The sequence below is a fragment of the Streptomyces sp. NPDC050732 genome (assembly GCF_040654255.1).
Lineage (GTDB): Bacteria > Actinomycetota > Actinomycetes > Streptomycetales > Streptomycetaceae > Streptomyces.
Genome location: NZ_JBFAHP010000045.1, coordinates 1 through 57671, shown reverse-complemented (window position 1 = coordinate 57671; position 57671 = coordinate 1). Strand labels below are relative to the sequence as shown.

At 72.6% G+C, this 57671-nt stretch carries 40 protein-coding genes; 12 read left to right on the top strand and 28 right to left on the bottom strand.

Features of this window, described 5'->3' with window-relative positions:
• Nucleotides 1–919 precede the first annotated feature (919 nt).
• The 3 genes from AB0H82_RS32000 to AB0H82_RS31990 all read right to left on the bottom strand — a co-directional run bounded on the left by AB0H82_RS32000 (nt 920) and on the right by AB0H82_RS31990 (nt 4514).
• Nucleotides 920–1606, bottom strand: coding sequence for a transposase (locus AB0H82_RS32000; RefSeq protein ID WP_362998986.1), 687 nt, complete (start codon nt 1604–1606; stop codon nt 920–922).
• A 31-nt stretch (nt 1607–1637) separates the two neighbouring features.
• Nucleotides 1638–1931, bottom strand: a complete 294-nt coding sequence (locus tag AB0H82_RS31995) for a transposase (RefSeq protein WP_362999012.1) — start codon at nt 1929–1931, stop codon at nt 1638–1640.
• A 1617-nt stretch (nt 1932–3548) separates the two neighbouring features.
• Entirely contained in the window at nt 3549–4514 is a 966-nt protein-coding gene (locus AB0H82_RS31990; protein WP_362998984.1) for a pirin family protein, read from the bottom strand.
• Nucleotides 4515–4615: 101 nt separating this feature from the next.
• Between AB0H82_RS31990 and AB0H82_RS31985 the strand changes: the two genes are divergently transcribed.
• Nucleotides 4616–4963 (top strand): tetratricopeptide repeat protein, encoded by a 348-nt coding sequence (locus AB0H82_RS31985; RefSeq protein WP_362998982.1) that lies wholly within the window; start codon nt 4616–4618, stop codon nt 4961–4963.
• A gap of 121 nt (nt 4964–5084) precedes the next feature.
• Here the strand turns inward: AB0H82_RS31985 and crcB (AB0H82_RS31980) are convergent, their stop codons facing one another.
• The 4 genes from crcB (AB0H82_RS31980) to AB0H82_RS31965 all read right to left on the bottom strand — a co-directional run bounded on the left by crcB (AB0H82_RS31980) (nt 5085) and on the right by AB0H82_RS31965 (nt 7950).
• The gene (gene crcB / locus AB0H82_RS31980) at nt 5085–5459 is read right to left on the bottom strand and encodes a fluoride efflux transporter CrcB (RefSeq protein ID WP_362998980.1); all 375 of its coding nucleotides are present in this window, start codon (nt 5457–5459) and stop codon (nt 5085–5087) included.
• On the bottom strand, nt 5456–5875 hold the full coding sequence (gene crcB / locus AB0H82_RS31975; protein WP_362998978.1) for a fluoride efflux transporter CrcB: 420 nt from the start codon (nt 5873–5875) through the stop codon (nt 5456–5458). Before crcB (AB0H82_RS31975) ends, crcB (AB0H82_RS31980) begins: the two co-directional genes overlap by 4 nt.
• 181 nt (nt 5876–6056) lie before the next feature.
• Complete coding sequence (locus AB0H82_RS31970; RefSeq protein WP_362999010.1) at nt 6057–7157, bottom strand: M20/M25/M40 family metallo-hydrolase; 1101 nt, start codon at nt 7155–7157, stop codon at nt 6057–6059.
• 61 nt (nt 7158–7218) lie between these two features.
• Entirely contained in the window at nt 7219–7950 is a 732-nt protein-coding gene (locus tag AB0H82_RS31965) for a LuxR C-terminal-related transcriptional regulator (protein WP_362998976.1), read from the bottom strand.
• A 206-nt stretch (nt 7951–8156) separates the two neighbouring features.
• Here AB0H82_RS31965 and AB0H82_RS31960 point away from each other — a divergent pair, with 206 nt between their 5' ends.
• A complete protein-coding gene (locus tag AB0H82_RS31960) occupies nt 8157–11435 on the top strand; it encodes a cytochrome P450 (RefSeq protein WP_362998974.1) in 3279 nt (1092 codons plus the stop codon).
• Nucleotides 11436–11450: 15 nt separating this feature from the next.
• On the opposite strand, the gene AB0H82_RS31955 is transcribed toward AB0H82_RS31960, so the two are convergent.
• Complete coding sequence (locus tag AB0H82_RS31955; RefSeq protein ID WP_362998972.1) at nt 11451–12884, bottom strand: NAD(P)/FAD-dependent oxidoreductase; 1434 nt, start codon at nt 12882–12884, stop codon at nt 11451–11453.
• Nucleotides 12885–13048: 164 nt separating this feature from the next.
• On the opposite strand from AB0H82_RS31955, the gene trxA reads away from it, so the two are divergent.
• The gene (trxA, locus tag AB0H82_RS31950; RefSeq protein ID WP_362998970.1) at nt 13049–13432 is read left to right on the top strand and encodes a thioredoxin; all 384 of its coding nucleotides are present in this window, start codon (nt 13049–13051) and stop codon (nt 13430–13432) included.
• Between the two features lie 26 nt (nt 13433–13458).
• Here the strand turns inward: trxA and AB0H82_RS31945 are convergent, their stop codons facing one another.
• Complete coding sequence (locus AB0H82_RS31945) at nt 13459–14493, bottom strand: LacI family DNA-binding transcriptional regulator (protein ID WP_362998968.1); 1035 nt, start codon at nt 14491–14493, stop codon at nt 13459–13461.
• Nucleotides 14494–14663: 170 nt separating this feature from the next.
• Here AB0H82_RS31945 and AB0H82_RS31940 point away from each other — a divergent pair, with 170 nt between their 5' ends.
• The 5 genes from AB0H82_RS31940 (at nt 14664) to egtD (ending at nt 20627) form a co-directional block, all read left to right on the top strand.
• Entirely contained in the window at nt 14664–16109 is a 1446-nt protein-coding gene (locus AB0H82_RS31940) for an amidase (protein WP_362998966.1), read from the top strand.
• Between the two features lie 123 nt (nt 16110–16232).
• Entirely contained in the window at nt 16233–17573 is a 1341-nt protein-coding gene (gene egtA, locus AB0H82_RS31935; RefSeq protein WP_362998964.1) for an ergothioneine biosynthesis glutamate--cysteine ligase EgtA, read from the top strand.
• Entirely contained in the window at nt 17570–18913 is a 1344-nt protein-coding gene (gene egtB, locus AB0H82_RS31930) for an ergothioneine biosynthesis protein EgtB (protein WP_362998962.1), read from the top strand. The genes egtA and egtB overlap by 4 nt, the downstream gene beginning before the upstream one ends.
• Nucleotides 18913–19668, top strand: a complete 756-nt coding sequence (gene egtC, locus AB0H82_RS31925) for an ergothioneine biosynthesis protein EgtC (protein WP_362998960.1) — start codon at nt 18913–18915, stop codon at nt 19666–19668. The genes egtB and egtC overlap by 1 nt, the downstream gene beginning before the upstream one ends.
• Complete coding sequence (gene egtD, locus AB0H82_RS31920; protein WP_362998958.1) at nt 19665–20627, top strand: L-histidine N(alpha)-methyltransferase; 963 nt, start codon at nt 19665–19667, stop codon at nt 20625–20627. Before egtC ends, egtD begins: the two co-directional genes overlap by 4 nt.
• Before the next feature lie 54 nt (nt 20628–20681).
• On the opposite strand, the gene AB0H82_RS31915 is transcribed toward egtD, so the two are convergent.
• Nucleotides 20682–21887: an extracellular solute-binding protein gene (locus tag AB0H82_RS31915; RefSeq protein WP_362999008.1), complete on the bottom strand. Its 1206-nt coding sequence runs from the start codon at nt 21885–21887 to the stop codon at nt 20682–20684.
• A 370-nt stretch (nt 21888–22257) separates the two neighbouring features.
• On the opposite strand from AB0H82_RS31915, the gene AB0H82_RS31910 reads away from it, so the two are divergent.
• The gene (locus AB0H82_RS31910; RefSeq protein ID WP_362998956.1) at nt 22258–22479 is read left to right on the top strand and encodes a dodecin; all 222 of its coding nucleotides are present in this window, start codon (nt 22258–22260) and stop codon (nt 22477–22479) included.
• A 242-nt stretch (nt 22480–22721) separates the two neighbouring features.
• Here the strand turns inward: AB0H82_RS31910 and AB0H82_RS31905 are convergent, their stop codons facing one another.
• The gene (locus AB0H82_RS31905; protein ID WP_362998954.1) at nt 22722–23210 is read right to left on the bottom strand and encodes an HAD family acid phosphatase; all 489 of its coding nucleotides are present in this window, start codon (nt 23208–23210) and stop codon (nt 22722–22724) included.
• A 112-nt stretch (nt 23211–23322) separates the two neighbouring features.
• Here AB0H82_RS31905 and AB0H82_RS31900 point away from each other — a divergent pair, with 112 nt between their 5' ends.
• On the top strand, nt 23323–23910 hold the full coding sequence (locus AB0H82_RS31900) for a hypothetical protein (RefSeq protein WP_362998952.1): 588 nt from the start codon (nt 23323–23325) through the stop codon (nt 23908–23910).
• On the opposite strand, the gene AB0H82_RS31895 is transcribed toward AB0H82_RS31900, so the two are convergent.
• The 3 genes from AB0H82_RS31895 to AB0H82_RS31885 are packed head-to-tail and all read right to left on the bottom strand — an operon-like array spanning nt 23795 to nt 28532.
• Nucleotides 23795–25141 carry an MFS transporter gene (locus AB0H82_RS31895; protein ID WP_362998950.1) on the bottom strand — a complete coding sequence of 449 codons (1347 nt, stop codon included), beginning with the start codon at nt 25139–25141 and terminating at the stop codon, nt 23795–23797. The genes AB0H82_RS31900 and AB0H82_RS31895 overlap by 116 nt on opposite strands.
• Complete coding sequence (locus tag AB0H82_RS31890) at nt 25138–27147, bottom strand: PEP/pyruvate-binding domain-containing protein (protein WP_362998948.1); 2010 nt, start codon at nt 27145–27147, stop codon at nt 25138–25140. The genes AB0H82_RS31895 and AB0H82_RS31890 overlap by 4 nt, the downstream gene beginning before the upstream one ends.
• Nucleotides 27144–28532: an ATP-grasp domain-containing protein gene (locus AB0H82_RS31885; protein ID WP_362998946.1), complete on the bottom strand. Its 1389-nt coding sequence runs from the start codon at nt 28530–28532 to the stop codon at nt 27144–27146. Before AB0H82_RS31885 ends, AB0H82_RS31890 begins: the two co-directional genes overlap by 4 nt.
• A 223-nt stretch (nt 28533–28755) precedes the next feature.
• Here AB0H82_RS31885 and AB0H82_RS31880 point away from each other — a divergent pair, with 223 nt between their 5' ends.
• Entirely contained in the window at nt 28756–29787 is a 1032-nt protein-coding gene (locus AB0H82_RS31880; RefSeq protein ID WP_362998944.1) for a PAS domain S-box protein, read from the top strand.
• Between the two features lie 12 nt (nt 29788–29799).
• On the opposite strand, the gene AB0H82_RS31875 is transcribed toward AB0H82_RS31880, so the two are convergent.
• A complete protein-coding gene (locus AB0H82_RS31875) occupies nt 29800–30315 on the bottom strand; it encodes a lytic polysaccharide monooxygenase auxiliary activity family 9 protein (RefSeq protein WP_362998942.1) in 516 nt (171 codons plus the stop codon).
• A 214-nt stretch (nt 30316–30529) separates the two neighbouring features.
• Here AB0H82_RS31875 and AB0H82_RS31870 point away from each other — a divergent pair, with 214 nt between their 5' ends.
• Nucleotides 30530–31534, top strand: a complete 1005-nt coding sequence (locus AB0H82_RS31870) for an MsnO8 family LLM class oxidoreductase (protein ID WP_362998940.1) — start codon at nt 30530–30532, stop codon at nt 31532–31534.
• 188 nt (nt 31535–31722) lie between these two features.
• Here AB0H82_RS31870 and AB0H82_RS31865 read toward each other — a convergent pair whose 3' ends face one another.
• The 13 genes from AB0H82_RS31865 to AB0H82_RS31805 form a co-directional block, all read right to left on the bottom strand.
• Nucleotides 31723–32961, bottom strand: a complete 1239-nt coding sequence (locus AB0H82_RS31865) for an ABC transporter permease (protein ID WP_362998938.1) — start codon at nt 32959–32961, stop codon at nt 31723–31725.
• 19 nt (nt 32962–32980) lie between these two features.
• Nucleotides 32981–33742 (bottom strand): ABC transporter ATP-binding protein, encoded by a 762-nt coding sequence (locus AB0H82_RS31860; RefSeq protein ID WP_362998936.1) that lies wholly within the window; start codon nt 33740–33742, stop codon nt 32981–32983.
• Nucleotides 33739–35157, bottom strand: coding sequence for a peptidoglycan-binding domain-containing protein (locus AB0H82_RS31855; RefSeq protein ID WP_362998934.1), 1419 nt, complete (start codon nt 35155–35157; stop codon nt 33739–33741). The genes AB0H82_RS31860 and AB0H82_RS31855 overlap by 4 nt, the downstream gene beginning before the upstream one ends.
• Complete coding sequence (locus AB0H82_RS31850; RefSeq protein ID WP_362998932.1) at nt 35154–35747, bottom strand: hypothetical protein; 594 nt, start codon at nt 35745–35747, stop codon at nt 35154–35156. The genes AB0H82_RS31855 and AB0H82_RS31850 overlap by 4 nt, the downstream gene beginning before the upstream one ends.
• Nucleotides 35748–35924: 177 nt before the next feature.
• On the bottom strand, nt 35925–37292 hold the full coding sequence (locus AB0H82_RS31845) for a cation:proton antiporter (protein WP_362998930.1): 1368 nt from the start codon (nt 37290–37292) through the stop codon (nt 35925–35927).
• Between the two features lie 5 nt (nt 37293–37297).
• The gene (locus AB0H82_RS31840) at nt 37298–37825 is read right to left on the bottom strand and encodes a flavin reductase family protein (RefSeq protein ID WP_362998928.1); all 528 of its coding nucleotides are present in this window, start codon (nt 37823–37825) and stop codon (nt 37298–37300) included.
• Between the two features lie 9 nt (nt 37826–37834).
• Entirely contained in the window at nt 37835–39397 is a 1563-nt protein-coding gene (locus AB0H82_RS31835) for a tryptophan halogenase family protein (RefSeq protein WP_362998926.1), read from the bottom strand.
• Between the two features lie 90 nt (nt 39398–39487).
• Nucleotides 39488–39700 carry a ferredoxin gene (locus AB0H82_RS31830; RefSeq protein ID WP_362998924.1) on the bottom strand — a complete coding sequence of 71 codons (213 nt, stop codon included), beginning with the start codon at nt 39698–39700 and terminating at the stop codon, nt 39488–39490.
• Between the two features lie 32 nt (nt 39701–39732).
• Nucleotides 39733–40935, bottom strand: coding sequence for a cytochrome P450 (locus tag AB0H82_RS31825; protein ID WP_362998922.1), 1203 nt, complete (start codon nt 40933–40935; stop codon nt 39733–39735).
• 8 nt (nt 40936–40943) lie between these two features.
• On the bottom strand, nt 40944–42059 hold the full coding sequence (locus AB0H82_RS31820) for a cytochrome P450 (RefSeq protein ID WP_362998920.1): 1116 nt from the start codon (nt 42057–42059) through the stop codon (nt 40944–40946).
• A gap of 86 nt (nt 42060–42145) precedes the next feature.
• Entirely contained in the window at nt 42146–43351 is a 1206-nt protein-coding gene (locus AB0H82_RS31815) for a cytochrome P450 (protein WP_362998918.1), read from the bottom strand.
• 83 nt (nt 43352–43434) lie between these two features.
• On the bottom strand, nt 43435–54741 hold the full coding sequence (locus AB0H82_RS31810) for an amino acid adenylation domain-containing protein (RefSeq protein ID WP_362998916.1): 11307 nt from the start codon (nt 54739–54741) through the stop codon (nt 43435–43437).
• Nucleotides 54738–57671 (bottom strand): amino acid adenylation domain-containing protein (locus AB0H82_RS31805; RefSeq protein WP_362998914.1); only part of this gene is annotated, 2934 nt, incomplete at its 5' end. The genes AB0H82_RS31810 and AB0H82_RS31805, both read right to left, overlap by 4 nt.

Below are 57671 nucleotides of genomic sequence, written 5' to 3'. Positions count from 1 at the left end.
AGCAGACCAGCCTAGAACCGCACGCGGGAGAAGAGCTCGCAGTGGCGGCCCGGGGAGACCGGGAGACATTGACGGCTGCGCCCCGGACCGCTCCGTGCCCGCGGCCGGTTCACCTCCGCCCGCGCGGAGCACACCTCACCTACACCGGCATCACGCCGTCGCTCGGCGGTTCACCTCCGCCTGCGCGGAGCACACCTCGCCGTGGGCGTCCTGCAACGCGCCGTCGCCGGTTCACCTCCGCCTGCGCGGAGCACACGATTGCCTGCGCCGCCCCGCCGGCCCGTCGCCTGGTTCACCTCCGCCTGCGCGGAGCACACCGATCGTCACGACGGATCAGGCTCTGGCGCGGAGGTTCACCTCCGCCTGCGCGGAGCACACATGTCCTCGATCACGCCCAGGGTGTGATCTACCGGTTCACCTCCGCCTGCGCGGAGCACACGCCGCCGTCGAGCTCATCGGCGAGGACACCGGCGGTTCACCTCCGCCTGAGCGGAGGTGAACCGGGGTGTTGCGGACGTCGGAGTGGCCCTGAGTGGTCGGCTCCGCGCAAGCGGAGGTGAACCGGCCACCCCCAGGGCACAGGAGAGCATGGACAAGGGGCTCTGCGCGAGCGGGGGTGAACCGAGCGAGAGCCCGTGTCCAGAGTTCCGGCGCACGTCAGCTCCGGGCAGGTCAACTCAGCGCGAGCGCAGGCGAACCGACGGTCCTCGCGCAAGCAGGCGCTCTCTGCCGCGCGGGAGGCGGAGCGACGGTACGTGGGCATGGGCAGAGGGACGCCCCGGCCCCTGACAGGGCATTGCAGTGACGGTCAGGAATCGCACGCCATGATCGGGCTCCCTGCTGTAGGGGTGGTTGGTGCTGCGTTCGTGTCATACGAACACGGAAGAACGCCGCCGCAATCCTGACAGGGCACTCGGTACTACGCTTGGTCCTCGTCCGGAACCTCAGCCGGTGTGCGGCTCAGGCTTCGGCGGTCTTCCTGCACCAGCCGATAGGCCTCCCGGGCCACATAGCGCTTCAGGCAGCGGATAACCTCACGCCGTGTCTTGCCCTCCAATACGCGCCGCTCGTAATACGCCCGAGTCCGGGCATCCCAGCGCAGCCGGATCAACACGATGCGGTGCAGCGCAGCATTCGCCTGCCGATTTCCGCCTCGATTGAGCCGGCAATGCTGCTTGTTCCCAGAGGAGTACTCGACCGGGCTTGCCCCACACAACGCGGCAAACGACGCCTCACCACGCAGTCGGTCACCGTTGTCACCCATGACGGTCAGCAACACAGCAGCGCTGTGCGGGCCGATGCCCACAGCGTCGACAAGTCGGGGATGATGACACCGCATCAGGTCCGACAGTCGACGTTCCAGCACTTGGGCCTGCGCCCTCAGCTGCTCAATTCGCTCAGCCAGCATCCGTAACGGGAAGCGTGTCGCCCGCGCCACCGGATCCGTGTCGTCGTCGCCCTCACTCAGTTCCAGGCAGGCACGGACAAGCGCACGGCTGGGCAGCGTGGCCAATTTTTCACGCAAGGTTGGGTCGGCGGTGACCAATATTGCCCTGAGCTGGTTCGCTGCCTGTCGTTGCGCTTTCACTGCGGAATCTTTGGCCACGATGTAGATGCGCGCTATCTCGGCGGGACCGCTACCTGACTTCACTGGCGAGCGCGCGACCGCTGAGCACGGCACGCGCGGCGGCCTCCGCGTCAGCTCGATCCGACTTGCTCCGTCGGCGGCGGGCCGAGCGCCCAGGGCCCGGAGCCTCAAGGACCTCGATGCCCTGTGAGAGGAGGTAGCGCGACAGAGCAGCACCATAATTGCCAGACGATTCCACTCCGGCTCTCTTTATGCCGCCGAGCTTGCCTGCCCACGCGTTCAGTTGTCTATATCCGCTCGCTGTGGCGGGGAAACGGTCGATCCCCAGAGTTTTCCCGGTCATGGACAGCACAGCCGCAACGTGAAAGTCGCGATGCGTATCCACCCCGAGCACTACCTCCGTAGTACCCGTAGTACCCCGGTAAGGGCCCGAGCCAGCAGCTTCTGGTGAACTGATCTGCGATTCACCTCTGTCGGTGGTGTTCGCCGGATCGGCAGTGACGCTGGCTCGGGCGAGCGGTCATCAGTGAGACAGTGCACGTACGCCGCGCAAAACAGTGCTCTGGACACGCTTGCCCGAACCAGCGCCTGAGCGCACCACCCGACCCCGAGAACGACACAGGATGGTCAGGTCACTTCAGTCCGGAGATGTCAGGAGTCAGCCCCCGGAGCTACGGCGGTGTTAACCGTCATCCTTCCCCGGCCACCCGCTAGCAGTACCGAATCGCTCTCCCCCCGAGACAGCGGCATTGAAGCTGGGCAGCGCTCACGCTCCCCAGGATCACGCACCCGAATGAATCGCACGCCCGCGCAGCCGGACGCGCGGGCGGTCTGCCTTCCGCCACACGACAGAGAACCGCGGGGCTGAACCAACCACACCGCGATACCGGCGGCAGCGGACGAGATGTCCGTGCCGCCACAACCTGCGCCCCAGCACCGCGTGCTCCCCCCCACCAACAGGATGGGCGCCCTAGGCCGAACCGCGAGGCAGCGCGAGTACAGCCCCGCCCACATCCGCGCCACCTGGGTCGCCACCTGGAGCCTAGCGGGAGCAGCCGAGGCGGATCCTCACGGGCAAAGGGCTATGACCTGGCCCCTTGACCAGTCACATGAAGAGGCCCCACCGGACCACCGGCGGGGCCTCTTCGTGTCACCGAAAAGTCACCAACCCTCTGGACACCCTCCAACTCGACGGTCCAAAGCTGGGCATAGGCGTTCGCATTGGACTGGCTGGACGCTCCGAGACGGATTTGCCTACCTGTGCCATGTGGGACCGCGCGGCCCGCTCGCTGGCACCTCGGGCTTTCTCCAAGATCCGGACCAGGTGCGGACCAACACAGCCCCACACCAGCCGTTTTCACCCTCTGTCGCAGGTCAGGAGCAAGGCTAGGCGTGTACCACCAGCAGACGAAGAACCTGCTGGCACTCCGAACACGTGGATCGCCACACTGCTTGCCACGCGAATGGCATCAGCCGGTCAAATCAGCCATTCGTTTCGCGGCTCCGCCGCACTCTAAGAGGCGCACTGCGACCCCTCTGCGTGTGATCAGACGTGAGCCTTCTCGGGTAAGGCCGCAGACCATACGTCGTCGCGCGTAAATAGGACCAAGCTCGCGGCGCCGTCGTGGGTCAGGGGCCAGCGCCCTCGATTAGTCAGCATCAGACGGTCGGCATGCGAAACAAAGCCGCTACCGCCGCTCAAAACACGGGCCGTTCTGGGCCTCCCACCAGCACACGCGCCAGAGGGTAGCCAATCTGACTACTCGTCAGTAAGGTCAGCAAAGGGTCAGCAAGCGTCCGATTAGACCTGGTCAAAGGTGCCGACACATGCGAGCCGCAACCCGCCTCTGCGACCGTCCCCTCACAGCTCGACCGAGCACTTCCGGCACTCCCGCCGCGCGAGATCGACAACCTCCCCCTACACCTCGGCGACCATCAGCACCAGACACATAACCCCAGCTCAGCGCACCCGTCCCCGCGGCTTCAGCGCGACCGGCGGCAGTTCCGGGGCGGGCAGGGCGGGGCCGTCGTACCCCTTCACCTCGCCGAAGCGGGTGCCCGTCATCCAGTCACCCCGCGCCTGCTCGATCTCCTCATGGCTGCGGCCGATGAAGTTCCACCACATCACCAATTCCTCTTCGAACGGCTCGCCGCCCAGGAGCATCAGGGACGCGGTCGATTCCGCGCGCAGTGGGAGTTCTGTGCGGCCGCAGCCCAGGTAGAGCATCGAACCGGGGAGTACGGGCACGCCGTCGACGTGTGCCTCGCCGGACATGGAGAGGACGGCGTACTCGAAGTCCGGGTCCAGGGGGAGGCGTGCGTCCGTGCCGTCGGACAGGGTCAAGTCGGCGCCCACGATGGGGGTGTACGTCGTGCCGGGCGAGGACGCGCCGTCCAGTGTGCCCAGGATCAGTGTCGCGGTCAGACCCGGTGCCGTGATCTGCGGCAGCTCCGCGTGGTGCTCGAAGAGCGGGGCCGTGTGCCGGTCGCTGTCGGGCAGGGCCACCCACAGCTGCGCGCCGTGGAGGAAGCGGGCGTGAGGCCTGGGGCTCTCCTCGGAGTGGGAGATGGCCCGGCCCGAGGTCATGAGGCCCAGTTCGCGGGGGCGGATCGTCTGCAGGCTGCCGGTGGAGTCGCGATGCAGCACCTCCCCGTCGTGCAGCCAGCTGACGGTCTGCAGGCCCATGTGCGGGTGCGGCGGCACCTGCATGCCGGGTTCGTCGGCGATGTCGTCGGGGCCGTAGTGATCGACGAAGCACCAGGCTCCGACCATGCGGCGGCCCAGGTTCGGCAGCAGGCGACGGACCTCGGTGGACTCGCCGAGCTTGACCCGGCGGGGACTGAGGAGTTCCCGTACCGGTTCCGCGACGACGAACCCACGCCCGCCGCACAAGGAAGGAACCGCCTCGCGATCAAGATTGCTCATGTCGCACAACCTAGCCCCGTGGCGCCCCGGACGAGGAGACAGAGGGAGTGGTGGAATATTCAACTACACGGCGTCGTTGCAGCCCCCGAAGGAGGCAGACAGTGGACATGACCTATTACGACCACGGGACCGCGGCGGAGCGCTGGGAGCGCGCGCGGCAGTTCTTCGACGCCAAGGAGTACGTGACGGCGGCGCGCATCCTCGACGCCCTGGCCGACGAGGTGCCCGAGCAGGTCGCCCCGCGTCTGCTGCTCGCCCGCGCCTACTACCACTCGGCACAACTCCGGCGGGCCGAGGCCGAGTTGCGCAAGGTGCTCGACCTCGATCCGGTCGAGAGCTACGCCCGGCTCATGCTGGGCCGCACGCTGGAGCGGCAGAACCGTCCGGACGACGCGGCGCCCCATCTGCGCATGGCCGCCGCGCTGAACGGGGACTTCGCTCAGGCGTGAGCAGGTGTGAAGTGCTGGTGTGAAGTGCAGGTGTGAGGCTGTGGAGGGGCGCTCCATGCTCCCGTTAGGAGCGCCCCAGGGGGCGAGGTGCGCGCGGTCAAGGCGTGCCTGCGCCCGTGGCTCACTGCCACAGCGCCTCGGCTGCCGCCACGCCCGCGCAGGCCGCGCCGAGGCCCGCTGCGACGCTCACCAGCACGTTCGCCACCGCGTGGAGCCGCGCACCGCTCTCGGCGAGCCGCAGTGTCTCGTACGAGAAGGTCGAGTACGTCGTCAGCGCCCCGCACAGCCCCGTGCCGAGGAAGAGGTGGATGTGCGACGACGCGGCGCCCGCCGTGACCGCGCCGGTGAGCGCTCCGAGGATCAGGCAGCCCATGATGTTGACGGTGAGGGTGCCCCAGGGGAAGGCGGTGCCGTGCCGGGCCTGCACGGCGCGGTCGGTCAGGTACCGCAGCGGGGCGCCGATCATGCCGCCGGCGATGACGAGCAGCCAGGTCATGCCTGCCTCCCCGGCGCCGCGCGGCGCGCCACCGCACGGCGTGTCGCCCACGTCGCGCTCCAGACCGCCGCGAGCGCCACGAGTGGTGTCAGGGCCAGGTAGAGGAGGGCCGTGCGGACGTGGTCGGCGCTCAGGAGCCGCTCGATGTCCACCGCGTACGTCGAGAACGTGGTGAAGCCGCCGAGGATTCCCGTACCGAAGAAGGGCCGCACCAGGGGGTGGACGGGCCACGCCTGCGTGACCAGCACCATGAGGACGCCGATCGCCGCGCATCCCACGGCGTTCACCGCGAGCGTCGTCCAGGGAAATCCGCCGGGGGCCACCGGCCACCACAGCGACGCCGCATATCGGGCCACCGCGCCGATGCCGCCGCCGACGGCGACCGCCGCGACGACCTGCCACTCGTGCCGCGTCACCACTCCTCCTACTCGCCGTCGCCCGGCCGCGGGCGCACTCGTGCGCGAGCAGGGACCGTTGGCGGCATCCGTCGCCGCGGTTCGGGTAGCCCCGGAGAGACCCGTGGAGCCCCGGGAAAGATCACCGCTGACTTCACATTAACCGGCGTACCCGGGTTCCACCGGACGGGGCGGATCTCCGTCAAGCCCTGGCGTCGCGGATCGCGCGTACGAGACCGGTGACGAGCTGGGCCCGCTCGGCCATCGCGTCGACCAGCACGTACTCGTGGTCGGCGTGCGCGCCGCCCCCGACTGCGCCGAGGCCGTCGAGCGTCGGTACGCCGATCGCGGCCGTGAAGTTGCCGTCGCTGCCGCCGCCGACCGCCGCGCTCCCGACGCCGGGGAGCAGCCGCTCCGCCATCGCGAAGAGTTCGGCCGCCGCCGACTCGGGCATCGGGGGACGGCCGACGGAGCCGCGGACCGTGAGCTCCGCCCCCTCCAGATGCGGAGTCAGCGCCGCGAACGCGGTCTCGACGCGGTCCTTCTCCTCGGCCGACTCGACCCGGACGTCGACGACGACGGTCGCCGCCGCGGGAACCACGTTGTCCGAGGTGCCCGCGGACGCGACGGTCGGGGTGACGGTCGTGCCGATGTCGGGGCGGCCGAGCGCCGCGATGTCCAGGACCTGGTGTGCCGCTTCGACCAGGGCGTTGACGCCGGCTTCGGGTTCGAGGCCCGCGTGTGACGCGCGGCCCGCGACCACGACTTCGAACGTGCCGCAGCCCTTGCGGCCGGTCTTCAGCGCACCGCCTTCAGCTGCGCCCTCGAACACCAGGACGGCACCGCAGGCGCGGGCCCGTTCCTCGATGAGGGCGCGGGAGGAGCGGGAGCCGACCTCTTCGTCGGCGGTCACCAAGATCTCGACGCCCGACCTGTCGTCGAGTGCCGCCAGGCCGTGCACGGCCTGCACCAGTCCGCCCAGCATGTCGAAGACGCCGGGGCCGGTCGCGCGCCCGTCCTCGACCTTGAACGGGCGGCGTTCGAGGGTGCCGAGCGGGAACACCGTGTCGTGGTGGCCGAGGATCAGCACCCGGGGGTCGCCGCCGCCCGACCAGTGGACGTGCGGTCCTGCTTCGCTCGCGACGAGGGCGGCCCGCCCGCCGAGTCGCCTCTCGATCACTTCGGCGACGGTTCTCGCCGACTCCGTGAGGGCGTCGAGGTCGCGCGACGGCGACTCGACCTCGACGAGAGTCCTGAGGTCCTCGATCATCGCGTCGACACTCACGTCGGCCGCCTCGTGCATCGTCACGCCGCAAGGGTACTCGGGCCTGACAGGCTCCTGACGAGAGAGTCCGGGGGGGCGCTCAGGGCCCGCTACCTGCGGTGCCGCGGCGTCCGGCCGGGCCCGCCACCTGCGGCGGCCACGCCTCCGGATCCAGCAGCCCGAGTACGTACGCCCGCGCCACCAGCGCCGTCCGGTTCGGGACCCGCAGCCGGCGACAGAGTCGTGTCAGGTGGTAGTTGACGCCGTCGACGCCGATTCCCACCGCGCGCGCCACGACCGATGTCGTGGCACCGCCCGCGACCAGGCGCAGGATGCGGGCCTCCTGGGCGCTCAGGGCCGGGTGGGCGAGCTCCTCCGCCGCGCTCTCCGTGCGGGCCGCCGCGTCATTCCCCGGAGATTCCGTTCCCGCCGCTACGCGCAGCGTCACCAGCAGGGGCGGTGTGTCCGCCAGTGGGTCGGTGACGGGTTCGACGGTGACCTGCCCGTGACAGGCCGCTCCCCGTGCCGTCCAGCTCACTTCGACCGGGTAGCGGGACCTGCGGCCGGAGCGCATGGCCTCGTCGAGTTTGCGGAGCTGTTGTCTGTTGGTGGGGGTGAGCAGGTCGAGCAGGAGCTGGTTCGCCACCCGGCCCGGCTGGAGGCCCAGGGCCGACGCGAAGGCGGGGTTGGCGACGGAGACGAGTCCGCCCGTGCTGGCGATGGCGGTCGGTGCGGGGGAACGGTCGAGCAGGGTGAGGAAACGGCCGCGCCAGACCGCCGCGTCCGCCGCGTCCGCCTCCTGCGCCTCGTGTACCTCATGGGCCTCGTTCACACCCTTGGCCTCCTTCCCCTCACGCCTCGACATCTCGTCGCCCCGACACCTCATCGCCCGTCGCGCAACCGGTGACGCGCGAAAGACCCCTACAAGATTATGTAGTTCTCGCGCGGGGCCGCCGCCCCGGGGAGGCCACCGTGGATGCGGCGCCCCGCGTACCGGGCGCTCAACTCCCCCGCGTCCATGGGAAGAGGCACTGCCCGATGAGCGAAGAACACCCCGTCGAGGTCTGCGGTCTCCGGGACTACCCGGACCTCGTCCTGCCCACCGTCGATGTGACGGCGGCCGGGCCGACCAGCACGCCGGTCCAGCAGTCCGTGGAGCTCGCGCGGCGGCACGGCCCCCTCTACGTGCGCCGGTACCACGGTCGTGAGACCGTCTGGGTCAGCTCGCTGGAGCTGGTCGAGGAGCTGTCCGACGAGACACGGTTCTCCAAGGGTGTCGGTCCTGCCCTGCAGAACGTCCGCGGCATCGCCGGCGACGGCCTGTTCACGGCGTACGACGAGGAGCCCAACTGGGCGAAGGCGCACGACATCCTGCTCCCCGCGTTCGCCATGAACTCGATGCGGACGTACCACCCGCACATGCTGCGCGTGGCCCGGCGCCTCATCGCCTCCTGGGACGGCCGGTTCGCGCCGGGCGCGGACGAGTCCGCGCCGGTGGAGGTCTCGGAGGACATGACCAGGATGACGCTGGACACCATCGGCCTGTCCGGCTTCGGCTACGACTTCGAGTCGTTCGGCCGTACCGATCCGCACCCCTTCGTCCAGGCGCTCGTACGGGGTCTGGCGCACAGTCAGGCGAAGCTGGCGCGGGACCCCGTCGGTGACTACGCCGCCGACGACGCGGCGTTCGAGGCCGACGCCGCCTTCCTCGCCCGGGTGGTCGACGAGGTGATCGAGGCGCGCAAGGCGTCGGGGGACACCTCCGCCGACGACCTTCTCGGTCTGATGCTCAACTCTCCGCACCCGGACAGCGGGGAGACCCTGGACGAGGCGAACATCCGCAACCAGGTCATCACGTTCCTGATCGCCGGGCACGAGACGACCTCCGGCACCCTCTCCTTCGCCCTTCACTACCTCCTGAAGAACCCGGCGGTCCTGCACCTCGCGCAGGCCGAGGTGGACGCGCTGTGGGGCGACGAGCCCGACCCCGAGCCGACGTACGAGGACGTGGGCAAGTTGCGTTACGTGCGCCAGGTGCTCAACGAGGCGCTTCGGCTGTGGCCCACCGCCCCCGCGTTCCAGCGCCGGGCCCGCGTCGACACCGTCATCGGCGGGCGGCATCCGATCAAGGCGGGGCAGTACGTGGTGGTGCTCACGCCGATGCTGCACCGGGACCCGGTGTGGGGCGACAACGTCGAGGAGTTCGACCCCGAGCGTTTCGCCCCCGAGGTGGAGGCGGCCCGCTCCCCGCACGCGTACAAGCCGTTCGGAACGGGTGAACGCGCCTGCATCGGGCGGCAGTTCGCGCTGCACGAGGCGACCATGCTGCTCGGCATGCTGGTGCACCGCTACCGGTTCATCGACCACGCCGACTACCGCCTGAAGGTCAAGGAGACCCTGACCCTCAAGCCCGACGGCTTCACCATGACGCTGGCCGCGCGCACCCCCGCGGACCGCGAGCGCAGCCTGTCCGCCCTTGCCGGGCCGGCCACGCTCGGCGGCGCGTCGGGGGCCGGTTCCGCGGGCGTGCGGGGCGGGGCCGACCGGCCGGAGAGCGACCTGCCCACCCGGGCCGTGCCGGGCACCGCGCTGACGCTGCTGCACGGCTCCAACTTCGGCACCTGCCGCGGATACGCCGAGCAACTTGGGGAGATCGGAGCCTACTTGGGCTTCGACGTGCGCGTCGCCCCGCTCGACGAAGCCGCCGGCACGCTGCCCGCCGACTCCCCCGTGGTGATCGTCGCCGCCTCCTACAACGGCAGGCCCACCGACGACGCGGGCGCGTTCGTGTCCTGGCTGTCCCAGGCCGGACCGGACGCCGCCGACGGTGTGCGGTACGCGGTCCTCGGTGTCGGCGACCGCAACTGGGCGGCGACCTACCAGCAGGTGCCGACCCTCATCGACGACGGTCTCGCCGCGTCGGGCGCGACCCGCCTCCTGGAGCGTGCCGAGGCCGATGCCTCCGGGGACCTCGCCGGGTCGGTACAACGCTTCACCGTGGCGCTGCGCCACGCCCTGCTGCGGCAGTACGGGGACCCGGAGAGTGCGGGAGCCGCCGTCGAGACCGCGCCGCCCGGCAGGGTCTACGACGTCGTGGAGGTCTCCGGTGGACCGCTGGACGCGCTGGACGCCCGGCACGGCACGGTACCGATGACCGTGACGGAGGCCGCCGACCTCGCCGACCTCACGCATCCGCTCGCCCGTCCGAAGCGGTTCCTGCGGGTGGCGCTTCCCGACGGGGTGACCTACCGCACCGCCGACCACCTGTCCGTGCTGCCGGTCAACGACCCGGGCCTGGTGGAGCGCGCGGCGGCGCTGTTCGGCGTCGACCCGGACGCGGTCCTCAACATCCGTGCGCACCGGCCGGGGCGGTCCACCCTGCCGCTCGACCGGCCCGTCACCGTACGCGAACTCCTAGGCCGGTACGTGGAGTTGCGGGACGCCCCGACCGCCGCCCAGGTCGCCCTGCTCGCCGAGCACAACCCGTGCCCGCCCGAGCGGGCCGCCCTGGAGCAACTGGCCGCCGACGGGGAGGCGTTGGCGGCACGGCAGGGCGGCGTCCTCGATCTGTTCGAGGGCCATCCGGCACTGCGCGGTCACGTCCCTTGGCCCGTGCTGCTCGAACTGCTGCCGGCGGTGCGCCCCCGCCACTACTCGATCTCGTCCTCGCCCGCCGCCTCGCCGGGCCACGCCGATCTCATGGTCTCGCTCCTGGCGGCGCCGGACCGCTCCGGGCGCGGGACGTTCCGCGGCACCGGTTCGTCGTACCTCCACGGCCTGCGGCCCGGCGACACGCTCCACGCGCGCGTGCAGCCGTGCCGCGACGTCTTCCGGATCGCCACCGACGCGACGACGCCCGTCATCATGATCGGCGCGGGCACGGGGCTCGCCCCGTTCCGGGGAGCAATCGCCGACCGCCTGGAACTGCTGCGGAGCGGCGCCCGGCTCGCTCCCGGCCTCTGCTACTTCGGCTGCGACCACCCCGACGTCGACTACCTCCACCGCGCGGAGCTCGAAGCCGCGGAGCACGCGGGAGCGGTCTCCATGCGCCCGACATTCTCCGGCGCTCCAGAGGGCGACCTCCGCTTCGTGCAGCACCGCATCGAGGCCGAGGCCGACGAGGTCTGGCGCCTCATGGAGGCCGGGGCCCGGGTCTACGTCTGCGGCGACGGCGCCCGCATGGCACCCGGCGTCCGCGAGGCATTCCAACACCTTCGCACGAAGCACGCGGGCGGCGACGCCCCGGAGGCGGAGGCGTGGTGGCGGGAGCTGGTCGCCGAGGGCCGGTATGTGGAGGACGTCTATGTGAGCGCCTGAGAGGCGATGGGGGCCTCAGCCCCGGTACGTCTCAAGCAGGCGCAGCCACACCTCGCTGATCGTGGGGTACGCGGGGACCGCGTGCCACAGGCGGTCCAGGGGGATCTCGCCCGCGACCGCCATCGTCGCCGAGTGGATGAGTTCGCCGACTCCGGGGCCGACGAACGTGACCCCGAGGAGGACCTCGCGGTCCAGGTCGACGACCATGCGGGCGCGGCCGCGGTAGCCGTCGGCGTAGAGGCCGGCGCCCGCGACGCCGGACATGTCGTAGTCGACGGCGCGCACGCGGTGGCCGGCGGCTTCGGCCTCCGCGAGGGTGAGGCCCGCGGAGGCCGCCTCGGGATCGGTGAAGACGACCTGCGGGACGGCGGCGTGGTCGGCGGTGGCGGAGTGGGCGCCCCAGCGGTCGGTTTCCAGGAGCGGGACTCCCTGGGCGCGGGCAGCGATGGCGGCGCCCGCGATGCGCGCCTGGTACTTGCCCTGGTGGGTGAGGAGCGCGCGGTGGTTCGCGTCGCCGACCGCGTACAGCCAGTCGCTGCCCTCCACCCGCAGGCTCTCGTCGACCGGCAGCCAGGAGCCGGGCTCCAGGCCGACGGTCTCCAGGCCGATGTCGTCCGTGCGCGGGGCGCGGCCGGTGGCGAAGAGGATCTCGTCGGCCTGGAGCGTGGAGCCGTCGTCCAGAGTCGCCGTCACGGTGCCGTTCTCGCGTTCGACGGCGGTGACCGAGACGCCGCAGCGGACCTCGGCGCCCGCCTCCGTGAGGGCCTCCTGCACGAGCTCGCCCGCGAACGGCTCCATCCGGGGCAGCAGACCGCCGCCCCGCACCAGGACCGTCACCTGCGAGCCGAGCGCCTGCCAGGCGGTGGCCATCTCGACGGCGACGACGCCGCCGCCGACCACCAGGAGACGGCCGGGCACGTGGTCGGCCGCGGTGGCCTCGCGGCTCGTCCAGGGTCTGACCTGCTCACCCTCGGCGAGGCCCGGCAGATCGGGCAGGGCCGCACGGGTGCCGGTGCAGACGGCCACGGCATGGCGGGCCTGGAGGGTGTGCTCCGTGCCGTCCGTGCCGGTGACCGTGACCTTGCGGGGGCCGGCGAGGCGGCCGTGGCCGCGGTAGAGGTCGACGCCGATGCCGTCCAGCCAGCCGACCTGGCCGTCGTCCTTCCAGTGCGAGGTGTAGTCGTCGCGGTGGGCGAGCACGGCCGGGGCGTCGAGGGGGCCCTGCACGGACTGGCGCAGGCCGGGGACGCGGCGGGCGTCGGCGCGGGCGATCACGGGGCGCAGCAGGGCCTTGCTGGGCATGCACGCCCAGTAGGAGCATTCGCCCCCGACCAGTTCGCTCTCCACGATCGCGGCGCTGAGCCCCGCGGCGCGGGCCCGGTCCGCCACGTTCTCCCCCACGGGACCTGCTCCGATGACTACTACGTCGTACGTGATGGCATCCGTCATGAGGACAGTCTGTCGGCAGGTGTGCGCCGTGGCCACACGGGTACGCGCGCCGGACACGCCCCTGCGCGCACGGCGCCGTCCGCGCGTGCGGCGGGCGGAATACGTTCGCACCATCGGCCGTTGTGCACAGCGGCTACGCCCGACAGCAGGAAGTAGGGAACACCATGAGCAGCGCGACAGTGGAGCTCACCAAGGAGAACTTCGACCAGACGGTCACGGACAACGGTTTCGTTCTGATCGATTTCTGGGCCGACTGGTGCGGGCCGTGCAAGCAGTTCGCTCCCGTCTACGAGCGGGCCGCCGAGGCCAATCCCGACCTGGTCTTCGCCAAGGTCGACACGGAGGCCCAGCCCGAGCTGGCCCAGGCCTTCGACATCCAGTCCATCCCGACGCTGATGATCGTCCGCGACCAGGTGGCGGTGTTCGCCCAGCCGGGCGCGCTGCCCGAGGCCGCCCTGACGGACGTCATCGGCCAGGCGAGGAACCTGGACATGGACGACGTGCGCCGGCAGGTCGCCGAGGAGCAGGCCAAGCAGCAGGGGCAGTGAGCGCGGAGCAGGACGGGTCGTAGCCGTCAGCTGGACTCGCGGTGCACGACGTCGGCCCCGAGCACGTCGTGCACCTCGGGTTCGGCGCCGGGGTCGCGCACCACGCGGTCGACGAGTTCGGCGAGGCCGCGGCCCGACGGCAGCTCGATGCGGACGGTGCTGAGCCGGGGCCTCAGGAGTCTGCCGAGCATCAGGTCGTCCGAGCCGAGCACGGCGGTCTCGTCGGGTACGGCGATGCCCTCGTCCTGCAGCGCGCGCATCACGAGCATGGCGTATTCGTCGTTGTAGGCGAAGACGGCGTCGATCCCCAGGGTGCGGCAGCGCGCCGCGAGCCGGGTGGCGGACTCCTCGTCGTACGCGAGGGGCAGCTCGGTGACGGAGGCGCCGGTGGTCCGCGCGCTCTCCACGGCCTGGCGGACCCCTTCGAGGCGGGGCCGCGAGAAGTGTTCCAGGCCGCCTTCCGCGGGGACGACCACGCCGATGCTGCGGCGTCCCCGGGCGAGGAGGTGCAGGGCAGCGGCCTCGCCGACCCTGCGGCCGTCCATGAGCAGGGCGTGCGCGCCCTCGACGCGGTGGGGTCCGAGCGTGAAGACGGCCTTGGCGCCCGACCGCTTGAGGACCGCGACACCGCGCGGGTTGAGCGCGGAGGCGTCGGGCGCGAGGACCGCCACGGGGCGCAGCTCGGCCCAGGCGCGGGCGGCGTCCTCACCGGTCAGACCGAGGCTGGCGTACTGCACGACGGTGTAGTCGAACCGGCTGAGCGCCCACTGCAGCTCGTTGAAGAACCGGCCGAAGAGCGGGCCCATCGGGATCTCCGAGGTGGGCATGAGGACCATGCGGCTGTGTCCGGCCCGGAGGCTGCGGGCGGCCGCGTGCGGGACGTAGCCGAGCTCCCTGGCGGCCGCGTGGACGCGGCGCCGGGTCGGCTCGCTTATGCGGACGGCGCTGGTGTTGTTGAGGACGTACGAGACGGTCGCGCGGGAGACCCCCGCCAGGCGGGCGACGTCGGCGCTCGTCGGCACGGAGCGCTGCGTGGGCTGCTGCTTCGGTATCTGCACCATGACACGGGCATCCTCGCAGACGTGTGCGGGGAGCCCCGCGGCGGGCGGAGCGATATCGGACGGAGCGGCTTCGGGCGGGGCAACGCCCCCTGACGCGTTCCATGTTGGGCTACTCGCCGGTTAACGTTCGGGCATCCGTTCGTCGAGCGAAGGTGCCCCCCCCCCCCCACATGACTGCCGACCGTGCTGACCGTGCCGAGGGTCTGGCGCGCACCGCCCGTGCGCTGGCCGCGGGAGAAGTGTCCTCACGTGCGCTGACCGAGCGGACGCTGGCCAGGATCGAGGCGTCCCAGCCCGTGCTCAACGCCTTCAAGCGGGTGCGGACCGAGGCGGCGCTGGCCGAGGCGGACGCCGCCGACCGGGAGTTGGCGGCGGGCGGTGCCTCCGCGGAGCGGCCGCTGCTGGGGGTGCCGCTGGCCGTCAAGGACGACATGGACGTGGCGGGCGAGCCGACCGCGTTCGGGTGCAGGGGCGAGTTTCCGCCGAGCGCCGCGGACTCGGAGGCCGTACGCAGGCTGCGCGCCGCCGGGGCCGTGATCGTGGGCAAGACCAACACGTGCGAGCTGGGGCAGTGGCCGTTCACGGAGGGCCCCGGTTTCGGGGACACCCGCAATCCGTGGAACACCGCACACACGCCCGGGGGCTCGTCGGGCGGCTCGGCGGCCGCGGTCGCGGCGGGGCTCGTGCCCGCGGCGCTGGGCTCGGACGGCGCGGGCTCGGTGCGGATACCGGCCGCCTGGACGCACCTGGTCGGCATCAAGCCGCAGCGCGGACGCATATCGACATGGCCGTGGCCGGAGGCCTTCCACGGCATCACCGTCAACGGACCGCTGGCCAGGACGGTCGCGGACGCCGCGCTGCTGCTCGACGCGGCGAGCGGCAGCCACGAGGGCGATCTGCACCGGCCGCCCGCCGTGCGGGCCGCCGAGGCCGCGACGCGGGATCCGGGGCGGCTACGGATCGCCCTGTCGCTGCGGATGCCGTTCACGGCGACACCCAAGCACCTGCACCCCGTGGTGCGGGACCGGGTGGTGGCGCTCGCGGACCGGCTCGCCGCGCTCGGGCACGACGTGGCGGAGGCGGACCCGCGGTACGGGCAGATCGGCCTGGCGTTCGTGCCGCGGGCCACGGCGGGCATCGCGGAGTGGGCGCGGCAGGTGCCTGACGTCTCCCTCCTCGACCGGCGCACGCGTGAGGCGGCCCGCATGGGGCGGCTGTTGCAGGGCGCCCCGCTGCGTCTCGCGCGCCGCTCGGAGGCGGCGCTGCACCGCCGGGTGGGCGCCGTCTTCTCGACGTACGACGTGGTGATCGCGCCGACGACGGCCGCTCCCCCGCCGCGCGTCGGCGCGCTGGCCGCGATGAGCGGCTGGCGCACCGACCGGGCGATGATCGCCGCGTGCCCCTACGCGTGGCCGTGGAACGTGCTCGGCTGGCCGGGCGTCAACGTCCCCGCGGGCCGCACCCCGGGCGGCCTGCCCGTCGGCGCCCAGCTCCTCGGACCGGCGGGCAGCGAGCCGCTGCTGATCTCCCTGGCGGCACAGCTTGAGGCGGACCGGCGGTGGTACGAGGAATGGCCGATTCCGGTCACGGACGCGGCACCGGTGAACGCACCGTGAGCCGCATGCGTCGGGCGGCGCAACAGAAATTCCTGGTAGGGGAACGGCCTGACGGGCACTCTTGTGCGGACGCCCGCGAAGGTTTTGGGTGGGACGAGCACCATCGGACGAAAGGATCCCGGCATGCCCGAGGGAGACTGTACGAAACACCGCACCGCGCGTCATACGACGGCGCGTGACACGGTGTCGGAAGCCGAAGTGGAGGCGCTGGTCCGCGGCATCTGCTTCAAGACCGGACCACCCCGCACCACCGGTGTCGAGCTGGAGTGGCTCGTCCACGTGCCAGGAGCGCCTCACCTGCCCGTGCCCGCCGCCCGCCGTGAAGCGGCCTATGCCGCACTGCGGGCCCTGCCCCTGCACTCGTCCGTCACCGTCGAACCCGGCGGTCAGCTGGAGCTCAGCTCGCTGCCCGCCGCCTCGCTGACGGAGTGCGTCTCGGCCATGCGGGCCGATCTCGCCGTCGTACGCGACGTGTTACGTTCCCACCGCCTCACCCTCAGCGGAGTCGGCGCCGATCCGTGGCGGCCGCCGTCGCGGGTGCTGCGCGAACCCCGCTACGACGCGCTGGAGTCCTGCCTCGACCGCGGAGGTCCGGCCGGCCGCCGCATGATGTGCTCGACGGCGTCCGTGCAGATCTGTCTCGACGCAGGCCACGAGGAGCCGGGTCCGCTCGGTTACGCGCGGCGCTGGCGTCTGGCGCATCTGCTGGGGCCCGTCCTGGTCGCCGCGTTCGCCAACTCGCCGCTGCAGGACGGCCGCCCCACCGGCTGGCGCTCGACCCGGCAGGCCGTGTGGGCGGGCATCGAGCCGGGCAGGTCCGGTGCCCCGCCGCTCGACGTGGAGCCGCGGGAGGCCTGGACCCGGCACGCCCTGGACGCGCCGGTCATGTGTGTGAGGAGAGAGCCCGGCGAGGGGCCCTGGAGCGTTCCCGAGGGGATGAGTTTCCGTGCCTGGGCCCGTACCGGTGCCCCGCGCAGACCCACGCGCGAGGACCTTGCCTACCACCTGACCACGCTGTTCCCGCCGGTCCGTCCGCGTGGCCACCTGGAGCTGCGGATGGTCGACGCGCAGCCCGGCGAGGACGGCTGGATCGTGCCGCTCGCCGTGACGAGCGCGCTGTTCGACGACCCGGAGGCGGCCGAGACCGCCTACCGCGCCGTGAAGCCGCTGGCCGAGCGGTCCGGGCCGCCGGGTTCGCCCGCCGCGCCGCACAGCCCGCTCTGGCTGGACGCGGCGCGCCACGGCCCGGCCGACCCCGAACTGCGCGAGGCCGCCGTCGTCTGCTTCGCCGCCGCCGTCGACGCGCTGCCCCGGCTCGGCGCGCCCGGGTCCGTGCGGGACGCCGTGGCGACGTATGCCGCGCGGTACGTCGCGCGGGGCCGCTGCCCGGCCGACGACCTGCTGGACGGCCTGCGTGACGGCCGTCTCCCCCTCGACACACCTGGGAAGGACTCCCGCCGATGACAGGCCCCACCGCCGACCCGGAAGCCCTGCGGGAGCGCGCACTGGCCGCGCTCCTGGCCGCCCGGGACCGTACGACCCTCCTCACCGGCTGTGTGGAGGACGCCGAACTCACCGCGCAGCACTCGCCGTTGATGTCGCCGCTGGTCTGGGACCTCGCGCACATAGGCAACCAGGAGGAGCAGTGGCTGCTGCGCGCGGTCGCGGGCCGTGACGCCATGCGGCCCGAGATCGACCCGCTGTACGACGCCTTCGAGCATCCCCGCGCCGAGCGCCCGAGCCTGCCGCTGCTGGCCCCCGCCGAGGCCCGCGGGTACGCGGCCGAGGTGCGCGGCCGCGCGCTCGACGTGCTGGAGAAGACGCCGTTCCGCGGCACTCCGCTCACCGACGCGGGCTTCGCCTTCGGCATGATCGCGCAGCACGAACAGCAGCACGACGAGACAATGCTGATCACCCATCAGCTGCGGTCGGGCCCGACCGCTCTCACCGCGCCGGAACCGCCCGTCGGGGAGCCGTTCGCCGGGCCCGCCGAAGTCCTGGTGCCCGGCGGCCCGTTCACGATGGGCACGTCCACCGAGCCGTGGGCCCTGGACAACGAACGCCCCGCGCACCGCCGCCTCGTCCCGCCGTTCTTCATCGACACGACTCCGGTGACGAACGCCGCGTATCAGCGTTTCATCGAGGACGGCGGCTACGAGCGCATGCAGTGGTGGGATCCGGCCGGCTGGGCGATGGTCCGGCGGCACGAGCTGCGGGCGCCGCTGTTCTGGCGGCGCGAGGGCGGCCAGTGGCTGCGCCGGCACTTCGGCACGGTCGAACCGGTGCCCGCCGACGAGCCGGTGCTGCACGTCAGCTGGTACGAGGCCGACGCCTACGCGCGCTGGGCGGGCCGGCGCCTGCCCAGCGAGGTCGAGTGGGAGAAGGCGGCCCGGCACGACCCGGTGACCGACCGGTCGATGCGCTACCCGTGGGGTGACGCGGACCCCACACCCGAGCGGGCCAACCTGGGGCAGCGGCATCTGCGTCCCGCCCCCGCAGGGGGCTATCCGGCGGGTGAATCACCGCACGGAGTCCGGCAGTTGATCGGCGACGTGTGGGAGTGGACGGCCAGCGACTTCCTGCCCTACCCGGGCTTCTCCGCCTTCCCGTACCGCGAGTACTCGGACGTCTTCTTCGGCGGCGACTACAAGGTGCTGCGCGGCGGCGCCTTCTCCGTCGACGCGGTGGCCTGCCGCGGCACGTTCCGCAACTGGGACCACCCGGTGCGGCGGCAGATATTCTCCGGGTTCCGCACGGCACGGGACGCCGGGCCCGCCGACGCGCCGGAGCCGGAGACCGCCTGATGTGCCGTCACCTCGCCTATCTCGGCCCGCCCGAGCCGCTCGGCAGTGTCCTCGTGACGCCCGCCCACAGCCTGTTCCGGCAGTCGTGGGCACCCCGCAGACAGCGCTACGGCACCGTCAACGCCGACGGTTTCGGGGTGGGCTGGTACGCCGAAGGGGACCCGGTTCCCGGCCGGTACCGCCGCCCCGGGCCCATCTGGGGCGACGCGTCGTTCGCCGATCTGGCCCGGGTCGTGCGCTCCGGGGCGCTGCTCGGCGCGGTGCGCGACGCGACCCTGGCGGGCGCGGACGGGGAGGCCGCGGCGGCGCCGTTCGCCTCCGGGCCGTGGCTGTTCAGCCACAACGGCGCGGTCACCGGCTGGCCCCGCTCGCTCGCCCCGCTCACCGCGGCACTGCCGCCCGAGGAACTGCTCTCGATGGAGGCGCGCTGCGACTCCGCGCTGGTGTGGGCGCTCGTCCTGCACCGGCTGCGCCACGGCGACGAAGAGGGGCAGGCCCTCGCCGACACCGTCCTGGAGGTCGCCGAGGCGGCCCCCGGGTCACGCCTCAACCTCCTGCTCACCAACGGCGACTCGATCACCGCGACCGCCTGGGGCGACACCCTCTGGTATCTCGCGGAGCCCGGCCGCCGCACCGTCGTGGCCTCCGAGCCCTACGACGACGACCCGCACTGGCGCGAGGTGCCCGACCGCACCCTGCTCGCCGCCAGCCGCACCGACGTACTGCTGACCCCGCTCAAGGAGCCCCCTGCGTGAGCCCGTTCCTGCTGACCCGCACCCTGCCCGAGGACGCCACCGACGCCGCGCTGCGCGCCGATGTCCTGCACGGCCTCACCCGCACCCCGAAGACCCTGCCGCCCAAGTGGTTCTACGACGCGCGCGGCAGCGCCCTCTTCGAGGAGATCACCACCCTGCCCGAGTACTACCCCACCCGCGCCGAGCGCGAGATCCTGGTCGCCCGCTCCGCGCTGATCGCCGAGGTCACGAAGGCGCGCACCCTGATCGAGCTGGGTTCAGGGTCCTCGGAGAAGACCCGCCACCTGATCGACGCCCTGGCCGACCTGCACACCTACGTCCCCGTGGACGTGAGCGAGAGCGCGCTGACCGGTGCCGCGAACACCCTGCTCGCGCAGCGGCCCAGGCTCGAAGTGCACGCCCTGATCGCCGACTTCACCCGCGGCCTGGCGCTGCCGGGCACGCCGGGTCCGCGCCTGGTCGCGTTCCTCGGCGGCACCATCGGCAACCTGCTGCCCGCCGAACGCGCCACGTTCCTGTCCTCGGTACGCGACCTCCTCGCCCCCGGCGACGCGCTGCTCCTCGGCACGGACCTCGTCAAGGACGAGTCGGTGCTCGTCTCGGCGTACGACGACGCGACGGGCGTGACGGGCGCGTTCAACAAGAACGTCCTGGCGGTGATCAACCGCGAACTGGCCGGGGACTTCGACCCGGACGCCTTCGAGCACGTCGCCGTCTGGAACCACGAGCGCGAGTGGATCGAGATGCGGCTGCGCTCCACGGCCGACCAGACGGTGAAGATCCACGCGCTCGATCTGGCGGTCGACTTCGCCGCGGGCGAGGAGCTCCGCACGGAGATCTCGGCCAAGTTCCGCAAGGACGGCGTACGCGCCGAACTGGCGGCGTCAGGGCTGGAACTGACGCACTGGTGGACGGACGAGAGAGAGCGCTTCGCGCTGTCGCTGAGCACGGTGGCGTAGGGCCGTGCCGACGGGTGCCCGGCCCCGCCCCCCTGCGGCGGGGCCGGGCACCCGTCACAGGCCGCCGACGTCCAGCGCCTCGGTGATCCGGCGCGACGCCTCACGGGCCTCGGTCGCCGGGTCGCCGCCCGTCAGGACCTTCGTCATGTAGCCCTTGATGGGATTGTCCGCCTCGACGGCCGCCCAGCGCGGCGAGTTGGGCGTCGCCCGGCCGTTCGCTGCGCCGACGGCCATCGCCGCGACGCCCTCCTCGCCGGTGACCGCGGGGGCCAGTTTCGCCTTGTTCGGGACGTAGTTCATGGTCCGCGCCAGCTCGATCTGCCACTTCTTGCCCGCCAGCGCCTCGATCACCTCGACCGCGCCCTTGTGGTCGTCGCTGTGCTCGGGCACGACGAGGTCCGAGCCGCCGGTGAAGACCGCGCCGGGCTTGCCCGCCTTCTTGCCGGGGACGGGGAAGTAGCCGAGCTTGCCCTTCAGTTCGGGGTTCTTCTCCTCGATGGCGCGGGCCGCGCCGGGCACCGCGACGATCTGGGCGACATCGCCGCCCGCGAACACGCCGGTCTGCGGCGGATGCTCCTCGTCGGCGTCGCGCGGGCCCTCGCCGAGCGCCTGCAGCCGCTGGTAGAACTCCATGCCGCGCAGAGCCGCGGGCGTGTGCAGGGCGCCGCGCCAGTCGCCGGACGACTCCTTGGTCTCCTTGGCGAGCTCGCCGCCCTCGTCCCAGACGAACCCGGCGAGCGTGTACCAGTCCTGGCCGGCGAGGTAGATGCCCTGCTTGCCACCGGTGTTGAGCTTCTCGGTGACCGTGATCCACTCCTCGCGGGTACGGGGCGGCTCGGTGATGCCCGCCTGCGCGAAGAGGTCCTTGTTGTAGATGACGACGCGGTTCGCCGCGTACCAGGGGATGCCGTACTGGGCGCCGCGGTAGCGGCCCGGCTCGGCGAGGCCGGGCAGCCAGTCGTCCATGCCGAGGTCGCGTGCGGACTCCAGGGTGAGGTCGTACAGGCCGCCCTCGTCGACGTACTGCGCAACCTGGGTGTTGCCGACCTCGATCACCTCGGGCCCGTCGCCGCCCTCCTCCTTCAGCGCCCTCTTCACCTTGGCGCCGATGCCGGTCCATTCCTGGACGCGGATGTCCAGGTCGATGCCGTCGTGCTCCTTCTCGAAGTCCACGGTGAAGCGCTCGACGAACTCCGGCGACGCGCTGTCCTTCATCAGCCAGACCGTGACGGTCCTGGAGTCGTCACCGCCCGGCAGCATGCCGCACCCGGCGAGCAGGACGGTGGAGGAGAGGGTGAGCGCCAGGGACACGGCGGCGCGGCGGTGCGGTTTCACGTGGGTCGCTTTCTGCCTGCGGACAGGGAAGGTCAGCCCGACGCGGGGGGATGAGCGCGTGGCTGTGCGGCTCCGTGGCTGCACGACTACGTGGCTCGAACGGGTTACTGGCTGGAGTTTGGTCCGTACCAATCCGCCGGTCAAGGGGCAGACGTCATCTCGCGTGACATCTCGCGCTTCTTGTTCGCCGTCTCGCGCTACTGGGCGGGTTGGGGCACGGTGGAGTGACGGTACTGCACGGAGCCGTACGACAACGGTCGTACGGCGTCATCCCACGCCCGGAGGAAACAGCCTCATGTCGAACCACACCTACCGTGTCACCGAGATCGTCGGCACGTCCCACGAGGGCGTCGACCAGGCGATCCGCAACGGCGTCGCGCGCGCGGCGCAGACGCTGCGCTCGCTGGACTGGTTCGAGGTCACGCAGGTGCGCGGCCACATCGAGGACGGGGAGATCCAGCACTATCAGGTGGGGCTCAAGGTCGGATTCCGCCTTGAGGACGGCGACGAGGCGTAAGCGCTGCGCGGGGCGGGGCGGGGTACGGCGCGTCGTCTGGTGCGGGTGCGTCGTGGTTTTCGCGCAGTTCCCCGCGCCCCTGATCGGGGCGTTCCGGTGTGTCGTCTACTGCGGGTGCGTTGTGGTTTTCGCGCAGTTCCCCGCGCCCCTGACCGGGCCTTCCGGTGCGTCGTCCAGTGCGGGTGCCTCGTGGTTGCTCGCGCCGTTCCCCGCGCCCCTGAGGCCCCCCACAGGGGGGAAGCTCACGTGCGGCCCTCTCGTTCTTGGGCGTCCTTCAGGGGGGCTGAAGTGGTTGCCCAGTCGGCTCTGTGGACGTTGAAGCCTGCTCGTTTTGCCTCTTCGCAGACCAGTTCGTCGTCGTCCACCAGGATGCGGATCTCGCGTTTGCGGGCGATGCCGCGGAGGATCTCCAGTTTGGTGCGGCGGGCGGGGCGGCGGTCGTCGTTGCGGCGCATCCAGATGCGTCCGCTCGGCAGGCCGTGGCGCGCCAGCCACTCCTCCGTGTCGGCGCGGCAGCGCTCGGGGCGTCCGGTGAGGTAGACGACCTCGCACTCCTCCGCGCTCGCCAGGGCGAGTTCGACGCCGGGGGCCAGCGGCGGATCCTGGGGTGCCGCCGCGAAGAACGCGTCCCAGTCGCGGGGCTTGCGCTCCAGGTACCGCTGCCGGTGCGCGGTGTCCGCGAGGGTGTTGTCCAGGTCGAACACGGCCAGAGGTCTGTTGTCTTCGGTCACGTGGACAGCGTAGAAGTGGACAGCGTGGAAGGCGCCCCGGGGGCGTGGCACGTGTGGTGTGGGGGTAGAGCGCAGGGGAATGGCGTGCGCGTGGGGGAAGGGTGATTGCCGTATGGACAGGTCTGTCTTCAGGGGGCTCGGGCGGGTGAGTCTCGCGTTGAGCGCGGCGCTGGTGCCTGCCGTGTTCTGCGGTCCGGCGCGCGCGGCGGCGCCCACCTGCCCCATCGTGTACTTCGACCTGGGCGAGACCCTCGTGCACACCGCCGACGACGGCGGCATCAGCTATCGGCCCGGGGCGGCCTCCTACCTGCGTGACCTGCGCGAGCGGCACATCCGGGTCGGTCTGATCACCAATGTGCCGTCCGCTTGGGGCGCGACCGACGCCGAGCGTGCCGCCCGGCTGAGGCGAGAGGTCGACGCCACGTGGCGGGGGTCGGCGCCCTTCGCCTGGCGGGACTTCGGCGACCGTGTTCTCACCCCGCGCACCGAGGCGGAGCGCAAACCGGCCCCCGCCCTCTGGCAGCGGGCGAAGGCCGGTTCGGACGGTTGCCGGGTCGTCCATCAGGCGGAGACGGCGGAGGAGGTCAGAGCCGCTTCCGCGGTCGGCTTCGTGCCGTACCAGGTCGGCCGGCCGCACCTGCCCGCGTTTCTTCCGGTGCGGCTGGTGGAACTGCTCGGGGTCCGGCACTCCCCTGCTTGACCGCCCCGCTGCGCAGGAGCAGTTGGAAGACGCCGAGCAGCACCGCGGTCGCGAGCGCGCTGTGCCACAGCAGCGCGTCCAGGCGCCCGGCGGCGAGATAGGCGCCCACGGCGATCGCGGCCAGCGCGCACACCGCGCGGTCCACGATGCTCTCGACGGAGAGCAGGGTGGCGCGCGGGGCGTGCGCGGGCACCGCGTCGTTCACCAGCTTGCGCTGGATGGGGTACGCGAAGCCGGTCGCGGCGGCGAACAGGCAGAGCAGCGCGACGACGGCCCACGGCCCGCCGAGCGTCATCGCCGCCAGGCTGCCCGCGAGGGCGAGGCTGAGGATCGACACCCAGGCGACCGGCGGCAGGCGGCGGCTCAGCCACTGCGGGCGGGCCGAGGCCACCGCCTCCGCCACCGTCATCGCCGCCATCACACCGCCGTGCGAGGCCTCCGCGATGCCGTGGTCGAGGAGGATCGGCTGGAAGAGGTTGACCTGGCAGATCCGGGAGAGCGTGAAGATCGCCACGCCCTGCACCATCACCAGGGCCAGCCACCGCGAGGCGGCGACGCAGCGGAGGGCGGTGCCCGCGTCCCGCAGGAACGCGCCTCCCCCGCCCCGCCTCTCCCCCGTGCCGCCGCCCGTTCCCGCGAGGCGCGGCAGCGCGACGGCGCAAGCGAGGGAGCCCGCCGCGCTCGCGGCGCTGAGCACGTACGGGGTCGGGTGCGCCACGGCCATCAGGGGGCCGACCAGCGGCCAGCACACGACCTTCGCCACCAGGCCGAGGGCCCGTGCGGTGCCCTCCGCCCGCAGGTAGTGCTCGTCGCACTTCTCGGCGCGCAGGCCGTCGTACAGGTAGGCGCTGGCCGCGCCCGAGGTGAGGGAGCGGCCCGCGGCGATGGCCAGGAAGTGGACGAGGAAGCCGGTGTAGGAGGCGCTGAACACCGGGGCCAGGTTCGCCGCCGTCATGACCACCGCGCCGGCCCGCAGGCAGTTGCGGGTGCCGATGCGGTCGGCGATCAGGCCGGTCGGGATCTCGAACAGGCAGAAGGCCACGTAGTAGATGCTCTGGATGCCGAAGATCTGCCCGTCCGAGAGCCCTGCGTCCTTCTGGTAGGCGTAGAAGACGGGCATCCACCACAGCAGGTTGAACAGCAGCTGGAAGCCGTAGTTGAGCCGGATGATCCGGTGGGCGGTGGGCGTCAGGCCGGTGCCCGCCCCCCGTCGGCCCGGGCGCGGCCTCACAGTGCGTACGGGCGGATCTGGACCAGCCGGAAGTCGCCCCGGTCGGTCATCAGCCACTCGATGTCCAGTGGCCCGTCCACGTCGGACGCGCTGAAGTGGGACTGCAGGAGCCGCCCGGTCAGGGACAGGTCGGCGAGCCGGGCGCGGGTGGCGGCGGGGAGCCCGTCGCCCCAGGACCCCAGGGCGACGGTGCGGCCGCCGCCCTCCACGGTGTTGTACAGGTACTGCTGCGGCAGGACCGAGCCCTCGACCACCTGCTCCGGGGAGCCGGGTGAACAGTTGAGGTAGACGTTGCGGAAGTCCTCGCGGCGCGTGGGGTTGCAGGTCACCAGGACGCCGCCGAGGGAGGCGGGCACGTACTCCTGGATGATGACGCCCATGTAGGTGTCGTCCAGGGAGATGCCGACCTGGTGGCGCAGGCGCACGCTGCGGGGCGAGAGCAGGGAGGCCCATACCTGGCGTACGGCCTCCAGGAGTTCGCCGGTGCCGTGGACGGTGGTGACGGAGTCGTAGACGCCCGCCGCGGAGAAGCCCGGCAGGTCCTCGGCGTTGGACGAGGAGCGCACCACCAGGCGGCCGCGCGCGCCGGCGGGGGCGGGAAAGGCCTGGCTGATCTGCCGGGTGACCGACTCGGGGACGGGGGTCTGCCGGATCAGGTGCTGGAGTTGCAGGCAGAGCGAGTCCAGGACGTCGGTGGCGTCGAGTTCGAGTGCCATCTTCAGCTTGCCGATGCCCTGTTGGAGGGCGGGCGAGGAGGCGAGGAAGTGCTGCTGGAGCGCGAAGGGCAGCGCGACGCCGTCCGGGGCGCCGACGGTCCGGGACACGAACTCGGCGGCACGCGAGCGGAGTTCGCCTTCGGTGGGTGCGGTCAGGCCGAGGCGGGCCGCGAGGTGTCCGTAGAGGTGCTCGCGCGGTGGGCGGGGCCGTCCGTAGAAGGCGGTCAGGTCGGCCGTGCGGCTGTCGAGCACGTGGTGCAGTTCGCCGAGGTTGGCGGCCTTGGTGCCGTAGCGGTCGCGGTCGGCGGCGCGCAGCCGGTGCAGGGCAAGGACGGGGGTGTCGTCGAGCAGGGGCGGTTCGAGGCGGATGCGCTGCTGGTGCCAGGCCGGGGCCCGCAGGGCGGGGTCGTGGTCGAGCCGCTCCAGGGATATCTCGTCCTCGCGGACCCGGTAGCGGACCCACGCGCCGTCCAGGCCGTCCTTCTCGACGAGCTGTTCCAGGTCGCGCACGATGGCGTTGGGGATGCCCCAGCCGGAGGCGAGGACGTTGGTGTGGGAGAGCGGGGTGATCGGCGCGGTGTTGAGGAATCCGGCCACCCGGGGCACGTCGTCCGGCAGGCAGGGCATGGCCACGATGTCCGCCCAGCCGAGCTCGGCCGCCGCCGCCTCGTACTCCTCGGTCGTGCGGAAGAACCGCAGCCGGCCGGTGGCTTCGCCGGGGTTGAGCGGCGTCCGGGCCCGGGAGCCGAAGAGTTCGTGGCTGAGAACGCGCGGCACGCGCTGCTCGCTGACCGCCGCCAGCTCCTCCTCCTGCCCGTGGTTGGCGGGTTTGAGGAGCAGCGGCAGCCTGCCGTCGACCCGGGCGCGCACGAACTCGTAGAAGGACACGAGCAGTTCGCCGTGCATGGTGTCGGCCTCGGTCGTCTCCAGGACGAGGAAGGTGCGTTCGCGGCCGTCGGCCTCCTCGTCGGTGTGGAGGGAGAGCACGCCGAGCAGGAAGCGGCGTTCGGGGTCCATGTAGACGGAGGCGTTGAACGCGTCGAGGTCCGCGTCGAGTGCGGTGAGGTCCATGCCCAGGACGCGCGTGGCGATGTAGTCGACGTGGAAGGGGTGCGCCGCGGTGTCGAGCAGGTGCCAGGTGTTCTCGGCGCGGTCGACGACGACTTTGAGGTACGGGTGTCCCGCGAGGACCCCGGAGAGGGTGCGGAAGAGCGGCAGGGACAGGTTCTCGCCGACGACCGTGCGGTCCGTGGCCGGTTCGGCGGCGCCGGTGAGCAGGCGGGCGGTCATGCCGAGACCTCCTCGGGCCGTACGACGGAGGGCCGGGCGGCGGGCAGCACCCGAGGGAGGGTGTCCACCAGGGTCTCGAAGTCGCGGAGCACGGTCCGTGCGTCGGTGGCGGAGAGCAGGCACAGGGCCGCCATGGTGTTGGCGCCGGCGGCCGGGTCGTACACCGGCACGACACTCCCGTCGGGCAGCGAGCTCTCCGCGACCACCGACAGGCGGCTGCCCCGGCTGAGGGGTGTGTCCGCCGAGACGGCGGGGAAGTCCCAGATCCTGAGGTCCGGCCAGGCGCGGCCCCGCCCGTCGACCGCGAGGACGACGAGGGAGCCCGCCGCGCCGCGCGCCCGCGCGGGGGTGAGGGCCCGCCCGGGCCATTCCACCGGGCGTCCGAGGAGGTGGTCGACGAGCATGCCGACGAGGTCGAGTCCGAAGACCTCCTCGATCTGCGGCACGGTCATCGCGCCGCCGAACCGCGCAGCGGTCTCGATCAGCCACATCCTGCCGTCGGCGCCGAGCTTGATCTCGGTGTGGGTGCCGCAGTCGCGCAGGCCGAGGGCGTCGACCGCGCGCCGGGCCAGGTCCACGATCCGGTCCTGGGCGTCCTGGGCCAGCAGGGCGGGGGTGATGCTCGCGCGTTCGGTGAACGGCTCGACCGTGGGCATCCGGCCGCTGAGGCAGACCGGGCGGAAGGTACCGTCCGTGACGACGCCCTCGACGCTGACGTAGTCGCCCCAGCCGGGCTCGTCGAACCAGTCGGACGCGGTGCCGGTGACGATGTGCTCGACCACGTAGTCCGCGTCGGCCTCGGCCACGTGCAGCTCCGCGTAGCCCAGCTGGGCCGATTCGGCCATCACGTCGCGGGAGCGGGCCCAGGCGGCCGACGCCTCGTGCGGGGAGCGGATGATCTGGTGTGCGGTGGACCCGGCGCTCCAGGCGGCCTTGAGCAGCAGCGGTCCCGGCAGGGAGCGGGCGGCCGCGTGCAGGTCCGCCTCGGTGGCGACGGGGCGGAACTCGGGCTGCGGCAGGCCGTGTCGGTGCCAGGTGTGCCGCATCAGCCGCTTGTCGCGGGCGAGCGCGGCGGCGCCGCCCGCCCCCGCGAGTCCGAGCGCCTCGCACGCCTCGGCGACGGCCACGACCGCGTACTCGGAGAAGGTGAACACCGCGTCCGCGCCCACGACTTGGGCCCGGGAGACGATCAGGGAGACGAGGTCGGGGTGGTGTGCTTCGTCGGGCGTCACGACCGAGGCGCACAGTCTGCGGGCGGAGCCGGCCACGGCGGGCGGAAGTGCGCTGAGCGCCAGCAGGTGCACTTCCGCCTTCGCGGCCGTCCGGGAGAGGACGTGACCGAGGGGCGGACCACCCTTGGCATGCACTAACAGCACCTTGCTCACGGAAGTTCGTCTCCATTCGTGTCGGTCGCCACGGATCGCCGTATCCGTGCGTGATGGGGGACAAGGCCGTGGGAATCAGCCGGTCCACATGGCGGGGCGTGTTCACCCGCTCACTCAAGGGGACCAGGCCACAGACGCCCGTGACGCCTCGATGGGCGCCCACGACTCAGGCAAATGCCTGAGTGACCGCGCGTCGCAGAGTCATAGACGGACGGAGACCGCTGTGGACGATTCGAGCCTCAAGGCACTGCCCCCGAGCGAGAGCCGGGCCCACAGCTTCGCGGACCTGGTGGATCTCGCCCCGGCCGCCGCCTTCATACGGGACGGCGAAGGACGCTATCTGTGGGCCAACCACGCCTACGCGCACCTCTACGGCACGGTTCCGGAGGACGTCGTCGGCAAGTACATCGAGGATCTCGACGCGCCCGCCGAGGCCGGCCGCTTCCGCGCCCTCGACCAGGAGGTCCTCAGCAGGGGCGCGCCGGTGCGGCACACGCTCGGCTACCGGCGCAGGGACGGCAGCGCGGGCCGGGCGGTGGGGCACCGCTTCCCCGTCCGGGAGAACGCGCGGACCTGCGTCGCCGGGATCTACGTGGACGTCACGGACCACTTGCGTCTCACGGTGCGGTGGCAGGAGGCGGAGGAGAATCTGCGGGCCCTGCGCGACCACAGCGGGCTGCCCTGCGCGCTGCTCTCGGCGAACGGGCGCGTGATCGAGGCGAGCGCGGCGGCCGCGGAGCTGTTCCGGCTCGATCCGCACGACCTGGTGGGCCGCCGCGCGCACACGCTGCTCGCCCCGGAGCCCGGTCTCGATCTGCTGCACCGCCGCTGGCAGGGTCTGCTGTCGCGCCGCACCAGACGGGTGGAGACGTCCGCGGTGCTCGTGGACGCCCAGGGGCTGCGGCGCCGCGCGCGGCTCCATCTGACGACGATCGGCCACTCCGCCGCACGGGCCAGGTACGTCTGGGCCGTCGTGACCCACCAGAGCCTCGCGCACGAGGCCCACGCGTCGCTCACGGCCGCGCAGATCCGCATCCTCTCCCTCCTGGCGGAGGGCAGCAGCAACGGGGACATCGCCACTTCGCTGAAGCTGTCCCGGCAGACGGTCGACTACCACCTCAGCCGGCTGCGGCAGCTCCTGGGCGCGGGCACCCGCCCGGCTCTCGTCGCCCGCGCCTACGTCCTCGGCATCCTGGCCCCGTGCGCGTGGCCGCCGCGCTCCGCCACGGCGGCCCATCCGCTCAGCGCGGTCTGACGGGGCGGCCGGTCAGCGGATGTTGACGTCGATGCAGGCGTAGAAGGCGTTGGAGGTGTCGCCGATGTTCCACACCGCGAGGACCTTGTGCCTGCCGGTGAAGTTGCCGAGGTTGACCTGGTGCGAGACGGTCGACGGTGGCTGCTGGTTGTGGCCGTCGATGGTGGCGACCTTGGTGCCGTCGACGAAGTACTCGTAGTTCGCGGTGCGGTGCCGGGCGGTGAACGTCCAGGTGAAGGTCTGCGTCCTGCTGACGTCGCTGACCTTCCAGCCCTTGCTGTCGTTGTCCAGCTCGGCGAACCGGGCGTTGCCGCCGCTGCAGCTGCGCAGGCCCTTGGGGCCCTCGACGCTCTGCGGTTCGTACTTGATGTCGCCGCAGGGCACCGTGCGCGCGGCGCACTGTGCCTGGCGGCTCGCGGGGGCGTTGACGTATCCGTGCGCGCTGGCCGAGCCGGTCGGCAGGGTGAGGGCGAGGACGGGTGCCATACCGGCGCCGATGGCCGCGGCTATCTTCCGCTTCTTGTCCATGCGTACTCCTTCACGGTGCAGTGCTTCATGGGGGGCGGCGTGAAGTGCTCTCGTGGGGCGAGTGAGGGGCGAGTGAGCAGGTGGGGAATGGTGGGGGTGACGAGGGCGTTGCGGTCGAGCAGGGCCGGGGGTTCGCGGCTGCCGATTAGTCCAGACCATAGACTTCGGCCGGACGCGGTCAAGGTTGGTTTCCGGCCAGGTGAAGGGGTCTCCTGTGGAAGCAGTACGGTTCTCCGTCCTCGACCGTTCGCGCACCCGTGAGGGGCACGACGGCCCGGAGGCCCTGCGCGACACCGTGCGCCTCGCCCAGGACCTGGAGGCCCTCGGGTATCACCGCTTCTGGGTGTCCGAGCACCACGGTGTGCCGGGTGTCGCGGGGTCGGCGCCCACGGTCCTCGCGGCCGCCGTGGCGGCGGCCACCCGCACCATCCGGGTCGGCACGGGCGGCGTGATGCTGCCGAACCACCGGTCGCTCGTCGTGGCCGAGCAGTTCGGGGTGCTCGAATCGCTCTTCCCCGGCCGGATCGACATGGGGCTCGGCCGGTCGGTCGGCTTCACCGACGGGGTGCGCAAGGCGCTGGGGCACGACAAGCACGACGCCGAGGACTTCGCCGCCCAACTGGCCGAACTGCTCGACTGGTTCCGCGGCACGTCCGGCACGGGGGTGCGGGCCCGCCCCGCCGAGGGCCTGAGCGTCCCGCCGTACGTCCTGGCCGTGGGCGAGGGCGCGGCGATCGCCGCCGAGGCCGGTCTGCCGCTGGTCATCGGCGACCTCCGGGGCCGCGAGAAGATGCTGCGCGGCATCGAGCGGTACCGCGACGGGTTCCGGCCCTCGGCGTGGCTGGCCGAGCCGTACGTCATGATCTCGGGCACCGTCGCGGTGGCGGAGAGCGAGGAGGCCGCCCGTCGCCTGCTGCTGCCGGAGGCCTGGTCGATGGCGTACTCCCGCACGCACGGCACGTTCCCGCCGCTCCCGCCGGCCGAGCGCGTGGAGGCGATGGCCATGACGGAGAAGGAGCGCGGCTTCTACGAATCGGGGCTGACCGGCCAGGTGCACGGCACGGAGGAGCAGGTGGCGGAGGCGCTGGCGCTGGTGATCAAGGAGAGCGCCGCGCAGGAGGTGCTGGTGACGACCAGTACGTACGACCGCGCGGGCCTGCTGGACTCCTTCGGGCGGCTGGCCCGGGTGGCGGGCCTGACTCCGCCCGGGAACGCATAGGACGGGTCCCGCTCCTCGGCTTTCGCTTCTCGGGTCCCGCCCGCGTCGCGGTCCGGGATCGGCCCGGAGGCGGCGCGGACGGGCGCGGTGCCCCCGTGGCACGGGGGACGGTTCCAGCGGAGGCACCGCGGTCCCGGCGGCCCTCGCGGCTCCTCCGCGAGGGCTCCAGGGGGGGCGAGATCAGGCGCTCACGTGGTCGCCAGTGCCTCCGTCGGGGGCAGCCTGGCGGCGCGTACGGCCGGGTAGAACCCGGCGAGGCCGCCGATGACCAGCGTGGCGCCGATGCCGCCCGCCATCGCCCAGACCGGGACGACGGACGGCCAGCCCTGGTAGGCGGAGTAGCCGCCGGTGACGGCGATGCCCAGCAGCACGCCGCCGAGGCCGCCGAGGGCGGACAGGAGCAGCGCCTCGGCCAGGAACTGGGTGCGGATCTGACCCCGGGTGGCGCCGAGCGAGCGGCGCAGACCGATCTCGGAGCGGCGTTCCAGGACGGAGATGACCATGGTGTTGGCCACGCCGACGCCGCCCACGAGCAGGGCCACTCCGCCGAGGCCGAGCAGCAGTCCGCTGAGGGTGTCGTCGGTGGCTTCCTTGGCGGCCAGCGCGTCCGAGGGGCGCGAGACGTTGGCCTCGTTGGGGCTCTCGGGGTTGGTGGTGGCGCCGAGGACCGCCTGTACGTCGTTGACGGCCGACTCCTCGGCCCGCGTGAAGATGGTGGTCGGTGAGCCGTCGAAGCCCAGTTCGCGCTCCGCCGCGGTCCAGCCCACGAGGGCCGACGAGTCGAGCGAGGGCACGAGTTCGTTGGGGGCGAGCAGGCCGACGACGGTGAACCACCGGCCGCCGAGCCAGACCTTCACGTCCTCCCCCGCCCGGTGGACGCCGAGCTGCTCGGCGGCCTTGGGACCGAGGACGACGGACGGGTAGCGGCTGTTGGCGGCGTTGAGCCAGCGGCCGTCGACGATCTCGGCGCCGACCGACGTCGGCAGGTCCGTCCTGGCGGCCGAGACGTTGAGGCCGCCGGTCTCCTCCTCGGGCGTGCGGTCGCTGCGGTAGACCTTGGCGTCGGTCTTGCCGATGGCGGAGACCGACTCGACGTCGTCCATGGTGGCGATCATGTCGACCGACTCCACGGGGAGATGGGCCTCCCCGCCGCTGAAGTTCTGCCCGGGGGTGACGGTCAGGAGGTTGGTGCCCAGGGCCTGCAGCCTGCGGTTGAGGTCTTCGGTGGACGAGGTGGAGATGCCGACCACGCCGACCATCGCGGCGATGCCGATGGCGATGCCGAGCGCCGAGAGGAAGACCCGCATGGGACGGGAGCGCAGGCCGGAGCCGCCCACCCGCAGCACGTCGGCCGGGTTCATCCGGGCCGGCCTGGGCCGCCGCACGGGTTCGGGAGCGGCCCGCTCCAGCTCCTTGATCTCGGTCATACCGGCTCCTTGGTCTCGGTCATCGCACGGCCTCCTGGGGCACGAGGGACGAGGAGCCCCCGCCGGCGACCGAGTCGTGCTCGATCCGGCCGTCCTTGAGGCGCACCTCGCGGGGCAGGGTCGCGGCGATGTCCCGGTCGTGGGTGATGACCACCACGGTCGTCCCGGCCTCGTGCAGCTCGTGGAGGAGCTCGATGACGACCGCTCCGGACCGCGAGTCAAGGGCGCCGGTCGGCTCGTCGGCGAGCAGCAGCGGCGGATCGCCGAGCACCGCGCGGGCGATGGCCACGCGCTGCTTCTCGCCGCCGGACAGCTGGTGCGGCTCGTGGTAGAGCCGGTGGCCGAGCCCGACCCTGCGCAGCGCGCGCTCGGCGAGGCGGCGGCGCTCGCCGCGCGGCCTGCCGCTGTAGAGCAGCCCGTCCGCCACGCTGTCCAGCGCCGGTACGCCGTACGCCAGGTGGAACTGCTGGAAGACGAAGCCGATGGTGTCGGCCCGCAGCGCGGACAGTTCGCGGTCGGTCAGGTCGGCCACGTCGTGTCCGTCGATGCGCACCCGCCCGGACGAGGGGCGGTCCAGGGTGCCCATGATGTTGAGCATCGTGGACTTGCCCGACCCCGAGGGGCCGACGATGGCGAGGAGTTCGCCGCGCCGGATGACGAGGTCCGCGCCGCGCAGGGCGGCGACGTCCTCGTACGTCTTGGAGACCCCGGTCAGCTCGACGACGGGACGGTCCTGCCGGTCCGTGGCGGGCGCGGGGATCTCGCGGAGGGGCAGGCTCACTTGGGAACCCCCACGACGGTGCCTTCCTTGATGCCCTTTCCGGACACCTCGACCTTGCTGTCGGCGAACATGCCGAGCTTCACCGGGCGGTACTCGGTGCCGTCGGCGGTGACGACCTCCACGGCGTACCCTCCGCCGCGCTGGGCCACCAGGGCGGCCACGGGGACGACGAGGACGTCCTTGCGGGACTCCGCCTTCAGCGTGACCTCGACGGCGGCGGCCTGGTAGCGGCCGAGGCCCTTCTGGTCCTTCACCGTCAGCTCGACGGGCAGGGTGGCCTTGTCGTCGGACTCCCCGGAACCGGCGTCGCCCGAGCCCCCTGCGGAGTCGTCGCTCTGCGCGGTGGACGGCGTGCCGATGTCCGTCACCTCGGCCTCGACCGTGTTGTCGTCCGGGAGTTGGACGGTGGCCTTGGTGCCCTTCTCGACGAGGTCCTCGAACTGCACGTCGAGGTCGACGCTGACGATCCGCTCGGTGCCGGTCCAGGAGAGCACGTCGCCGCTCAGGGCGGCGCCCGGTGAGGCCTTGACGTCCGCGACGCGCCGGGCGTCGGGGGCGACCACGGCGTCCCCGGCCCGCACGGTGCCGGTCTCCTCGCGGTTCAGGTCGTCCTGCCAGTCCTTGACGGCTTCGGCCGTGGCGGAGTTGTACGTCTCGTCGACGGTGAAGCCCTTGTAGCCGAGGGCGCGGAGGTTCTTCTCCAGCATCTCGACGTCGTCCCCCTCGCTGCCCGACTGCAGGGTGCGGTAGAGGGGGAACGAGCCGTACAGGAGCGGGACCCGCTGCTGGTCGACGCGGTAGACGGTCTCGCCGCGCTCGACGACGGTGCCCTCCTCGGGCACCCAGGTGACGATGCCGTCGCCCGCGCTGCCGCCGGAGGCCCCTTCCTGGCCCGACTGCCCCGACTGGCCCGACTGCCCTGACTGCGCGGACTGGCCGTCGCCCGTGCCGGACGCCGAGGCCGGGGCCTGCACGGTGGTCGCGTCGCCGTAGCCGAGGTTGCCGTCGACGCTCTCGGTGTCGGTCAGTGTCGTGCGCTCCACCTTCGCGGTGGCCGGCGGTCCGGCGGGCGCGGAGCCCCCCGAGTCGCCGCCGTCGCCGCCGATGGTGCCGGTGGCGGCGACGCCGGCCGCCGCGGTCACGGTGATCGCGGCGAGCGCGACCAGCGAGGTGCGCAGCGGGCGGCGCCTGCGGCCGCCGCCGGGCGGTGGCTCCTCCTCGTCCGCCCCCTCCGCGGAGACGGGTTTCTCGGTGGAGGCGGCCTCCAGTTCGGCGGCGGTGTCCGGCGCCGCGGTCGTGTCGAGCGCGGCGCCGCCGGTCCGGTTCGCCGACACCTCGCCGGACCCGTGGCGTTCCAGCGCGCCGGACGCCTCGCCGGACAGGTGCGGTGCTTCGGTCTCGTCGCGGCTGGTCACTGCGGGACGCCTCCCCCTTGACCGTTGTTCATCATCATGCCGCCGCCGGGGTACTTGCTCTGGCAGGCGCCCATGGCCTTGGTGAACTCCGGGCCACCCGGGGTGATGCCGGTGCCGTTGATGTCGATCTTCATGTTGCTGCCCTCGATCTCCGGGTCGGGGAACTTGGCCAGCCCGTTCTCGCGCAGGCACTTGGCCCACGCCGAGACCTTCTTCGAGTCGAGGGCCGCGCCCCCGCCCCCGCCGCCGCCCAGGCCCTGCGGGGCCTTGTCCCGGCAGGCCTCCTCGGCCTTCTTGTACGACTCCGAGTTGAGGTCGACGCCGTCGCCGGGGGTGAGCCGGACGCCACCGGTGTCCTGCTGCGGGTCGGGGTAGTCGGCCGCCCCGTTCTCGCGCATGCACTTCGAGTACGCGAGGCCCTGGTCGAACGGGCTGGTCGGGGAGGCCGACGGGTCGTCCTTCGAGGAGGCGGCGGAGGAGTCTCCCGAGCAGCCCGTGAGGAGCGACCCGGTGACGAGGGCGGATACTGCGACGAGTACGGGTGCGATGGCTCGCTTGCGGGCGAATGCTCGCTTCTGTGTGATGAACATGGACCCAACTTCTACGCGGCGGGCGGTCACACGGCGGGCACAGAGCCGGGCGTCCGCACAGTGCCGGCATGGGTGGTGCGTCGTGCGCCGGGCAGGCCGGAACGGCCGCGTGCCGAGGGCGCGCGGCCGTTCCGGTTCGCCCCCCGGCGGGCGGGGGCGGTGGGCGCGGGGAGCCGGTCAGGGTTCGGCGCGCTCCGGGCTGCCCCGGACCTGTGGTGCACCGCGCCACGCCGTGAGCCTGTGCTCCTCCTCCTGCGTGCAGTCGATCCGCTTCATGGCCGCCTTGAGCAGCGGCGGCGCCATGACGGAGGTGACCACCGCGACCAGCACGATGATCGTGTACGTCCTGGTGTCGAGGATGCCGAGCCGCAGCCCGACCATCGCGACGATCACCTCGATGACGCCGCGCGCGTTCATCCCGGCGCCGAGCGCCAGCGCCTCCCAGCGGCTCAGTCTGCTCAGCCGCGCCCCGATGTAGGCGCCCGCGAACTTTCCGAGGATCGCGATCGCGAGGACGATCAGCGCGGCCGCGAGCACCGGCGGGTGGCGCAGGGCCCGCAGGTCGATGCGGAGTCCCGCGGTCGCGAAGAAGACGGGGGCCAGGACGGCGAGGACGACCATGCGCAGGGACGCCGTGCGGGCCCGGTCGAACTCCCCGCTGGAGCCGATGAGCATGCCGCAGAGGTAGGCCCCGAAGACCGCTTCGAGGCCGAGCGCCTGGGTGCCGGCCGACGCGAGCAGGATCATCGCGGCGGCCGCCGAGACGGTCCGCTCGTCCGAGCCCCTGCACAGCCGCAGGGCTCTGCGGACGACCGGGCGGCCGATCAGCAGCGCGAGCAGGAGGACCAGCAGGAGCGAGCCGATGGCCTCGGCGAAGACACCCGCGGTCAGTCCGCCCACGGTCATGGCGGAGACCACGGAGAGCATGAGCCAGCCGAAGGTGTCGTCGATCATCCCCGCGGCCAGGGTCAGTTGGCCCACGTCGCGGTGGATGAGGTTCATGTCCATCAGCGTCTTGGCGATGACGGGGATGGCGCTGACGCACATCGCCACGCCCAGGAAGAGCGCGAACATCTGCCGGTCGGCCGCGCCGATGCCGAGCATGCGCGCGAGCGGGTAGCCGAGGCCGACCCCGAGGGCGAGGGGCACGAGCAGCCCCGCGAGGCTGACGCGCAGCGCCGTACTGCCCCGGCGCCGGATCATCCGCAGGTCCATCTCGATGCCGGTGAGCCCGACGAGGAGGAGCACCGCGAGCTGTCCGACCGCGTCGAGGAGGTGGACCTGCCCGGGGTCGGAGGGCAGGAGCCACGCCGCGGCGTCCGGCGCCACCCAGCCGAAGAGGGACGGGCCGAGGAGGACGCCGGCGCTCAACTCCCCCACGATCGCGGGGAGTCCGCAGCGGGCCGCCAGCCTGCCGAGCATGATGGCGAGCAGCAGCAGCACGCCGATCTGCAGCAGGAAGATCAGCAGGGCGTGTGCCGCGATCGGCGGCACCGGCGCGGCCCACACCAGGTCGGCGGCCGCGGGCGGCCCGGCGCTGTGCACCGCGTTCACCTCCCGGGCCGGGATCCGGCGCCCCGTTCACCGGCCACGGCCGGTACGCCAGGGGAGAGTTCGCTGTACCGGCGGAAGCCGTAGAGCAGGGCGCTCGCGTGGCGGAAGCGCTCGACGGAACGCACCGCCCCGACGACGATCACATGGTCGCCGGAGGGGTGGGTGCGCTCGACGGTGCACTCGGCGACGGCGTGCGCGGCCTCGATCAGGGCGGGGCTGCGGGTGCGGCCGGACGGCCGCCAGGCGACGCGCTCGAACCGGTCGGGCGCGCCGGAGGCGAAGAGCGCGGCCACCCAGCCGGCCTCGCCGTGCAGCAGGTTGACCGCGAACGCGCCGCTGGCGAGCACCGCGCCCAGGGTCGGGCTGCCGCTGCGCAGGCACGTCAGGAGCGTCGGCGGGTTCACGCTGAGGCTGCACAGCGAGGAGCACGTCATGCCGCGGGGCTCCGCGCTGTCGTCCCGGGCCGTCACGACCGACACGCCGGTCGGGAACGACGCCATCATGTCGCGGAACTCGGTGTCCATGTGCCTCGCTCACACCCCGTCGCGCATGCGCTTGAAGTACTCGTTCTGCGTCGGCAGGGTGCGCACCAGCGACCGCGCCTTGTCCTTGATCGCCTGGAACTCGGCGAGCGCCTCCTTCTCGTCGACCAGGTCGAGGGCGGGCGACGGCTTCACGGGGATGCCGCCGGTGCCGAGCAGGACGCAGTTGTACGAGTAGGGCGGCAGGCCGTGGTAGCGCGGGTAGACCGTGCCGGTGTCGGGGACCTTGCTCTCCCACAGTTCGAGGCGCTCGGCCAGCGCGTCGGGCACCGCCCGGGTCTTGGTGTCCCGCCAGTACTGGTTGTCGGCCCGCTTCGCGCCCCGGTAGTGCAGGACGAGGAACTCGCGTACGCCGTCCATCACATGGGTCAGGGCGCTGTTGTACTGCTCGCGCAGCGAGCGGTCCCAGTCGGCCGCCGGGTAGTACTTGACCAGCTGCTCGATCGCGTAGTGGATGAAGAAGATCCCGGTCGACTCCAGCGGCTCGACGAAGCCGCTGGACAGGCCGACGGCCACGCAGTTGTTGACCCAGGAGCGGCGGCTGCGGCCGATCCGCATCCGGATGTGGTTGGCGGGCACGTCGGCCGCGGCGGGCCCGACGAACTCGCGCAGCGTGCGCTCGGCCTCGTCGGGGTCGAGGTAGTCGCGCGCGTAGACGTATCCGGTGCCGATGCGGCTGATCAGCGGGATGGTCCAGATCCAGCCCGCGTCCTGGGCGGTGGCCGTGGTGCAGGGGCGGATCGGGTCCTTGTCCATGTCCATGGGGACCTGGAGGGCGACCGCGCTGTCGTTGGGCAGGGTGTCCTGGTAGGGCACGAACGGTTCCTCAAGCGCCTTGTTCAGGAGCAGGCCGCGGAAGCCGGTGCAGTCGACGAAGAGGTCGCCTTCGAGCAGGCCGTGCTCGGCGGTCCGTACGTGTGTGAGCCAGCCGCGCTCGTCCTGGCCGACGTCCACGACGTTGTCGACGATGTGCCGCACGCCGCGCTGGGTGGCGTACTTCGTGAGGTACTTGGCCAGGAGGTGCGCCTCGAAGTGGTAGGCGTACGGGAATTGGGCGCCCTGGTACTCGGCGATCGTGTTCGGCGGCGCCTCGCCCTCGACGAAGTCCTGTTCCAGGAGGCGGTTGTCCAGGTAGCGGGGGCTGCGGTCGGCGTCGATCACCGAGGCCATCACGAAGCAGTCCACGTCGAACCGGTCGGTGGTGGGGTGGCGCAGCCACCAGTCGGTGAGGGGGAAGCCCTTGACCGACCTGAGCTGCTCGAAGGGGTGGTAGAAGTGGTGCCCGGGCTCGCGCCAGTCCTCGAAGCGGACGGCGAGTTTGTACGTGGCGTTGCAGGCGGGCATCCAGTCCCGCTCGGCCAGGCCGAGGAACTCGAAGAAGTGCCTGATGTCGCTGAACGTGGCCTCGCCGACGCCGATGGTGCCGACGTCCGCCGACTCCACCAGCGTGATCTTGATCCGGTCGCCGAAGGCCGCCGTCAGATACGCGGCGGTCATCCAGCCGGCCGTGCCCCCGCCGACGATGACGACGTTGCGTACAGGAGCATGCGTCATTTCCCCCACCCCACTTTGATGATCGAGCACCGATGCGCCAATGCACCGATGCGTGCCGGTGCGTCGACGCACCGACGCACCCGCCGCGGCCTACCGGCCGCGTTCGTCCTGCCCGCGCAGCGTGATCGCGCCGGCCGGGCACCTCGCGGCCGCGCCGCGTACCGCGGCGGCCGCACCGGGCCCGGGCCGTGCCGCCTTGAGCAGCACCTTCCCGTCGTCCTCCGACTGGTCGAACACAGCGGGTACGTAGCTCATGCACAGGCCGGAGCCCGCGCACCTGCCGCGGTCGACGCGTACCTCCATCTCTCTCCCCCTCTCGCCGGGTCGCCCCGGGCTCACCAGGTGACCGGCAGCCGCTCCACGCCGTACGCGGTCGACCGGACGCGGAACTCGACGTCCCGCGTGGGCACCGCGAGCCGCAGGCCGGGGAAGCGCCGCAGCAGCGCCGCGTAGGCGATGCGGAGCTCCATCCGGGCCAGGGCGGCGCCGATGCAGTGGTGGATGCCGTGCCCGAACGCGACGTGCGGCACGGGTTCCCTGGTCACGTCGAGCCGGTCGGGCCCGGGGGTCAGCGCCGGGTCGCGGTTGGCCAGCGGGATCGAGCAGACGACGGTGTCCCCTGCCCTGATCAGCCTGCCGCCGAGCGTGACGTCCTCGACGGCGGTGCGGGGCGTCGGGGCGTGCGGCACGGACAGGTAGCGGAGCAGCTCCTCGACGGCGCGGTCGAGGGCCGCGGGGTCGTCGCGCACCAGGTCGAGCTGGCCGGGGTTCTCCAGGAGCGCGAGGGCGCCGAGGCCCAGCATGCCGGAGATGTTGTCGAGTCCGGCGAGCATCAGCAGGATGCAGATGCCCCGCAGTTCCTTGTCGGTGAACTCGGCTCCGTGGTCGCGCACCAGCATGCCGAGGAAGCCCTCGTCGGGGTCCTTGCGCTGCCGGGCCACCAGTGCGGCGAGGTAGCGGGTGAACGCCGATCCGGCGGCGGTGCGCTCCTGGCGTCCGCCGCCGGTGGCCAGGTGGGCGTGGCAGCGGCGCAGGAAGTCGTCGCGGTCGTCGCGGGGCACGCCGATGAGTTCGCACAGCACCGGTCCCGGGATCGCCGACGCGAACAGCTCGGCGAGGTCGGCGGGGCGTCCGGCGCGCTCCATGGCGTCGAGGCGCTCGGTGACGATGTCCTCGATGCGGGGCTGGAGTCTGCGCATCCGCCGGACCGTGAACTCCGGTGTCAGCATCTTCCGCAGCCGGGTGTGTTCGGGCGGGTCGTAGTCCATCAGGAGCCCGACGCCTTCGTCGGGCCGCCCGTCGTCGCCGGCCGGTGCGCGCGAGCCGAAGCGGCGGCGGGTGGAGAACCGGACGTGGTCGCCGAGGACCTTGCGCACCTCGTCGTGGCCCGTGACCAGCCAGAGCGGCTCGCCGCCCGCGCCGGGGGCCAGGCTGACGCGGGTGACGGGCCCGTCGGCGGCGAGGCGGCGCAGGTCGTCGGCCGGGTCGAAGCGGGTGCGGCGGGTGTGCAGCGGTACGGCTGCGGTCTCGTGCGGCATGTCGCCCCTTACCAGGCCACCGGCAGCGTCTCCACGGCCTTCGACGTGAAGCGGAGTCGGTCGCGCGGCACGGCGAGCCGCACCTCGGGGAACCTGCGCAGCAGTTCCGCTATGGCGATGCGCAGTTCCATCCTGGTCAGCGGTGCGCCGAGGCAGTAGTGGATGCCGTGTCCGAACGCCATGTGGCGGCTGTTGTCGCGGGTGATGTCGATGGGTTCCTGCGGCTCCCCCGGCGAGGCGGTGTTGTTGGCGCCGAGCAGCGAACAGGCGATGGACTCCCCCGCCTTGACCGTCTTGCCCCCGACGGTGACGTCTTCGAGGGCGGTGCGGGGTGAGGCGTGCGAGATGATCGACACGCTCCGGATCAGCTCCTCCACCGCGTGGTCGATGAGCTCGGGACGCTTCTTGAGGAGGGCGAGCTGGTCGGGGTTCTCCAGCAGGGCGAGGATGCCGAGGCCCAGTGTGCCGCCCACGTTCTGGATGAAGGAGGCGAGGAGTGTCGCGGCGGTGCCCGTCAGTTCGGCGGGGCTGAGGTCGGCGCCGTGCCGTTGGATGAGCCGGCCGAGCAGGTCCTCGCCGGGGTCGCGGCGCTTTCGCGCGGTGAACTTGCTCAGGTAGATCAGGTACGAGTTGCCGGCCGCGTCCCGCTGGTCCCTGTCGGGGTTGTCGATGCGGTTGGTGTCGAGGTGGCGGGCCAGTTCGGCCTGGTCGTCCCGGGGTATGCCGAGCAGCGTGCAGCCGATCAGGCTGGTGGTGGGCCACACGAAGTGCGGTACGAGGTCGATCGGCTGCTCGGCGCCCTCCATGGCGTCCAGGCGCTCGGTCACGATCTTCTCGACGAGGGGTTCCAGGGTGCGCACCCGCCGCAGGGTGAACTCGCCGGTGAGCATCTTCCGCAGCCGGGTGTGCTCGGGCGGGTCGTAGTGCAGCAGGTTGCCGGGCTGGACGAGGCGTCGGGAGTCCTCGATGTTGTCCGCGGGCGGCAGTGTGGTGAACCGCTCCGTGTCGCCGAGCACCGCCCGCACCTCGTCGTATCCGGTGGCGAGCCAGGCGCGTTCCATGGTTCCCGGCGGGGTGGTCTCGACGAGCGGCGACTGTTCGGTTTCATCCAATGGCTTGGGCATTCTCGGAATCCTTTCGCCCTTTCCTACGAGTCTGAATTTTGTTCCGCACACCCGTCAAGGATGTCCAAGTGTCCACCTGGCCGCGCTCACCAGCGGACGAGGAGTTCGTCTATTCCGTAGTTCGGTGTCCAGGTGCGGAATCGGATTTCCTCCGCGGGTACGGCGACGCTCAGCTCGGGGAACCGGTGGAACAGGGCCGCGATCGCGATGCGCAGCTCGACCCGGGCCAGTACGGCGCCCAGGCAGTGGTGGACGCCGTGCCCGAAGGCGAGGTGTCCGGAGTTGTCGCGGGTGATGTCGAGGGTGTCCTGCGGCACCCCGTCCACCGGGGTGCGGCTGACCGCGAGCAGGGAGCAGATCACGGACTCCCCGGCCCGGATCAGGTGCCCGCCGACGGTGACGTCCACCAGGGCGGTACGGGGTGTGGCGTTCTGCACGGACGAGACGTGGCGGATGAGTTCCTCCACCGCCGAGGTGATCAGGTCCGGCCGCTCCTGGAGGAGGGCGAGCTGGTCGGGGTGGTCGAGCAGGGCCAGCGGGCCGAGGCCCAGCATGCCGCCGATGTCCTCCAGGCCGGAGCCCATGATGGCGGCGGCCATGCCGGTCAGTTCCTCGTCGGTGAGCTCCGCGCCGTGCCGGCCGATCACCATGCCCAGCAGGTCGTCGCCGGGGTCGCGGCGCTTCTGCCGGACGAGCCTGCGCATGTAGACCATGTACGCGTTCACGGCCGCCCGCTGCCGCTCACGTTGCTCGCGGCTGGTGTGCCGGCCGAAGCCGGTGCCGGTCCTGCTGATGTTCAGGTTGCGGGCGAGTTCGGCCGCGTCGTCGCGGGGCACGCCGAGCAGTGCGCAGCCCACCAGGCCGGGGATGGGCCAGGCGAAGTGCCGTACCAGGTCGGCGGGTTGTCCCGCGCCCTCCAGCGCGTCAAGGCAGTGCGCCACGGTCTCCTCGATGAAGGGTTCCAGCCTGCGGATGCGCCGGAGGGTGAACTCGGGGGTGAGCATCTTGCGCAGCCGGGTGTGCTCGGGCGGGTCGTACTGGCGCAGGTTGCCGACCTCGATCTGTGGCTTCCCGCCGCCCCTGCCGTCGTCGGGCGGCAGCATGCTGAACCTGTCGTCGCCGAGGATCGCCCGCACCTCGTCGTAACCGGTGGCGAGCCAGTGGCGGGCCGGGGCGCGCCCGCCGGTGTCCAGTTCGACGAGCGGTGTGCGGGCGCCGAGTTCCGTCAGTTCGGGCACGGGTTCCAGCCCGTTCCTGCGCGTGTGCGCGGAGGTGCTCACTGCCTTCGACATTCAGGGTCCCTTTCGCCCTGTGAAACTCGTGGCGATTTCCGATTCCCGGGGCTCTGCGGTCCCGTCCGGGAATTTGTTTCTCCTCATTCCTTTCCGGTGTCGGCCGCGGCCCTGAGCCTGTCCGCGACGATTCCTCCGATCTGTGCCGAAGGCGCGGGCTGCAGCATGGTGTAGTGGCTGGCGGCGATTTCGTGGGATTCGATGTCGCCGCCGATGTAGGGCCGCCAGCTCTCGCCGGAGACGGCTGCCGGGGTGTCCGCGGGCCGGTCCTCGGCCGCGACGAAGAGCAGCAGGTCGCCCTGGAAGCGGCGGGGTGTGTGGTGCGGGGTGAGCCGTCCGACGTTGTCGATGACCTGGCGCATGTTCGCCCTGAGTCCTTCGTCCATGTCCTGGCCGATGTTCTCGTCGGGCGGCAGCCCGAGGTCGCTCGCCCTGGGCGTGGACGTGTCGTCCTGGCCGCCCGTCTCGGGCTCGACGTTGCTGTACTGGGCTCCGCCGAACCCTTCGGGGTAGCCGTCGATCACCCCGAGGAGCCGGACCTGTTCGCCCTGTTCCTCCAGGCGGGTGGCGACCGCCTGGGCGATGAGGCCGCCGAGGGACCAGCCGAGCAGGTGGTAGGGGCCGGTGGGCTGGACGGTCCTGATCCGTTCCGCGTAGTCGGCCGCCATCTCCGCCAGGCTCTGCGGCAGCGGTTCCGGGGCGGCGAGTCCGCGGGCCTGCACGCCGTACACGGGCCTGTCCTGCGGCAGGTGCCGCAGCAGGGCGGCGTACGCCCAGCTCAGTCCCGTACCGGTGTGCATGCAGAACAGCGGCGGCAGGCTGCCCTTGGGGCGCAGCGGCAGCAGCATCTCCAGGTCGCCGTGGTCGCCGCCCGCGCGCCGCCCGGCGGTGCGGGTTCCTGCGCGGCCCTTGCCGCGGAGCGTGACGAGGCCGTCGGCGGTCCGCCTGGCCCGTTCGCCCGTGCGCAGCATCCGCTCGCCCCCGGCCCCGAACGGGCAGGCGACGAACCGTTCACCGGTCGGCCCCGGCGCCTCGGCGTAGCCGCGGGCGAGGGACGAGCCGGCGACGTACAGGTCTCCCGTGGCGCCCGGCGGGACCGGTCGCAGGAAGTCGTCGAGGACGAGGGCGCGGGTGTTGGGCACGGGCCTGCCGGCGGGGGCCGGGTCGGGCAGCGACTCGCCGGGACCCGTGCGGAGGCCGAGCCACGGGCCACCGGTCTCGGCGGAGCCGTGGGCGCTGACCAGGGCGGTCCGGGGGTGGTCCGCCAGCCAGGCCCGGGTGTCGTCGACGGCCGCGGGGCCGCCGGCGCCGACCACCGTCACCTCCGCGAACGGCGCCTCACCGGCCGCCCTGTCCGGCGCGGTCGGCAGCAACTCCCGCACGGTGACGAGGTGTTGTGCCCCGCCGGGACCGGCGGTCGGCACGGCGTCCTCGCCGGGTGTGCCGAGGCGGACACCACCGCCCGCGCACAGGGCGGACAGCAGCGGTGTCAGCAGCGCGGACACCGGGGCCCGTACGTCGAGGAGCGTCACCCCGTGGTGTGCGGGGGCGGCGTGCTGGTGGTGCACCGCGTGGTCGACGAGCGTGCGGTGCTCGACGACGGCGCCGGCGGCGGTCCCGTCGGCGCTGTCCGCCTCCGTGGTGCCGAGCACGAGTGCCGCCTGCCGGGGCAGGGGCGGCGCGAGCGGCGGACCGGCCTGCGGGGAGGCGCCGTTGGTGGCGGCGAGCCGCGGGTCGTCGAGCAGCAGGACGGGCACCGTCACGCCGTCGCCGAGCAGCGGCGCCATGGCCGTCGCGCAGATCAGAGCGGCGGGGGTGACCTGCCGCAGACAGGAGGCGACGTCCTCCATGGGCCGGTTCGGGTCGGCGATCAGGCAGGCCGCACCGGATTTGAGCACGCCGAGCAGCGCGACGACGAGGCCGGTGGTGGGCGGCAGCGCGAGGACGACCACGTCCTCGGCGCCGATGCCGTGCTCGGCGAGGCGCCGGGCGAACCGGCCGGACGCGTCGTCCAGCGCGCCGTGGGTGAGCGGACCGTCGTGGTCCATGACGGCGACGGCGTCGGGGGCCAGCGCCGCCTGCTCGGCGAGCAGTTCGACGACGGTTCCGTCCGGGACCCGTGCCGCCGTGGCGTCGTGGGTCTCCAGCAGCAGGCGGCGCTCCTCGTCCAGGAGGAGTTCCACCTGGCTCAGCCGCAGTTCGGGGTCGTCGGCGACCTGCTGGAGGACGCGGGTGAGCCGCTGGGCGAGTGCGGTGGCGGTGGACCGGTCGAACAGTTCGGCGGCGTAGCGGATCGTGCCGTCGACGCCGTTCGGACCGCTGTCGGAGCCGTGCCGTTCGGTGAGAGCGACCACGAGGTCGGCCTCGCCCGCCGGTGTTCCGACGGGCAGGCGCGTGGTGCGCAGGCCCGGCAGCTCGGGCGACTCCCACATCTCGGCGGAGTCGCCGAGGATGTCGAGCACCGCCTGGAACACGGGGTGGTGGCCCGCCTCGGGCAGCGCCAGCGCGTCCACGAGGCGGCCGAAGGGCACGTCGGGGTTCTGGACCGCGCGCTGGTAGGTGTCGCGTGCCCGGCGCAGCAGTTCGCGGTACGTGGGGTCGCCGGAGGTGTCCGTGCGCAGGGCCAGCGGGTCGGCGAACGGGCCGACGAGGCCGTCCAGGTCGCCTTCCTCGTCCCGGCGCGGCAGCACCGTGCCCAGCGTGACGTCGGTGCCCGCGCCGAGCCCGGAGAGGAGCAGCGCGAGCGCGGCCTGCACGACCATGAAGAAGGTCGCGCCGTCGGCCTCGGCGATCTCGGTGAGCCGGATGTGCGTGGCGCTGTCGAGGGCCAGCGGCACCTCGTCGGCCCGGTGGGACGGCAGGGGCGGCCGCGGCCTGTCGGCGGGCAGCTCCAGTTCGGTGGCGGCGTCCGCCAGGGCCTTCTTCCAGTGGGCGAACTGCTCGCCGATCAGGCTGTCGCGGTCCTCCTCGTCCCGGAGCATCTCCTGCTCCCAGAGCGCGTAGTCGGCGAACTGCAGGGGCAGGGGCGCCCGTTCGGGTGCGCGGCCCTCCCGGCGTGCGCCGTAAGCGGCCGCCAGGTCGCGGACCAGGACGATCAGCGACGCGTCGTCCGTGGCGATGCGGTGCACGACGAGGAGCAGCACGTGTTCGGTCTCCGCGAGCGCGAACAGGTGCGCCGTCCAGGGTGTTTCGCGGGCGAGGTCGAACTCGTGCGCGGCGTGGTCGGTGAGGAGACGCGGCAGCTCGTCCTCGGTCGTGGAGGTCACGGGCAGGACGGGACGGGCGGCTTCGGCGTCCAGGACACATTGGCGTACGTCCTCGGGGTGTACGTCATCGCCCTCGCCGCCTGCACCTGTGGCTGTGCCTGTGCCTGTGCCTGTGCCTGTGCCTGTGCCGACGAACGTCGTCCGCAGGATGTCGTGTCGTGCCGCGACGTCTCCCAGCGCGGCCTCCAGCGCCTCCCGGTCGAGCCGGCCGCCCAGGCGCAGCGCGATGGAGGTCCGCTGGGCGGCGGAACCGGGGTTGGCGTTCGCGAGCCGCCAGGTCCGCAACTGGCCCGCGGTGACGGGGATCTCGTCGGGGTGGTCGACCGGACGCAGCTCCGGGAGCTCCTTCGACGTCAGCATCCGGGCCACGCCCAGCGGAGTGGACTCGCCGAAGAATCGCCGCATGCTCAGTTCGAGGCCGAGCTCCTCACGGATCCGCGCGGAGAGGCGCATCGCCAGGCCCGAGTCGCCGCCCAGGTCGAAGAAGTTGTTGTCGACGCCGACCCGCTCCAGGCCGAGGACCTCGGCGAACAGCGCGCACAGGGTCGCTTCGAGCTCGGTCTCCGGCTCCCGGCCCGAGATGCGGCCTGCGAAGTCGGGCCGGGGCAGCGCCCCGCGGTCGATCTTGCCGTTGGCGGTGAGCGGCAGTTTCTCCAGGACCACCACGGCGGCGGGCCGCATGTACTCGGGCAGTTCCTTCGCCAGGTGGTCGTGGACGGCCTGGATCTCCAGGTCCTCGGTCTCGGGCACGATGTAGCCGACGAGGCGTTTGTCGCCGGGCCGGTCCTCGCGGGCGATCACCGCGGCCTGCCGTACGCCGGGGTGCGCCGCGAGCGCCGCCTCCACCTCGCCCGGCTCGACGCGGAACCCGCGGACCTTGACCTGCTCATCCGCCCGGCCGACGAACGACAGCTGCCCGTCGGCCGTCCAGCGGGCCAGGTCACCGGTCCGGTACATCCGGCCGCCGTCCCCGAAGGGGCACGCCACGAAGCGTTCCGCCGTCAGGCCGGGCCGTCCCACATAGCCTCGGGCCACGCCCGGCCCTGCGACGTACAGCTCACCTGTCGCCCCGGCCGGGACCGGGTGCAGGAAGCCGTCCAGGACGTACGTCCGTACGTTGTCCAGCGGGCGTCCGATCGCGGGGGGCTTGTCCTGCGGCCTGATGTCCTCGTCGACGGGTCCTGCGGTGGCCATGACGGTGGCTTCGGTGGGGCCGTAGGTGTTCCACACCCGCGCCTGCGCCGTCCAGCGGCTGGCGAGGCCGGCGGTCATCAGTTCGGCGCCGAGGACCCAGTTCCGCACTCCGGGGACGGCGGCGGGGTCGAGCATCGTGAGCAGGGAGGGCACGACGCTGGCCGTGCTCACCCCGGCCGACTCGATCATCTCCGCCAGCGCCGAAGGCTCCGCACGCTCCTCCGACGAAGCGACCGCCAACGTACCGCCACCGGACAGCGTCACCGCCACATCCAGCACCGCCGCATCAAAACTGAACGACGCGAACTGCAGGACACACGTCCCCTCATCCACACCCAGCACCGGACGCATCGCCGCCGCGAGATTCGCCACGCCACCATGCGCCACACCCACACCCTTGGGCCGCCCCGTCGAACCCGACGTATAGATCACGTAGGCGAGCCGGTCCGGTCCGGCGGACGCGCCCAGCGGTTCGGCGGACTCGACAGCCAAGGCCTCCGCGATGTCCGCCGCATCCAGCGGTACGGCCCTCGCCCCGCCGACCGACACCTCCGCCAGGCTCTCCGCGACGCCCAGCACAACAGCCGCACCACTGTCGGCCACCATGAACGACAACCGGTCCACCGGGTACTCGGGGTCCAGCGGGACGAAAGCGCCCCCCGCCTTCCACACCGCAAGCTCCGCCACCACCATGTCGACGCCACGCGGCAGACACAGACCCACCCGCGACTCCGGATCCACCCCGAGCCCGACCAGATACCGCGCAAGACGATTCGCCCGCGCCTCCAACTCCCCGTACGACAAGACATCCGCACCACACTGCACCGCCACCACATCCGGCGTGCGCACCGCGTGCGCGGCGAACAGTTCGGGGACCGAGGTGTCCGGGTGGGAGACGTCCGTGGTGTTCCAGGTCTCCAGGACGCGGGTGCGTTCCGCGGCGTCGGAGAGCTGCAGCCTGCCGACGGGGGCCTGCGGGTCGGCGGCCATCTGGCGCAGGGCGCGCAGCAGCCGGTCGAGGAGGGCGCGGGCCGCCTCCTCGTCGAAGGCGTCAGGGCGGTGGGTGAGCCGCATCCGCAGCCCGTTGAGGGGGTCGACCACCAGGCCGAGGGGGTAGTTGATGGACTCGCGCATGCCGGCTTCGGTGAGCTCCACTCCGGCGGGGCCCGGCTCGCGGGTGTTCCCGTCGTCCTCCGTCGACGCGTCCATCCCGGTGGGGAAGCTCTCGAACGCCATGAGGGTGTCGAACGTCGCTCCGCGTCCGGCCACGCGCTGGATGTCGCCCAGGCTGAGGTACTGGTGGTCCATCAGGGCGGACTGCCGGGTCTGTACGTCCGTGAGGACGTCGGCGACGGTCGTCGCCGGGTCGAACCGCACCCGTACGGGGACGGTGTTGATGAACAGTCCGAGCATGTTCTCCATGCCGGGCAGGTCCGCGGGCCGGCCGGCCACGGAGGCGCCGAACACCACGTCCTGGCGCCCCGCCAGCTGGCCGACGACCAGCGCCCACGCGGTCTGGACGACCGTGTTCAGGGTGACGCCGCCGGCGCGGGCCAGCTCGCCGAGTGCTCGGTCGAGTGCGGGGCCCGCCACGGCGAAGACCTCGCCGGACGTCGCGTTCGGGTCCGTCCCGGCGACGGCGCCCGGTGCCATGGGGACGACCTGCGTCGGCTCGTCCGTGCCGGACAGCTCCGCCCGCCAGGCTTCCTGCGCCGCCTCCTTGTCCTGCTCCGCCAGCCAGGCCAGGTAGTCGCGGTAGGGCGTCACGGGCGGCAGACCCGCCGCGGTGCCTCCTGCTTCGTAGCAGGCCCACAGTTCGCGGCGCAGAACGGGCAACGACCAGCCGTCGAGGACGATGTGATGGAGCGTCACCATCATGCGGTGGCGGTCCTCGCCGGTCCGGGCGAGGAGCACCTTCACCAGGGGTGGCTTCGCCAGGTCGAAGCCCTTGGCCCGCTCCTCCCTGCCGATCCGCTCGGACTCCTCCCACGCCGCGTCCTCGTCGAGGTCGCAGAGGTCCTCCTCGCGCCACGGCAGGGTCGCGCAGCCGGCGACGACCTGCACGGACTGCCCGGAGCCCGCCACCTGACGGAAGCCCACCCGCAGGCTGGCGTGCCGGTCGAGGAGCGCCTGCCAGGACGCGCGCAGGCGTGCCGTGTCGAGCGGCCCTTCGAGGCCGACGATCATCTGCTCGACGTACACGTCGGTGCTCTGCCGGTCGAACAGGGCGTGGAAGAGGAGGCCTTCCTGCAGTGGCGACAGCGGCCAGATGTCCACCAGGTCCGGGGCGGCCGTCTCCAGCTTCTCGACCTGTGCCTGGTCGAGGGTGACCAGTGGGAAGTCGGACGGGGTGTGGCCGCCCGCGGTGGGCTCGTCGACGTGTGCGGCCAGGCCGGTCAGCATCGCCGCCCAGGCCTCGACCAGCGCCCGTGCCGCCGTCTCGTCGAGCAGCCGTCGCGGCCAGGCCAGGCTCAGCGTGAGCCGCGGCCCGCCTGCGGTGTCGTGGACCACACCGGTGACCTCCAGCGGGTGCGCCACGGGGAAGCGGCCGCCCGCGGGGTCGCCCGCCGGCGCCTCACCGGCGTCGTCCGGCGCGCCGCCGGGGATCCGGCCGAGGTAGGTGAAGCCGATCCGGGCGGTGGGCAGGGCCGCGAGCGTGGCGGCGGTGTCCTGGTTGAGCCGGCGCAGCAGGCCGTGGCCGAGCCCGTCGCCGGGCACCGCGCGCAGTTGTTCCTTGACGCGTTTGACGGCGTCGCCCGCGGCCGGGCCGCCGTCGCGGAGGTCTTCGAGGTCGTCGCCGCCGGTCGTCCCTGCGTCGACGCGGACCGGGTGGGTGCCGGTGAACCAGCCGATGGTGCGGGAGAGGTCCATGGTCCCGGTCAGGGCCTCGCGGCCGTGGCCCTCCACGTCCACGAGGAACCCGCCGTCCGGCGTGCCGCCTTCGCACCACTCGGCGACGGCGGCGGCGAGCCCGGTCAGGAGCACGTCGTCGACGCCCGCGTGGAACGCCTCGGGTACGCCGGTCAGGAGCGCCGACGTGACGTCGGCGGGGACGGTCACGGACACCCGCCGCACGGTGTCGGCGAGGTCGAGTGCCGGGTCCATGGGCAGCGCGGTGAGCTGTGGGTCGGGTCCCTGGAGCAGTTGGGTCCACGCGTCGAGCTCGGCCGTGCGTGCCGCGTCCGTGGCCTGTTCCGCCAGGGCGCGCGCCCAGTGGCGGAACGAGGTGGGGACCGGCGCGAGTTCGGGCGTACGGCCCGCAGTCGTCGCGGCGCACGCCTGTTCCAGGTCGGGCAGCAGGATCCGCCACGACACGGCGTCCATCACGAGGTGGTCCACGACCAGGACGAGGCGTCCTGCGGTGTCCGGGCCCAGGTCGAGCCAGACCACCTGCAGCATGACGCCGGCCCGCGGGTCGAGCCGCTCCACGGCGGCCCGGGTCTCCTCGGCGATCGTCGCGGGCAGGTCCTCGGGGGCCGTGCCGGTCGCGTCGAAGCGGCGGACGAACGATCCGGCAGGCACGGTGCCGGGCCCGGACACCACGAGCCTGCGCCCGGGTTCGGTCTCCAGGCGGGCCCGCAGCGCGTCGTGGTGGTCGACCAGCGCCCGCACCGCGTCGGCCAGGGTCTCGGTGCGCAGGCCCGCGGGGGCCTCGACCACGGCGGACTGGACGACCTTGCCGAGCGCGTCGACGCCGACCCGGTCGATCAGTTCGTGCATCACCGGTGTCAGCGGCACCTCGCCGGTGCCGGAGTCGCCAGGGCCGGTGCCGACGGTGTCGGACGGGACGGCGACCAGGGCCAGGGCCGCCGGGGTGCGGTGCTCGAAGACCTGCCGGGCGGTGATCGCGAGGCCCGCGCGCCGGGCGCCGGACACCAGCATCATCGACGAGATGGAGTCGCCGCCGAGCGCGAAGAACGAGTCCTCGGCGCCGGCCCGCTCGACGCCGAGCACCTCGGCGAACAGGTCGCACAGGACGGCCTCGACGGGGGTCCGCGGGTCACGGCCGCCGGGCATGGCGAGTTCGGGGGCGGGCAGCGCGGAGCGGTCGAGCTTGCCGTTGACGGTGAGGGGCAGCGCGTCGAGGACGACCACCGTGGCCGGGACCATGTACTCGGGGAGCCGGGTGGCGGCGAAGGCGCGCAGGGCTTCGGTGTCCAGGGCGGGGCCTGCGGCGCCGTCCTGCGCGCGCGTGGGGCCGGTGTCCGTCGCCGGGACGACGTACGCGACGAGGCGTTTGTCGCCGGGCAGGTCCTCGCGGGCGATCACCGCCGCCTCGCGCACGGCCGTGTGTCCGGCCAGGACAGCTTCGACCTCGCCCGGCTCGATCCGGAAGCCGCGCAGCTTCACCTGCTCGTCGGCGCGCCCGGCGAACGACAGTTGTCCGTCGGCGGTCCAGCGGGCCAGGTCCCCGGTGCGGTACATGCGCCCGGCGTCCCCGAAGGGGCAGGCCACGAAGCGTTCCGCCGTCAGGTCGGGCCGTCCTACATAGCCGCGCGCGACGCCAGGGCCCGCGACGTACAGCTCGCCGGTCACGCCCGGTGGCACAGGACGCAGGAAGCCGTCGAGGACGTAGGTGCGCATGTTGCCCAGCGGGCGGCCGATGGCCGGTGGGGCGTCCACCGGTTTGATGCCCTCGTCGACCCGGCCGACGGTCGCCATCACGGTGGCCTCGGTGGGCCCGTAGGTGTTCCACACCCGGGCCCGTGCCGTCCACCGACTGGCGAGGTCGGCGGTCAGCCACTCGCCTCCGAGGACCCAGTTCCGTACGCCGGGGACCGTGTCGGGGTCCAGGGCGCGCAGCACCGACGGCACGACGCTGGCGGCCTCGACCCCGGTCGTGCGGATCATGTCCGCCAGCGCGGCGGGCTCGGTGCGCTCCTCCGCCGAGGCGATGGCGAGGGTGCCGCCGGCCGCCAGGGTGACGGCGACGTCCAGGACCGCTCCGTCGAAGCTGAAGGACGCGAACTGCAGCATCACGACGCCGTCGCGCAGGTCGAGCGCGGGCCGCATCGACTCGGCGAGGTTCAGCACACCGCGATGGGCGAGGGCGACGCCCTTGGGGCGGCCCGTCGAGCCGGACGTGTAGATGACGTAGGCGAGTTGTTCGGTGGTGACCGGGATGCCCAGCGGCTCCGCGGGCTCCGCCGCGATGGTCCGCGCGGTTCCCGGCTCGTCGAGGAGGACCACCCTGGCGGCGCCGACGGGTACTCCTGCGACGGCGGTGCCGGTGGCCAGGACGACGTCGGTGCCGCTGTCGGCGATCATGTAGCCGAGCCGGTCGGCCGGGTGGTCGGGGTCGAGCGGGACGAAGGCGCCGCCCGCCTTCCACACGGCGAGCTCCGCCACGATCATGTCGGTGCCGCGCGGCAGGCAGAGGCCCACGCGGTGTTCACGGCCGACGCCGAGCCGGGTCAGGTGCCGGGCGAGCCGGTTGGCCCGCTCCTCCAACTCGCCGTAGGTGAGGGCGTCTTCGCCGCAGCGCACGGCCGCCGTGTCCGGTGCCCGGCGGGCATGCCCCTCGAACGCCTCGACGACCGAGCCCGCCGACAGCGGGCGCCCGGTGGCGTTCCAACGCTCGATCACCGAGGACCGCTCGGCCTGTTCCAGTACGTCGATGTCACTCACGCGAGCCGACGGGTCGGCCACGACCTGCTCAAGGACGCGCACGAACCGCTGGACGACGGACTCCGCGGCGGCCCGGTCGAACAGGTCGGGCCGGTAGTCCAGCTTGAAGCGCATGCGGTCGCCGCCCGGCACGGCGACCAGGGTGAGCGGATAGTGCGAGGCGTCACGCGACGCCCCCGAGGGCCTGATCGTCACGGCGTCAGGGCCGGGCTCGGGTCCCGCCGGCGGCAGCGGGTAGTTCTCGTACAGGACGAGCGTGTCGAAGACCGCGGCGGGCCCGGCGAGCTTCTGCACCTCGGCGAGTCCGACGTGCTGGTGCGCGATCAGGCCGGACTGGGCCGCCTGCAGCCCCGCCAGGAGGTCGGCCACGGGCTGCGCTCCGTCGAGGCGCACGCGCACGGGAAGGGTGTTGATGAACAGGCCGACCATCGACTCCACGCCCGGCAGTTCCGCCGGGCGGCCCGCGACGGTCGCGCCGAAGACGACGTCGGTGCGCCCGGCCAGCCGGGCCAGGACCAGCGCCCACGCCCCCTGCACCACGGTGTTCACGGTCAGCCCGCGGCCGCGCGCCAACTCGACGAGACCGGCGGTGAGTTCTTCCGGGAGGTCGGTGAGCACGTGGTCGGGCAGTACCGGGGCGCGGCCCGGGTCCGCCGGCGCGACGAGCGTCGATCCGTCGGCGCCCGCGAGCTCGGCGCGCCAGGCGGCGCGGGCCGCGTCCTTGTCCTGGCGGCCCAGCCACGCCACGTACTCGCCGTAGGGTGCCACGCGCCCGAGCACGGAGGCGTCGCCGCCCGCCTCGTACACCTGGGAGAGCTCGTTCAGGAGGACCGGCATCGACCAGCCGTCGAGCAGGATGTGATGGAACGTCATGACGAGGCGGTGCCGTCGGTCGCCGAGCCGCACGAGCAGGAGCCGCAGCAGCGGGGGGACGGCGAGGTCGAAGCGCTGGGCGCGTTCGCGGGCCGCGAGGCGGTCGATCTCGGCGAGGGCCTCGGGCTCCACGAGCCCGCTGACGTCCGCCTCGTGCCAGGGCAGCACGGCCTCGCGCGGGATGACCTGCACCATCCGGGCGCCGGTCACCGGGCGGAAGCAGGCCCGCAGCGCGGCGTGCCGGGCCAGCAGCGCCTCCCACGACGCCCGCAGCCGATCCGTGTCCACGGGTCCGTCGATGTCCAGCGCCGACTGCACGGTGTAGACGTCCGGGCCCCGGTCGTCGTAGGAGGCGTGGAAGAGCATCCCCTCCTGCAGCGGCGAGAGGGGCCACACGTCCTCGACGAGGGATCGGGATCGGGTCGTCATCGGTCTGTCTCCTCATTGCGGCTGGTGGCTGTGGGCCGGGGCTTCTCGCCGGCGAATCCGGCTTCTAGTTCCTCGATCTGGTGTTGTGCGAGGTTGAGGAGGTGGAAGTCGGACGGGGTGTGTCCGCCCGCCGTGGGGTCGGCGGTGTGGTCCGCCAGGCCGGCCAGCATCGCCAGCCAGGCCCTGCCGAGCTGTTCGGCGTCCGCCTCCTCCAGCAGCCGGCTCGCCCAGCTCAGCGTGATGGTCAGTGCGGGTCCGTCGGCGGTGTCCCTGACCACGGCGCTCGCGTCCAGTACGTGGGTGGCGGGCATGTCCGGGTCGACCGAGCCGCCGATCGCGGTCTCGCCGGCCATCTCCCAGGGTCCCGGCGGTCCCGCGGCGCGGCCGCCGCCCGCGGTGAACCGGCCCAGGTAGTTGAAGCCGATCTGCGCGGCGGGCGCGGCCTCGAACACGGGACGTGTCCCGGGGTTGAGCCGGCGCAGCAGTTCATGGCCGAGTCCGTCGCCGGGCACTGCCCTGGCCTGCTCCTTCACGGCCTTCACCAACGTACCGGCAGCGGGCCCGCCGGCCCTAGCGGCGTCCAGGTCGGCGCCGGTCACCTCAAGCCGCACCGGGTGCACTCCGGTGAACCAGCCCACCGTGCGCAACAGGTCGACGTCGCCGAGGGGTTGGCGGCCGTGTCCCTCGATGTCGACCAGCAGTCCGGACGCGGTCTCCGGCCGCCACTGCCCGACCGCGCCGGCGAGGGTCGCGAGGAGCACGTCGTCGACGCCGCAGTGGAAGGCGGTGGGCGTGCGGCCCACGAGGGTGGCCGCGTGCTCGGCGGGCACGGTCCACGAGCGGTGGCGCAGGGTGCGTACGGTGTCGACGGCCGGGTCCAACGCCCGGGCGGCGACGGCTTGTTCGTTCTTGCCCAGCAGGGCGAGCCAGTCGTCCGTCTCCGCGACCCGCCGCTCGTCGGCCGCTTCGGCGGTCAGCAGCTCCGCCCAGCGGCGGAACGACGTGCCGACGGGTTCGAGCCGGGGTACGCGGCCCGCGGCCGCCGCCTCGCACGCGGCGCGCAGGTCGGGGACGAGGACGCGCCACGACACGCCGTCCACGACGAGGTGGTGCACCACCAGCACGATCCGGCCGGTGCGGCCGGGTCCCGCGTCGACCCACACGGCTCGGGCCAGCACCCCGGCGGCCGGGTCGAGCTGACGGGCCGCTTCCTGCGCGGCCCGTCCGGCGGTCCCGTCCAGGGTGTCCGTGGTCGCGTCGACGCGGGACACCAGGGCCGTCGCGTCGACCGACCCCCGCTCCCCGACGACCAGCTTCGGCTCGCCGGGAACGGTCCGGGCGCGCAGCATGTCGTGCGTGTCCAGGACGGCGGCGAGACCTGTCGAGAGGACGTCGAGGCCGAGACCTGCCGGGGCGCCGACGACCACCCACTGTGCGAACGCGGGGCTCGTCGCCCGCTCGCCCAGCGCGTGCATCACGGGGGTCCAGGGCACCTCGCCGACACCGATGTCGTCGGGTGCGGTCTCCGGTTCGGCGGCCACCGCCACCTGCGCGAGGCGTTCCGGGGTCTTCTCGTCGAACACCTGCCGCGAGGTGAGCGTGAGGCCCGCCCTGCGCGCGCGTGACGCGAGCTGCATCGACATGATCGAGTCGCCGCCCAGCTCGAAGAAGCTGTCGTCGACGCCGACCTGGTCCAGGCCGAGCACCTCGGCGAACAGGTCGCACAGGGTCCGTTCGGTCGCTGTCCGCGGCGCACGGCCCGTGACCCGCCCGGCGAAGTCGGGGGCCGGCAGGGCGGCCCGGTCCACCTTTCCGTTGGGGGTGAGCGGCAGCCGCTCCAGGGGGACGAAGGCGGTCGGCACCATGGAGGCGGGCAGCCGGTCGCGTACGTAGCCGGGGAGTTCGGGAAGCGCCGGGAACCCCGGGAGTCCCGGGAGTCCGTCGGGACCAGGCGGCGCGGGAGGCCGCTCGCCTTCGGTGACCACGTACGCCACCAGGCGGTGCGCGTCGTCGGGGCCGTCGCGGCGCGCGACGACCGCGGCCTGCGCGACGTCCGGGTGCGCGGTGAGGACCGCCTCGATCTCGCCCGGCTCGATCCGGTGGCCCCGGATCTTGATCTGGTCGTCGGCGCGGCCCACGAAGCGCAGTTCGCCCCGGTCGGTCCACCGGGCCAGGTCGCCCGTGCGGTACATGCGCTCCCCCGCGCCGAACGGGCAGGCCACGAACCGGCCCGCCGACAGTCCCGCGCGCGCCAGGTAGCCACGGGCGAGCCCCGCGCCGGTCACGTACAGCTCGCCGGTCATTCCCGGCGGCACGGGCAGCAGGAACTCGTCGAGGACGTAGACCTGTACGCCGTTCATCGGGCGCCCCAGGGGGACGAGGTCGCGGCCGGGTGTCAGCGGTTCGCTCATCGCGGCGCAGACCGTGGTCTCGGTCGGCCCGTACGCGTTGACCATGCGCCGGCCCGTCGACCACCGGTCCACCAGGCCGGGCGGGCACGCCTCCCCCGCCACCACCAGCGTCGCCAGCTCGTCCGGCAGGGCGTCCTCGGCCGCCAGTACGCTCGGCGGCACCGTCACATGTGTCGCGCGCGTCTCCCGCAGGGCCGCGTCCAGCGACACCCGCGGCGGCAGTTCGTCCGCCCCCGCGACGATCAGCGTCGCGCCCGAGAGCAGCGCCATGCACAGCTCCGAGACGGCGGCGTCGAAGCTCAGCGACGCGAACTGCAGCACGCGCGAGTCCGCCCGCACCCCGAAGCGGTCGATCTGGGCCCGCGCGAGGTTCTCAAGGCCCGCGTGGGTGACGACGACGCCTTTGGGTGTGCCGGTGGAGCCCGAGGTGTAGATGACGTACGCGGCGTGGGCGGCCGTCAGCGGCACCGACCGCTCCGCGTCCCGCACCGGACCGGCCGGAAGCCGCCCGATATCGCG

What these genes read in the sequence shown, in the direction of transcription:
- AB0H82_RS31995 (WP_362999012.1), bottom strand. Translation starts at nt 1,931, where the DNA reads ATGACCGGGAAAACTCTGGGGATCGACCGTTTCCCCGCCACAGCGAGC.
- AB0H82_RS31990 (WP_362998984.1), bottom strand. Translation starts at nt 4,514, where the DNA reads ATGAGCAATCTTGATCGCGAGGCGGTTCCTTCCTTGTGCGGCGGGCGT.
- crcB (WP_362998980.1), bottom strand. Translation starts at nt 5,459, where the DNA reads ATGACCTGGCTGCTCGTCATCGCCGGCGGCATGATCGGCGCCCCGCTG.
- AB0H82_RS31970 (WP_362999010.1), bottom strand. Translation starts at nt 7,157, where the DNA reads ATGCACGAGGCGGCCGACGTGAGTGTCGACGCGATGATCGAGGACCTC.
- AB0H82_RS31960 (WP_362998974.1), top strand. Translation starts at nt 8,157, where the DNA reads ATGAGCGAAGAACACCCCGTCGAGGTCTGCGGTCTCCGGGACTACCCG.
- AB0H82_RS31955 (WP_362998972.1), bottom strand. Translation starts at nt 12,884, where the DNA reads ATGACGGATGCCATCACGTACGACGTAGTAGTCATCGGAGCAGGTCCC.
- trxA (WP_362998970.1), top strand. Translation starts at nt 13,049, where the DNA reads ATGAGCAGCGCGACAGTGGAGCTCACCAAGGAGAACTTCGACCAGACG.
- AB0H82_RS31945 (WP_362998968.1), bottom strand. Translation starts at nt 14,493, where the DNA reads ATGGTGCAGATACCGAAGCAGCAGCCCACGCAGCGCTCCGTGCCGACG.
- AB0H82_RS31940 (WP_362998966.1), top strand. Translation starts at nt 14,664, where the DNA reads ATGACTGCCGACCGTGCTGACCGTGCCGAGGGTCTGGCGCGCACCGCC.
- egtA (WP_362998964.1), top strand. Translation starts at nt 16,233, where the DNA reads ATGCCCGAGGGAGACTGTACGAAACACCGCACCGCGCGTCATACGACG.
- egtB (WP_362998962.1), top strand. Translation starts at nt 17,570, where the DNA reads ATGACAGGCCCCACCGCCGACCCGGAAGCCCTGCGGGAGCGCGCACTG.
- egtC (WP_362998960.1), top strand. Translation starts at nt 18,913, where the DNA reads ATGTGCCGTCACCTCGCCTATCTCGGCCCGCCCGAGCCGCTCGGCAGT.
- AB0H82_RS31915 (WP_362999008.1), bottom strand. Translation starts at nt 21,887, where the DNA reads ATGCTGCCGGGCGGTGACGACTCCAGGACCGTCACGGTCTGGCTGATG.
- AB0H82_RS31910 (WP_362998956.1), top strand. Translation starts at nt 22,258, where the DNA reads ATGTCGAACCACACCTACCGTGTCACCGAGATCGTCGGCACGTCCCAC.
- AB0H82_RS31900 (WP_362998952.1), top strand. Translation starts at nt 23,323, where the DNA reads ATGGACAGGTCTGTCTTCAGGGGGCTCGGGCGGGTGAGTCTCGCGTTG.
- AB0H82_RS31890 (WP_362998948.1), bottom strand. Translation starts at nt 27,147, where the DNA reads ATGACCGCCCGCCTGCTCACCGGCGCCGCCGAACCGGCCACGGACCGC.
- AB0H82_RS31875 (WP_362998942.1), bottom strand. Translation starts at nt 30,315, where the DNA reads ATGGACAAGAAGCGGAAGATAGCCGCGGCCATCGGCGCCGGTATGGCA.
- AB0H82_RS31865 (WP_362998938.1), bottom strand. Translation starts at nt 32,961, where the DNA reads ATGACCGAGATCAAGGAGCTGGAGCGGGCCGCTCCCGAACCCGTGCGG.
- AB0H82_RS31850 (WP_362998932.1), bottom strand. Translation starts at nt 35,747, where the DNA reads ATGTTCATCACACAGAAGCGAGCATTCGCCCGCAAGCGAGCCATCGCA.
- AB0H82_RS31840 (WP_362998928.1), bottom strand. Translation starts at nt 37,825, where the DNA reads ATGGACACCGAGTTCCGCGACATGATGGCGTCGTTCCCGACCGGCGTG.
- AB0H82_RS31835 (WP_362998926.1), bottom strand. Translation starts at nt 39,397, where the DNA reads ATGACGCATGCTCCTGTACGCAACGTCGTCATCGTCGGCGGGGGCACG.
- AB0H82_RS31830 (WP_362998924.1), bottom strand. Translation starts at nt 39,700, where the DNA reads ATGGAGGTACGCGTCGACCGCGGCAGGTGCGCGGGCTCCGGCCTGTGC.
- AB0H82_RS31825 (WP_362998922.1), bottom strand. Translation starts at nt 40,935, where the DNA reads ATGCCGCACGAGACCGCAGCCGTACCGCTGCACACCCGCCGCACCCGC.
- AB0H82_RS31820 (WP_362998920.1), bottom strand. Translation starts at nt 42,059, where the DNA reads ATGCCCAAGCCATTGGATGAAACCGAACAGTCGCCGCTCGTCGAGACC.
- AB0H82_RS31815 (WP_362998918.1), bottom strand. Translation starts at nt 43,351, where the DNA reads ATGTCGAAGGCAGTGAGCACCTCCGCGCACACGCGCAGGAACGGGCTG.
- AB0H82_RS31810 (WP_362998916.1), bottom strand. Translation starts at nt 54,741, where the DNA reads ATGACGACCCGATCCCGATCCCTCGTCGAGGACGTGTGGCCCCTCTCG.